The sequence below is a fragment of the Pseudomonas sp. R45(2017) genome (assembly GCF_002112305.1).
GTDB lineage: Bacteria > Pseudomonadota > Gammaproteobacteria > Pseudomonadales > Pseudomonadaceae > Aquipseudomonas > Aquipseudomonas paraglycinae.
Genome location: NZ_NEHH01000005.1, coordinates 400,343 through 456,042 on the forward strand (window position 1 = coordinate 400,343; position 55,700 = coordinate 456,042).

Genomic DNA, 55,700 nt, shown 5'->3' on the forward strand with positions numbered 1-55,700 from the left:
AACATGATCGCTGCCAAATACCGTCTTGAAGGTTCGATCAGCTCGATCGTCAAGCGCAGCAGCGACTACAAGGACGTCTTCTACAAATTCAGCCTGCAACTGATCGACGTTGAAAGCGGTCTGGCCGAGTGGATGGACGAGAAAGAGATCCGCAAAACCACGGAGCGTTAATCGATGCGCACATGGATTGGCATGATGGCCCTGGCTTGCGCGTTCAGCGTGCAAGCGGCCCCGAAAGTCGCGGTAACGGATCTGGCGTACCAGGAACGTGTGGAGCAATACATCCACATCGTTTCGTCGAAGAACAACTACCGCGAGGGCTACTACAGCTCCAGCGGTTCTTCGAGCTACGACGAATTCGAAGCCAACACCAGCTACATCGAACAGACCGAACTGCGTAAGTTCACCGGCGACATCAAGGGTGAAATCCTGCGTACCGGCATGTTCCAGCTGGTGCAGGGCACGCCGTACACAGCGTCATCCAAGGGTGACATCTACGATGTGATCAAGCGGATCAAGGCCGGTAACTTCAAGGGTGCCGACTACGTGCTGTTCGGCACCGTGTCGGACATCGACTTCACTCAGGACATGAACGAGCTGGCGCACACCGACAGCTATTCGGCCGTGCTGGGCCTGACGCTGGTGGCCGACTTCAGCCTGATCAATACCAAGACCTACGAAATCACCTCGGCCTTCACGGCGATGGGTGAAGCGCAGGACACCAAACTGGTGAACCACCGCGACATCAAGATCTCACTCAACCGCCCGCGGGTAGTGCATGAAGTCTCGAAGGCACTGGGCGAAGACGTGGCCGGACAGCTGAGCATGCAGCTCGGTGGTGGCGGTTACGAGCAGCCGCGCGAACCGCAGCAGCGCAACAATCTGCCGCGTGATACGGCGCCAGTGATTCTTCACTGACCGACTGCCGGAAACGAAAAAGGCGACCTGAGAAGGTCGCCTTTTTTGTGCCTGTACGCTTTACACGGCGGCTTTGCGCAACGTCGCCATGAACGCCGCGGCGCCAATGAACAGTCCGGCAAACGTGCGGTTCATGCGTCGCTGCTGTGTCGGTGTGCGCAACAGGCGCAGCACCTTCGACGCCAGACCGGTGTAGCCGGCCATGACGATCAGGTCGACCGCGATCATGGTCACGCCGATCACCACGTACTGGATCAGCAGCGGCGCATGCGGATTGATGAATTGCGGCAGCACCGCGAGCATGAACACCAGCGCCTTGGGGTTGCTGATGTTCACCAGAAAGCCACGGAACACCAGAGCCAGCGGTTTGCCGATCGGGCGTACCGCTGCGTCATCGCTCATGTCCTTAGGTAATGCGCGCCACTGCTTGATCGCGAGATAAACCAGGTAGGCGACACCGAACCATTTGATCGCATGGAACGCGGTGGCCGAAGCCGTGAGGATCGCGCCGACACCGGCGCCGACGATGGCAATCTGCACAGCCAGCCCGATCTGCAGGCCCAGGGCATTCCAGTAGCCGCGCCAGAAACCGTATTGCAGGCCGCTGGACATCGACGCAATGGCGCCGGCACCCGGAGAAAGACTGATCACCCAGCAAGCGGCAAAAAACGCCAGCCATGTTTGAAGCTCCATCGCACACCTCGACTTCGGACTCGTGACAATCCTCAAAGCTAATGCGGATTTGGCTGGATGACTACCGATTTTTTGCAGGATGTTGCGGCCGCCGACCAACGTGGCCGGCGTCCGATCACTTTTCGAAACCGCTGGAAGGGAAGATATCCGTGCCGCGCCAGCGGCGCACCGAGCGCTGGAAGAACAGGCTGTTGGGCACTTGCACCATGGCGCTGCCGGTGCCGAGTTCTTCAGCCTCGATCAACGTGGTGTAGAGCAGATTGATCGCCACCACCCGGCCTTTGACGCCGGGCTTGTCGGTGGTGTCGACCAGTTCGACCACGTCGCCGAGACGGAACGGGCCGACGGTGAAGATCAGAATCGCGCAGAGCAGGTTCGACAGCACGCTCCACATGGCGAAGAACGCCACCGCCGCCACCGCGACGAAGCCCGACAACGCAGTCCACAGCACTGTGGCCGAGACCCCGAGGCGTTCCAGCACGAAGATCAGCGCACTGCCCATGATCAGCCAGCGCAGTCCGCCGCGCAGCGGCATCAGCAGCTGCGGCGGAAACGGATACTTCTCGCCCAGGCGGGTCAGGAATCGGGCGACGACGCGCTGGGCGAAGTAGCCGGCCAGCAGGATCAGCAGAATCTGCACGCCGAGCCAGATCGGCTCGACCCACATCGCCGGCAATGGAAGTTTGAAGGCTTCCATCAGGACAACGCCTCTAGCTCCGCCTGCATGCTTTCCAGCGTTTCCAGGGCTTCCATCCACGCTTCTTCAAGTTCGCCTTCGCGGACTTTCAGCTTGGCCTGTTCGGCCAGCAGGTCTCGCAATTCGTTCTTGCGCGCCGGCTCGTAAATGTCGCTGTCGCCAAGGCTGGCATCGACCTTCGCCAGTTTCTCGTGCAGCTTGCCTAGCTCGGCTTCGAGCTTGTCGGCCTCGCGCTTGTGCGGCGCCAGTTGCTGACGCAACGCAGCGGCAGCCTGACGCTGGGCCTTCTTGTCGGTCTTGTCCGGGTTGACCGGCGTGTTGCTGACCGGGGCGTTGCGCTGACGGTATTCCACCAGCCAGCGGGCGTAGTCCTCGAGGTCGCCGTCGAACTCTTCGACCTTGCCGTCCGCGACCAGGAAGAAGTTGTCGGTGGTGCTCTTGAGCAGGTGCCGATCGTGGGAAACCACCAACACCGCGCCGCTGAATTCCTGCAACGCCATGGTCAGCGCCAGGCGCATTTCCAGGTCGAGGTGGTTGGTCGGTTCGTCGAGCAGCAGCAGGTTCGGCCGTTCCCAGGCGATCAGCGCCAGGGCCAGACGGGCCTTTTCGCCACCGGAGAAATTCAGCACCGGCTCATCGATGCGTGCGCCACGGAAGTCGAAACCGCCGAGGAAATCGCGCAGGGTCTGCTCGCGTTCGGTCGGTGCCAGACGCTGCAAGTGCAGCAACGGACTGGCCTTGGCGTCCAGCGAATCAAGCTGATGCTGGGCGAAGTAACCGACCACGGTGTTCTCACCGCGAGTCAGGCGCCCGGCCAGCGGTTCGAGCTCACCGGCGAGGTTTTTGATCAGGGTCGATTTACCCGCGCCGTTGGGGCCGAGCAAGCCGATCCGCGCGCCGGGGGTCAGTTGCAGCTTGACCCTCTCCAGCACGGTTTTCTCGCCATAGCCCAGACGCGCATCGGACAGGTCGATCAGCGGGCTGGAGATCTTGGTCGACTCGCGGAACACGAAATCGAACGGCGAATCGACGTGGGCCGCCGACAGTTCTTCCATGCGCTCGAGGGCCTTGATCCGGCTCTGGGCCTGACGGGCCTTGGTGGCCTGGGCCTTGAAGCGGGCGATGTAGCTTTCCATGTGCGCACGCTGCGCCTGCTGCTTCTCGTAGGCCTGTTGCTGCTGGGCCAGACGCTCGGCACGGGCGCGTTCGAACGCAGTATAGCCGCCACGGTAGAGCGTCAGCTTGCGCTGATCGACGTGGGCCACGTGATCGACCACCTCATCGAGGAAGTCCCGGTCGTGAGAAATCAGCAGCAAGGTGCCGGGGTAACTTTTCAGCCACTCTTCGAGCCAGATGATGGCGTCGAGATCCAGGTGGTTGGTCGGTTCGTCGAGCAGCAACAGGTCTGATGGGCACATCAAAGCCTGCGCAAGGTTCAGACGCATCCGCCAGCCACCGGAGAAATCTCCTACCTGACGATCCATCTGCTCGTTGGTGAAACCGAGGCCGGCCAGCAATTTGCGCGCACGGGCGTCAGCAGTGTAACCATCGGCGCTGTCGAGTTCGGCGTGCAGGCGGGCCAGCGCGGTGCCGTCGTGGGCCTCTTCGGCTGCCGCGAGCTCACGCTGCACTTCGCGCAGGCGCATATCGCCGTCGAGCACATAGTCGACCGCCAGGCGTTCGAGCGTGTCGACCTCCTGGCGCATGTGGGCGATACGCCAGTCGGCCGGCAACAGGCAGTCGCCCGAGTCCGGGTGCAACTCACCGCGGAGCAAGGCGAACAGGCTGGATTTGCCGGCGCCGTTGGCACCGATGAGGCCGGCTTTGTGGCCGGCGTGCAGGGTCAGCTCGGCGTCTTCTAGCAGACGTTGCGGACCACGCTGTAAAGTCAGGTTCTGAAGTCGGATCATAATGGCGGCGGAGTCTACCAGCTTCCCCCGCAACTGGCGCGAGTAGCACGATGTCCTCTGACCTGTGGAGCTTTGCCCTTGCCGTCTACGCCCGTCCCGGCGTGGAGGATGCCTGCCTGCGCCTGCAATCGGCGGGGGCCAACGTGTGCCTGATGCTGTGCGGTTTATGGCTGGAACAACGCGATGCCACCTGTGACGAGGCGCGTGCGCGACAGCTTCTGGAACTGACAGAGCCCTGGGACCGGGAAGTGGTCCAGCCGTTACGCGCATTGCGCATGCAGTGGAAAACCCTGGCCGACACCGATCCGGTGCTCAAGGGCATGCGCGAGCAGATCAAGGGATTGGAGCTGGAGGCGGAGCGTGCGCTGCTGTCACGACTGGAAGGTGCCGCGCAAGGCTGGAAGCGTCATTCGAAGGAATCGAGTGACTGGCTGGAAGTGCTGGCCGGCCCTGCGGCCAACCTGAACCGCGACGCGCTGCAAGTGCTGCGCGTCGCGGCGACCGACACTTAGGAAGCGCTGGACGGGTTGCTGGTGACGCTCGACACCGGCGCCGACGATGGCGTGGTTGCGGTGGTCGAGGTAGTGGCGGCGGATGCCGGTGCTGCGGTCGGAGCCGGGGTTGCCGGTGCGGCAGGTTTGGCAGCAGGTGCAGTGGCCGGTTTTGCTGCAGCTGGTTTTGCTGCTGGCTTGGCGGCAGCTGGCTTGGCGGCAGCTGGCTTGGCGGTAGCCGGCTTGGCAGCGGCAGGTTTTTTCACTGCTGGTTTTGCAGCAGGTTTCGCGGCTGGCTTGGCGGCCGGTTTTGCAGCGGCCGCTGGCTTGGCGGCGGTCGTTGCAGGCTTCGCTGCAGCAGCCGGTTTGGCCGCTGGTTTTGCAGCGGGTTTTGCCGCAGGCTTGGCCGCTGGTTTCGCCGCCGCTTTGGCTGCAGGTTTGGCAGCAACCGGCTTGGCAGCGGTTTTCGCCGCAGGCTTGGCAGCAGCAGTTTTAGCGGCTGGTTTAGCGGCGGCTTTAACGGCTGGTTTTGCTGCCGGCTTGGCGGCTGCTTTGGTGGCTGGCTTGGCAGCTGGTTTTGCAGCGGCAGTTCTTGCCGGAGCCGCTTTCGCAGCAGCGGTTTTCGCCGCAGGCTTGGCAGCTGGTTTTGCAGCAGCCGGCTTGGCGGCAGCTGGTTTGGCCGCTGTGGTTTTAGCCGCAGGTTTGGCAGCGCTGGCTGCTGCGGGTTTCTTCGCGGCTGGTTTTGCAGCGACTTTCACTGGCGCTTTGGCAGGCGATTTGGCCGGTGCTTTTGCAGCAGGTTTGGCGGCCGCTTTTTTCGCAGGTGCCGCTGCAGGTTTAGCCGAACGCAGGGACAACGCCTTGCCGACAGCCTCTTGAACACGACCGACACCCTGGGCCAGTTTCAGGCTTTCCTGGGCATCGCGTTTGAGTTGCAGAATGTAGCTGCGGGTATCGGACTGACGATCCTTCAGCGCATCGAGCAGGTCTTCGAGTTCCTTCACGGCAGCCTTGGCCTTGGTCTGCGCCTTGGCTTTACCGGCTGCTGCTGCGTCCTGCAATTTGGTGCGGGATTTGTGCAGTTTTTCTTGCGCCTTGCCGCGTTGCTTTTCCAGTTTGGCGAGCAGTTTTTCAGCATCAGCCAAGGCTTGGGAGCAAGCGTTTTCCAGATGCTCGAGCAGGCTGCCCGAGAGTTGTTGGAGTAAATGCAACGGAGTGTTTACAGGCTTCTTGGTGGCCGACATGGTTTACCTCCTGGCTGACGTGAGTGCGGCTCATACTAGACCTCTGCTGCTACCGCCGCTAGGGCATGTTGACAGTATCGAAAGCACTCGGTTGCAGGCTTGCGAAAAACTTCTGCGCATTGGCAAAAGCAGTTCACCGTTGCAGACGTTCGCGCTGGCATAATCCACCGCAATTCAGGACGGAGAGTGCCCATGTCGCGCTACCTTTTTTTATCCCTCTGCATGATTTTTTCCGTGGCTCAGGCCGACGAAAAAACCACCGCGAATGACGCTCACGATCTGGCTTACAGCCTTGGTGCCAGCCTCGGCGAACGGCTGCGTCAGGAAGTGCCGCAGCTCCAGATTCAGGCGTTGATCGAAGGCCTGCAACAGGCCTATCAAGGCAAGCCGCTGGCATTGAGCGAAGCACGCATCGAGCAGATCCTCGCCGATCACGAATCGCAGACAGCCGAGCAGGCGGCGATGCCTTCGACTGAAGCGGCGATGGAAAGCGAGCGACGTTTTCTCACCGCCGAAAAAGCCAAACCGGGTGTGAAGGAGTTGGCCGACGGCATCCTGCTGACCGAGCTGGCGCCGGGGAATGGCACGAAGGCCGGTCCGGATGGAAAAGTGCAGGTGCTGTACATCGGTCGATTGCCCGACGGCACAGTGTTCGATCAGAACAGCCAGCCGCAGTGGTTCAATCTCGACAGCGTGATCGCCGGCTGGCGCACCGCGTTGCAGAACATGCCGGTCGGTGCGAAGTGGCGACTGGTGATTCCATCGGATCAGGCTTATGGCGCCGACGGTGCCGGCGACTTGATCGCGCCGTTCACACCGCTGGTGTTCGAAGTGGAATTGCGCGGCGCGACCAGTTGATCGCCCAATAAAAAACGGTGCGCTGTGGGCGCACCGTTTCTGTGTCTTGCGAAGTCCGATTCAGGCCTGAACCGAATCCTCTTCCTTGTGTGCGGTATGCAGCACTTCGATCAGGCAGTCTTCCAGTTCGAAGCGCTCGTGGAGCAGGCCGCCCAGTTCCTTGAATTTCTCCGCAACGCATTTGCCTTCATCGCAAAGGTCGTTGAACGCGAGCAGTTTTTCGGTGATGACATCGATCCGCGGATAGATCGTCTCGGCCAGTTCCAGGCCGCGCTTGTCGTTGAAGGCCTTGGCCTCGCCCGTCAGCTGTTCGTAGATCTCGAAGTGGCCGGCCGAGACGTAATCGACCAGCACGCCGCAGAATTCCTGCAAGGGCTTTCGATCCTCGGACAGTGCCTGAGGTTTGGCGCCCAGCTTGTCATAGGCAGCGATCAATTCCTCACGCTCCTGCAGCCAGCGGTCGATCAGCAGATGAACTCCACCCCAACGTTCCTGAGCATTCTGACAACTTTCGAGCATGGCGATCTCTCTTCCCTTGTGGGTCATGCTGCTCTACACCCGCGCCCCTTCTTGTGAATATTGCTTTGAGAGGCGGCCAGGCAGAGCGTCATCGAGCAACACAATTCCAATGACACGTGCGGGCCAGATTATGCCCGCACGCCTATGGCTTCAAGGTACGCAGGAGAGAAAGTTCATACAAGTGTTTAATCCCTGACCAGCACCGGGTGCGACGGTTGGCCGCTGAGCGGTTGCTGCAACGCCATCCAGACCTGCCGCAGCAACTGGTAAACGGCCAGGATCGACATCCCCACAAAAAACAGCAGGCTCCACTCCGGAATGCTCAGATCGAACAGCGTCCAGGACAATTCCGCGCAATCGGCCGTATCGTTGAACATCCGCATCAGCGCGCATAACCACGGCAGGCTGCTGAACATTTCTTCCGGACCCGGCGCGCAATGCGCCAACCTTTGCAGGGAATCACCTTGCAGCAGCACTTGCCGCCACGCCGCTGTCGTCCCGCCAAGACTGGTGAGCAACGCCATCATCCAGTAAAGCGACAGACCGACACGTTGCGGCCCATGGATCGCAGCCACACCACAACAAAGGGTGAGGACGCTCATGAACAGACGCTGGACCAGACACAGACTGCAAGGCACCAGACCGACCGCATATTCAAGGTAATAGGAAGCTCCCAGGGCCAGAATCCCCGCAGTAAAAGCCATAAAGAACAGGGAGCGTGAGCAGGCCAACGACATGGCTTATCCGTAACAATAAAGACAGGCAGTTACGGTAGAGGAAAGGGCCTCGGGCTTTCAAGGCAGGTCACTGGCGACACTTCAGCAGAAGTGTAGGGAAATCCCGACAGGCACCGAAGGATTCGGTGTAGCCCTCTGTAGGACGTTGCTCTGGAGGAGATTTAACGGTAACTATTCCGTCATCGGAAAGAAAAGGAGGAGCACGCTCCTCCTTTCTGATCACGCCCGAACGGCTACGGGCAATGGCGAAGCCAAAAGTCGTTCATCCAGCATACCGAGTCCTTCCTGGAACAACAGGTTGCTGCGCTCGGTGTCACCCAGCCGGGCCAGCAGGCGCGCCAATTCGGCACACGCTTCCGGATTGCGCTGTACTCGCAGGCTGCTTTCCAGATAGTCCCGTGCCTTGCCCCACAGGCTGGCTTGCAGGCACAGGCGCCCCAGCGTCAGCAGCAGGCTGGCATCACCCGGATGATCCTTGAGCCAGCCTTCGGCCGTCTGCAACTGACGCGCCGGATCGCTGCCGCGCACCAGACCGTAAAGGCGCGCCAGATGGCTGTCGTACTTGCGCTTGAGCGCCGTGCGCAGCACTTCTTCCGCTTCGACCTGAGCGCCCAACTGACGCAATTGCTCGGCATAGGCCAACACCAGCGCCGGCTCCTGGCGCTGGGCAGAAGTCAGTTGCTGCCAGGCGCGGTTGAGCGACTGCAAACCGACGGCTCCATCCTCTTCACGCTGGGCCGCCAAGGAAAGGTTTCCCCCCCAGGCACGACGCTCGAGCTCGGACAGTTCGGCCGGTGGCAGAACTTTGTCTTTGCGCAGCTCCGGCAACAGCCGGATCACCGACGACCAGTCACCGCGCTGCTGATGCAGACGCTGCAATTGACGCAAGGTCTGGACATTGTGCGGATGGCGCTCGTGCATCGCCTGCAAGGTAACCAGCGCCCCATCGGTATCACCACGATCAGTCTGCAACTGCGCATGGCTGAGAGCGATCGCCAGCTCGGCCTGCGGCTGACGCTCGAGGGCGCGTTCCAGCAGGCGATCGCTTTCCTCGTAGTTGCCTTGTTCGTTGGCGGCGCGGGCGGCACCCAGGTAATAGAGCAACGGCTGACGCTCGGCTTCGGCGGCCCGGTAAAGGTGACGTTGGGCACTGGCCCAGCGACCTTCGGCCAGATCGAGCTGACCGTGCTCGATCGCCACTTGCACGCGACGGCTGCGGTTGCGACGCGACCAGGGATTGACCACGCCGCCCGAGGTCAGCACCAGTTCGACCAGCGCCTTGATACCCCAGACCAGCAGCCACAGCACCGCCACCACCGCCAGGGTCGCCCACAGGCTCGATTCATAACGAAAGCTTTTGTAGGCGACCAGCACGTATCCGGAATGCTCGGCAATCGCCAGGCCCAGCGCCGCCGTTGCCGCGATCACCAGAAACACGATCACATACAGGCGTTTCATGGTGTCGCCTCCTGCGCGGTGCTGGCGGCTGGTTTGGCGAAGGGTTTCACCGAGTCTTCGGCGTTGACGTTACGGCGCTCCAGATACGCCTGAACCGCACTCAAGGTTCCAGCGAGATCCGGCGTGTTGACGGTAACCGGTTGCTTGCTCAATTCCGCGACCTGCTCGAGCATGATCTTGCTCTGCGGGTTGTCCGGATTGAAGTTGCCCGTGAGGACGTCACGCGCTTCTGCAAGGGCCTGGGTGTACACCGGCGCCTGACCGTTGAGCGCGGCCCACTGCGCCTGTTCGAGCGAAAGGCTCAGGGCCAGACGCACCTGGCTCAGACTCTGGCCAGCAAGCAGCGGCCGAACATTTTTGTCAGCGTTGAAATCGATGCGGATGTAGCGCGAGATCTGATCCCACCACTGCGCCCAGCGACTGGCGCCGTCGCCATCGGAGGTCAGGCCCAGCAGCGAATCGCCGCGATCCTTGTATTCCGGCGCCAGCTCGGTGAGGCCGACGACCTGATCACGCAAGGCGCCCAGGCGCAGGAACAGCCCGGTGCGATCCGGTTGCTCGGTGCTGCGCAGCGCCACAAGGGTTTTCGCCACCTGCTCGCGGGCGGCGAACGAGCCGGGATCGTTCTGCTCGCGCAGGATTTCATCGGCACCCTGCACCAGCGCCTGGGCGCTGCTGATGTCCTGGAGGGCGGAAAGACGCAGGCTGGCCAGACGCAGCAAGTGCTCGGCCTCGGCCAGACGCCAGTCCTTGCGGCTGGCGCCGAGGACGGTCTCCAGACGTTGATTGAGGCGCTGCTGATCGCCCTGAAGTTGCGACACCAGACGCTGGCGATCGGCAAGTTCATCGGCGCCGGGCAATTGTCCGAGGCGTTCGGTCAGTCGTTGCTCGTTGAGTTTCAGGGTCTGGGCCTGATCGCTCAACGCCTGAACCTGACTCAACTGATTCTGAGTGCTGGTCTGCAGGTGTCGCACCTGCCAGACACCCCAGCCACCCACCGCAACACCGGCGGCGCCGAGCAGCAGCGCGAGAATGGCCAATCCGTTGCCTCGGCGCGGTTCCGCGGCCGGTGGCGGTGCATCAACCGGTGCATCGATCACAGGTTGAACGTCATCTTTAGGCAAGGCTGTTTCGCTCACGTATCCATCCTTTGCATTAGAGAACGGGCACGGGATGCTCCCGTAACGCCGTCAGCAAGGCCGCGGCACTCGCGCCGCGACAATCCACAACTGTTCGGGCCCCGGCGGCACTGGCCTGCTCGGCAACCCTTGGGCTTGGAACAAACAACGGCAACTGCGCAAGTACAGGCCAGCTGTCGCCAGCCAGTTGGCGCAGGTGCTCGAAACCCTGTCCACTGCTGACCACCAGCCCGTTCAGGCGTTCCGCTGCAATCCTGCGGGGCAGCTCCTGCGGCGGATAGTCCGGCAGGTCGCGACGGTACAACTCCAAGTATTCGACACTAGCACCAAGCGCGCGCAGGCGCTCGGCCAGCAGCTCGCGTCCGCCCTCCCCGCGCAGGATCAACACCTGCGAGCCGGGCTCTGCCACCGCCGCCAGCAGACGCGGCAATTGCAGCAAGGCTTCGCTGTCGTCACCCGCGTCGGGGAAGCTCACATCCAGTCCTCGATCCCGAAGGATAGCGGCGGTCGCCGCGCCCACGCTGAACCACGGCATCGTCAGAGTCGCCAGACCCAGAGCGTCGAGCAGATCCACCGCGATCCGCGCCGCCGGTTTGCTGACCACGATCACCGCGCTGTAACGCGGCAGTTGCGTGATCGTGCGGCGCATTGTGTCAGAGACCGGCAGTGGCGCGATTTCCAAAAGCGGCAGACAGCTGCTGAAAATCCCTTGTTCGGCCAGCACGATGACGAGCGCCGAACAGTCCTCCGCCGGGCGCGTCAGCAGCAGGCGCCAGGCGGTCACTCGTGACCTGCCTCGCCGTAGACTGCCTTGAGAATATCGTCGGCGCCCTGACTGAGCAGGTCTTCGGCCACCTGCACACCCAGCGTCTCGGCTGCGGCACGCGGTGCACGAGCCTGTGCGCTGAGCAGCTTGCCGCCGCTCGGCTCGCCCACCAGGCCGCGAAGCCACAACTGATCGCCTTCGAGCACGGCGTAGCAGGCGATCGGCACCTGGCAGCCGCCATTCAGATGTTTGTTGAGGGCACGCTCGGCGGTGACACGGTCGGCGGTGTCGGCGTGATGCAGGGGCGCGAGCAAGGCATGAATCTCAGTGTCGGCGCTGCGGCATTCGATACCGACGGCGCCCTGGCCACCGGCCGGCAGGCTATCGTCGACGCTGATGGCCGAGGTGATGCGGTCTTCGAAACCGAGGCGGATCAGACCGGCTGCCGCGAGGATGATCGCGTCGTACTCGCCGGCGTCGAGCTTGGCCAGACGGGTGTTGACGTTACCGCGCAGGAAACGGATCTCGAGATCCGGACGGCGCGTCAGCAACTGTGCCTGGCGACGCAGGCTGGAGGTGCCGACGATGCTGCCGGCTGGCAACGCATCGAGGCTGGAATACGTATTGGAGACAAACGCGTCACGCGGGTCTTCACGCTCGCAGATGCAGAACAGACCGAGGCCTTCGGGGAAATCCATCGGCACGTCTTTCATCGAATGCACGGCGATGTCGGCTTCGTTTTCCAGCAGCGCGGTTTCCAGTTCCTTGACGAACAGGCCCTTGCCGCCGATTTTCGACAGGGGCGAATCAAGCAGCTTGTCGCCGCGACTGACCATGGGCACCAGCGTCACCAGCAGGCCCGGGTGGGCTGCTTCCAGACGGGCTTTGACGTATTCGGCCTGCCAGAGGGCCAGAGCACTTTTGCGGGTGGCGATGCGGATTTCGCGAGAGGACATGGATCAATCCGTACTGAATAGATACGGCGGATAATAACAGCTCAGCCAAATCCACTTTGACCTGAATCAGAAACGGCGTGGCCTCCCTGGCCTGCGATGCCTGGTGAATGAAACGAAGAACCGCCCGGAGCCTGCGGACTAAAGCCCCTGCATCATTTTGCGCACGCCCGCCACATGCCGGCGGCTGACGATCAGCGCATCTCCGTTGAGGCCCTTGAGGAACAACTGGAAGTGGCCCAGCGGTGTGCGCTGCAATCGCTCGATGCGGTCGCGGGCGACCAGCGCGTTGCGGTGGATCCGCACGAAGCGCTCGCCGAATTCGTCTTCCAGCGCCTTGAGCGGTTCATCCAGAAGGACTTCGCCACCTTCGTGGCGCAAGGTCACGTATTTGTGGTCGGCAATGAAGTACACCACCTGATCCAGCGGGATCAATTCGATGCCTTTGCGGGTCCGGGCGCTGATGTGGCTGCGCGGGCCGTTACCGCTTTCGGCGGCAGGACGGGTCAGGGCCGAGAGCTGGGCCCGGTTGGGACGTTCAGCCCGTTTCAGGGCGTCATGCAGATGTTCGGTTCGCACGGGTTTCACCACATAGCCCACGGCGCTGGCCTGCAGGGCTTCCACGGCAAATTCATCGGGACCTGCGCAAAACACCACGGCTGGCGGGGTTTCGCGTTCGCACAGACGGGCAGCCACCTGCAGGCCATCGAGGCCCGGCATGCGGATATCGAGCAGCACGATATCCGGCTTGTGGCTGTCGATCAGCGCCAACGCCTCTTCGCCATTGGTGGCGCTGGGCTCCAGGACTGTGTAGCCCTCGAGCTCGCTCACCATTCGGCTGAGTCGCTCGCGGGCCAGTGGTTCGTCATCAACGATCAGGACATTCATATTGCGCTGGATTCCTGCGTGAGTCTCGCACAAGGATAGCGTAGACAAGTGGAGTGACGTCCGTCACCGCGATCCACGCTAAGACTAGCGCGAGCGCCAAAAAGTGCCGTACGTCGGCCGGCAATATTTGCCGACACCTGCAACGTACCGCCTGACGCCCGTCGCCGACTGCGTTTTACGCAGGATATGCCAATGGCCAATACACCCACCCCTCTCTCTTCTTATAGTCGGTGGCCGGACCTTTGCGCGATCCGCCGCCACGTCGACCCCTATGTCCTACTGTAGACGCTCGTCGGGCCGATATTGCTCAATCGAAAAATATCCTTGCGCAAATCCCCCGGCGACACCGGCGACTATGGATCAGGTCATGAGAAAAAAACGTATCGACCAGTGTCAGCGACAGGATTGGCAACCCTGTTATTATCCGCGCCAGCGTTTCACGCCTTCTTTCTTCAAGCCGATACGAGCGAATTCATGAGCACTGACAAGACCAATCAGTCCTGGGGCGGCCGCTTCAGTGAACCCGTCGACGCCTTCGTCGCCCGCTTCACCGCCTCCGTCACTTTCGACCAGCGCCTGTATCGCCACGACATCATGGGCTCGATCGCCCACGCCACCATGCTGGCCAAGGTCGGCGTGCTGACGGATGCCGAGCGCGACAGCATCATCGATGGCCTGAAGACCATCCAGGGCGAAATCGAGGCCGGCCAGTTCGACTGGCGCGTCGACCTCGAAGACGTGCACATGAACATCGAAGCACGCCTGACCGACCGCATCGGCGTCACCGGCAAGAAGCTGCACACCGGCCGCAGCCGCAACGACCAGGTCGCCACCGACATCCGCCTGTGGCTGCGTGACGAGATCGACCTGATCCTGAGCGAAATCACCCGCCTGCAAAAAGGCCTGCTGGAGCAGGCCGAGCGTGAAGCCGCCAGCATCATGCCGGGCTTCACCCACCTGCAGACCGCTCAGCCAGTGACCTTCGGGCACCACATGCTGGCCTGGTTCGAAATGCTCAGCCGCGACTACGAGCGTCTGGTCGACTGCCGCAAGCGCACCAACCGCATGCCGCTGGGCAGCGCCGCGCTGGCCGGCACCACTTACCCGATCGACCGCGAATACACCGCGCAACTGCTGGGCTTCGACGCCGTCGGCGGCAACTCGCTGGACAACGTGTCCGACCGCGACTTCGCCATCGAATTCTGCTCGGCCGCCAGCATCGCGATGATGCACCTGTCGCGCTTCTCCGAAGAGCTGGTACTGTGGACCAGCGCGCAGTTCCAGTTCATCGATCTGCCGGACCGTTTCTGCACCGGCAGCTCGATCATGCCGCAAAAGAAAAACCCCGACGTGCCAGAGCTGGTACGCGGCAAGACCGGCCGAGTGTTCGGTGCGCTGATGGGCCTGCTGACCCTGATGAAAGGCCAGCCGCTGGCCTACAACAAGGACAACCAGGAAGACAAGGAACCGCTGTTCGACGCCGCCGACACCCTGCGCGACTCGTTGCGCGCCTTTGCCGACATGATCCCGGCGATCAAGCCTAAGCACGCGATCATGCGTGAAGCGGCGCTGCGCGGCTTCTCCACTGCCACTGACCTGGCCGACTACCTGGTACGCCGTGGCCTGCCGTTCCGTGATTGCCACGAGATCGTCGGTCATGCCGTGAAGTACGGCGTCGACACCGGCAAGGATCTGGCGGAAATGAGCCTGGAAGAACTGCGCCAGTTCAGCGACCAGATCGAGCAGGACGTGTTTGCCGTGCTGACCCTGGAAGGCTCGGTGAATGCCCGTGACCACATCGGCGGCACTGCGCCGGCGCAGGTCAAGGCTGCCGTGGTTCGTGGTCAGGCGTTGATCGCCAGCCGCTAAAAGCCAAAAACATCGCTGGCAAGCCAGCTCCCACAGGTTCAGTGTCGAACATGCAATTGTGTTTCAACCGAAAACCCTGTGGGAGCGGGCTTGCCCGCGATGACTGATTTCAAAACGCTACAAAATGCTACTTTTTGGCGGCGATCATCGCCAAAAACGCCGGCATCGCCGCATCCTTGTCCGCTGCAATCTTCTGCACATGCGCATTCTGCTCAAGCCGCTCCAGCAGCGCCTTGGCCTTCGGCATCTCCGCCAGCAAATCCAGACCGAACAGCTTGTGCCCCACGGCAACCGCCAGCGGCACGCTGTAGAGGAAATACAAATCCGCAATGCTCAAGCTGTCGCCCGCTACATACGGGGCGAACTTGCCGTGGCGCCCCAGCGCCGCAAAGCCCAGCAGCAATTCAGCCTTGGTTTTCTCCTTGATCGCCTCCGGCAGCGCCGTACCGAAAAACGCTTCGCCGTAACAGGCTCGTGCCGGCAGCTCGATATACAGCTCGATTTCCTTGGCCACTGCCAGCACCTGAGCACGGGCAAACGGCTCGGTCGGCAACAGCGGGACACCCTTTTGACTGCTTTCGAGGTATTCGAGCATCACCATCGTTTCGTTGATGTAACCACCTTCGGCCCCCAGCACCGGCACCTTGCCACGCGGGCTGATGGCCAGAGACTCAGGCGTTGGTGTCGGGTAGAACGTGACCTCCTCGAACGGCAGGCCTTTTTCCAGCAGCGCCAGTTTGACCATGTTGTAGTAGTTGCTGACGGAGAATCCATAGAGCTTGAACATCACATAGCCTCCAGGCCGTGCGGGGTGGGCAGTGCCTGTTTATAGATCGCACCAGGGATTCGCGCCAGCAGCATCACGCTGCTGAATGCGGGTAAACTGGCGCCTTTCCTTGAGGAGCCTGCCATGAGCGAGCCGACTGACATCGACAATGATGAAGAAGAGTTCACCGAATCGACGCTGATCGAAGCGATCGAGAACCAGATCGAAAGCGACAACCCGCCAGCGGCCAAGGCAACCTTCAACAAGCTGACGCTGGTCGGTTACGAGCGTGATGACATCCTGAATCTGATGGCCCACGTGCTGGCCTGTGAAATCGACGCGATGCTCGACGAAGACCGCGCGTTCGATACCGAGTGGTACGAAACCTCGCTGCGCGCACTGCCCGAGTTGCCACCGGAAAAGCAGTAAACGGCCCCTCGCTGTGGGAGCAGACCTGCTCCCACACAATTTGTCACCCATCTTCGCGGCCTTCTGCCGCCCCCTGACTACACTGGAATCCACCCCGGGATAAAAACCCTGACACGCGCACTGGACAGGCCGCGCCGGCAGGTTCACCTTAGGGGCGCTGTCGTCCAATTCCTAGAAAGTCTGGAGTCCTTATGTCGCTTACCCCTGAGTTGGTTGCCGAACTGGAAGTCCTCGCACTCTTCAACCTGGACAGTTCCCAGGAAGGTCTGAAAATTCATCAGACCGCTGCCCCGAAGCACATTGCCGCCGCACAACGCCTGTTCGAAAAAGAACTGACAGACCAGCCTGATGGCGGTTACCTGACCAGCCTCGGTCGCGATGCCGCACAGAACGTGCAAACCGTACTGACGATTCTCAAAGAGCAGCAAACCGCCTGATCCTCCCGACTTTGCCCACGGAAACCCCTGCCACGGGATTTCCGCGGGCCAGCCATGAACGTCGCCCATCGCCGCGCGATAGAAATCTGACGTCAAAAAACAAATTCAGCTTAAAACTCCTGTCGCTCAGGCGCTAAACTCCCGGACACCCGAGACCATTTGCCTCCGAGCCCTGCGCGCCGGTTTGAGCCGACATGACCCGCACCCATGAAATCCGCCCCGACCTGGACGAAGGCATCGACCGCAAGGTACTCAGCCAGCTACGTGCACGTTTTCTCAAACTCAATGAAGGCCGCCTGAACCGGGCGCTGGAAGGTCTTTCGACGCGCCAGCAAAGTGTGCTGACGCTGCTGCCGCTGTTTTTCCACGTCAATCATCCGCTGTTGCCGGGTTATGTCTCGGGCAGTACGCCGGCCGGGCTGTCGAATTACGAACCGGAAGCCGATGCGCTTGCCGAAGCCCAGCGCCTGACCCGCTCGTTCTCCTACAAGCCGCGTCACGGCAGCAACCCGCCACGGCCGATTCATGGGCTGTTCCTGATGGGCAGCCTCGGCACGCTGGCCCAGGCCGACCAGAGCGACATGGACGTGTGGGTCTGCCACGCCCCCGACCTGAGCGACAGCGAGCTGGCCGAACTGCGCAAGAAATGCCAGTTGCTCGAAACCTGGGCCGCCAGCCAGGGAGCCGAGGCGCACTTTTTCCTGATCGACCCGGTGCGTTTCATCAAAGGCGAACGCGACACTCAACTCAGCTCCGAAGATTGCGGCACCACCCAGCACTATCTGCTGCTGGACGAGTTCTACCGCACCGCGATCTGGCTCGCCGGGCGCACGCCGATCTGGTGGCTGGTGCCGGTCTACGAAGAACGTGCCTACGACGCGTACACCCACACGCTGATTTCCAAACGTTTCATCCGCAATGATGAAACCCTCGACCTGGGGCCGATGGCGCACATTCCGCCGGGCGAGTTCGTCGGCGCCGGGCTGTGGCAACTGTTCAAAGGCATCGAGTCACCTTACAAATCGGTGCTCAAGCTGCTGCTGACCGAGGTTTACGCCAGCGAACATCCGCAGGTGCAATGTCTGAGCCTGCGCTTCAAGCAGGCGGTGTTCGCCAACCGGCTGGATCTCGACGAGCTGGACCCGTACATGGTGGTCTACCGGCGGATCGAGGAATACCTCACTGCGCGCAACGAGCCGGAGCGCCTGGAGCTGGTACGCCGCGCGCTGTACCTCAAGGTCAACCGCAAGCTCACCGGCAACACCCGCACCCAGAGCTGGCAGCGTTCACTGCTGGAAAGACTGGCCAGCGAATGGCACTGGGATCAGCGGCAACTGGCGCTGCTCGACAGCCGCAGCCAGTGGAAAGTCCGCCAGGTCAGCGCCGAGCGCCGGGCGCTGGTCAACGAGCTGAATTACAGCTACCGCTTCCTGACCCAGTTCGCCCGCACCGAACAGACGGTCAGCCTGATCAACAAGCGCGACCTCAACGTTCTCGGCCGGCGCCTGTACGCAGCGTTCGAACGCAAGGCCGACAAGGTCGAGTTCATCAATCCCGGCATCGCCCCGGACCTGGCCGAAGACACCCTGACCCTGGTGCAATCGCCGAACAAAAAGGAACCGGGACAAACCCAGTGGGGCCTGTACAACGGCAGCCTGACGGCGCTGGAGTGGGAACACTTCGCGCCGATCAAGCGCAGCCGCGAGTTGCTCGAACTGCTGACCTGGTGCCACCGCAACGGCGTGATCGACAGCAGCACCCGACTGGCCCTGCACCCCGGCACCAGCGATTTGAGCGAGTTCGAGCTGTTCAACCTGCTCGGCAGCCTGCAACAAAGCATCGCCCTGCCCTTGTCGACCGTCGCCGAAGAACCGCTGCTGCGCGCCGCCGTGCCGAGCGAAGTGCTGATGCTGGTGAATGTCGGAGTCGATCCGCTCAAGCATCACCGCGACCTGAACATCCTGATGACCACCGAGCGCACGGACTCCCTGAGCTACGCCGGCGTGCGGGAAAACCTGGTGCTGACCCTGGATCAGGTCACGCTCAACAGCTGGAACGAAGTGCTGGTCAACCGCTTCGATGGCCCGCATGCCCTGATGGACTGCCTGCGCGATTACCTCAACAACCTGCCGCGCGGGCCGCAACAGCCCTCGCTGCGAGTGCGCTGTTTCTGTCACAACCGCGCGCAATTCATCGCCCGCCGGGTGGAAGAAATTGTCGACACCGCGCAGACGCTGTTGCTCAGCGACCTGAATCACCGCTACCTGATTCAGGTGCAACAGCATTACCACGTGCTGGAACTGGTGCCGGGCCAGGTCAGCCATGTGCCCCTCGCCACCCTGCCGGCGCTGCTCGATTACCTGGGCGAGGAACAGCCGCGCTACAGCCCGCTGCACCTGGACCCGATGGCGCTGGAAGACCACGACCTGGCGTTGATCCTGCCGATGGGCCAGCCCGAATGCATTCAGGTGTTCTACCGGATCACCGAACAAACCGCCGAGCTGTACGTACTCGACGAGTTCAATGCGCTGTGGCAACAGCACTTGCCCTATCACGACGAGCAAAGCCTGTTGGTGCCGCTGCAGCGGTTCCTGCAATCGATCCAGTTCCGCCGCGAAGCGCTGCTGCCGATGGATGCGGGCCATGCCGCCAGCCTTGAAATCTTGTATTACCAGTTATTGCCATCAGGGCCGGGACGCGCACGACGGGTCGAAATGCGCCCGGCGCCGCAGACGCCGGTCAACAAACCGTTCTACGACGTGCAGGCGATCGTCGGCAAAGCCGCACCCGGCGAAGTGCAGGTCACGCTGTATTGCAATCAACGGGAATTCAGCGAGCTGGAACATGGCGACCAGCTGTTCAGCGTGGTCGCCCGGGAGATCGTCGGGCAGCGCCGGGAAAGCGAGCGCTACCGCTGCTACATCACCGACCTGGACCTGTCGGGTGTGATCGGTGACGGGCAGAGTTCGAGCAATCTGTATCTGCGTTACAAGGCCGACCTGGAACGCTCTCTGAACGACGCGCTCGAGCAGGTCTGAGGCGGGTTACTCCGGGAAATCACCGCCGTTGGCCGGCTGCGATTCGACTTCGAGCAAAGTCAGTTTCAGGGTCTTGCCACCCGGAGCCGGCCAGTCGATGTGCTGACCGACTTTCAGGCCCAGCAGCGCACTGCCGACCGGGGCCAGGATCGAGACTTTGCCTTCGTCGGCGTTGGCGTGCTTCGGGTAGACCAGGGTCAGGTGGTAGTCCTTGCCACTGCTCTCTTCGCGGCAGTGCACGCGGGAATTCATCGTCACGACATCGGCAGGCACTTCATCGTGACCGACCAGGGTATCGGCGCGGTCCAGTTCGGTTTGCAGCGCGATCACGCCCGGCAGCGTGTCATCCAGGCTGTCGATCAGGCGCTCCAGACGTTGCACGTCCAGACGGGTAAGGGTGATGGAAGGTGCGGTCATGATCCGGGCAGACTCCTTTCTTCTGCACACAAAAAAAGCAAAACCCCGCCAAAAAAGACGGGGTTTTCACCAGGCCTCGATGGGTTGAGGCGTTTCCGGACACTATCACAGCTCAAAAAATATACAAGCTACGCTCCGGCGAGCTGCCGGCGCTGAGCCGCCTGCGCGCAAATCACCCGGCGGCGCTCGTCATCGGCCGAACGCCACTCGCGGATGTCTTCGACATGGCGCATGCAGCCGAGGCAGACCTTCTGTTCATCCAGCCGGCACACGCCGGTGCACGGCGAAGGGACGGCCGGGCTGACGTTGCTGTAGAGCGGCTTCGGCGGACGGACGGGCGCAGTATCAGTCACGAAATCACAGGCCTTCGAAATCGAATTCGGTGCCGGCCTGCTGCTTGACGATGCGCTCGAGCATTTCGCCCAGCTGTTCTTCGCTCTTGTCGCACATCCAGCGTTCGCTTTCTTCGTCGTAGTCGAAGTGGAAACCGCCGGACACCGCGGCCAGCCACAGCTGACGCAACGGTTCCTGACGACTGAAGATCAGCTGGGTGCCGTTCTCGAACTTGACGGTCAGCACACCGGCCGAGTTCTCCATGTCGATGTCCAGGTCGCTGTCGTCGAAGATGTCTTCCAGTTTTTCCTGGGTTTCATCGACCAGATCGTGGAAACGGGCTTCGGACAAACTCATTGCGGCAACCTCAAAAAATGTCTGATCAGGCTCAAGCGCCGCAAGATACGGACGCTGCCAGCCGATTGCAAAGGATAACGACCAAGCGCCCTGCCCGGCGACGAAATATCCACCCGCCACGCGGGAAAAGTTTCCGCGCCGCAGCCCGAGCCCCGCCGGACGGGAGTTCCGTCGCATAGGCAAGCTGCCGGGTGGCCGGTATACTCCGGCGCAATTAACGCATTTTCAAGGATTTCGCCATGAAGCGCCTGATCTCTTCCCTTGCTGCGCTCGTCGCGGTTGCCTGCCTTGTTTCGGCTTGTGGTCAAAAAGGCCCGCTGTACCTGCCCGATGAAGATCAGGACCCGGCCGAGCAAGCCCAGTCTTCGCAAAAGCAGCCTGTCTCCAAGGCACACAAGCACGACGTTTACTAAGGGATCGCCATGGACGCTTTTAACTACCGTGGCGGGGAACTGTTCGCGGAAGGTGTGGCGCTGTCCGCCATCGCCGATCGCTTCGGCACACCGACCTACGTCTACTCCCGCGCGCACATCGAGGCCCAGTACCTGGCCTACGCCGATGCGCTGGCCGGCATGCCGCACCTGGTGTGCTTCGCGGTCAAGGCCAATTCCAACCTCGGCGTCCTGAATGTCCTGGCCCGTATCGGTGCCGGTTTCGACATCGTTTCCCGTGGCGAGCTGGAGCGTGTTCTGGCCGCCGGCGGCAGCCCGGACAAGATCGTGTTCTCCGGCGTCGGCAAGACCCGTGACGACATGCGCCGTGCGCTGGAAGTCGGTGTGCATTGCTTCAACGTCGAATCCACCGACGAGCTCGAGCGCCTGCAAGTGGTCGCCGCCGAGCTGGGCGTTCGCGCGCCGATTTCGCTGCGCGTGAACCCGGACGTCGATGCCGGCACCCACCCGTACATTTCCACCGGTCTCAAAGAAAACAAGTTCGGCATCGCCATCGCCGACGCCGAAGACGTGTATGTGCGTGCCGCGCACCTGCCGAACCTGGAAGTGGTCGGCGTCGACTGCCACATCGGTTCGCAACTGACCACCCTGCCTCCGTTCCTCGATGCCCTCGATCGCCTGCTGGATCTGGTCGATCGCCTCGGCGATTGCGGCATCCACCTGCGTCACATCGATCTCGGTGGCGGCCTGGGTGTGCGTTATCGCGATGAAGAGCCGCCGTTGGCCGCCGATTACATCAAGGCTGTACGCGAGCGTCTGGTCGGTCGTGATCTGGCGCTGGTGTTCGAACCGGGCCGCTTCATTGTCGCCAACGCCGGTGTGCTGCTGACTCAGGTCGAGTACCTCAAGCACACCGAGCACAAAGACTTCGCTATCGTCGACGCGGCCATGAACGACCTGATCCGCCCGGCGCTGTACCAGGCCTGGATGGACGTGACTCCGGTCAAGCCACGCGATACTGCTGCGCGTACCTACGACGTCGTCGGCCCGATCTGCGAAACCGGCGACTTCCTCGCCAAGGAACGCGAATTGGCGATGGAAGAAGGCGATCTGCTGGCCGTGCATTCGGCCGGTGCCTACGGTTTCGTGATGAGCTCCAACTACAACACTCGCGGCCGTGCCGCCGAAGTGCTGGTGGATGGTGATCAGGCATTTGAAGTGCGTCGCCGCGAAACCGTGGCCGAGCTGTTTGCCGGCGAAAGCCTGCTGCCGGAGTAACCCCATGCTGCTGCGTTTTACCAAGATGCACGGCCTGGGCAACGACTTCATGGTTCTCGACCTGGTCAGCCAGCACGCGCATATTCAGCCCAAGCACGCAAAAATGTGGGGCGACCGGCACACCGGCATCGGTTTCGACCAGTTGCTGATCGTCGAAGCGCCGAGCAATCCGGATGTGGATTTCCGTTACCGGATCTTCAACTCCGACGGCTCCGAAGTGGAGCAGTGCGGCAACGGTGCGCGCTGCTTCGCCCGCTTCGTGCTCGACAAGCGTCTGACCGCCAAGCGACAGATCCGCGTCGAAACCAAGGGCGGCATCATCGAGCTGGACGTGCGTAACGACGGCCAGATCGGCGTGAACATGGGCGCCCCGCGCCTGGTGCCGGCGGACATTCCGTTCCAGGCGCCGGAACAGGCCCTGAGTTATCAGGTCGATGTCGACGGTACGCCGGTGGATCTGGCGGCAGTGTCCATGGGCAACCCCCATGCGGTGCTGCGGGTCAGCGATATCAACACTGCACCGGTGCATGAACTGGGGCCGAAAATCGAACACCATCCGCGCTTTCCGGCGCGGGTCAACGTCGGTTTTCTCCAGGTCATCGACCGCCATCGCGCGCAACTGCGCGTCTGGGAACGCGGCGCCGGGGAAACCCAGGCCTGCGGCACCGGTGCCTGCGCTGCTGCTGTAGCTGCGATCAGTCAGGGGTGGATGGATTCGCCACTGCTGATCGACCTGCCGGGCGGGCGTCTGTCCATTGAGTGGGCAGGCCCCGGCCAACCGGTGTTGATGACCGGCCCGGCAGTGCGCGTATACGAAGGACAAGTGCGTCTTTGAGTGAGCAGAAGCCATGACCGATAAGCCTCAGGTACCCGCCCGACAGTCCGGTGAATCAGCGTCCGAGAGCCTGGAGGCGGCAGCGGTTGCCGCGTACCTGGAGGCTCATCCGGACTTCTTCGTCGAGCATGAAGAACTGCTGCCGTCCCTGCGCATCCCCCATCAGCGCGGCGATACCGTCTCGCTGGTCGAGCGTCAGATGGCCATCCTGCGCGACCGCAACATCGAGATGCGTCACCGTCTCTCCCACTTGATGGACGTCGCCCGGGACAACGATCGCCTGTTCGACAAGACCCGTCGCCTGATCCTTGCGCTGATGGACGCCGCCACTCTGGAAGATGTGGTGATCAGCGTCGAAGACAGCCTGCGTCAGGATTTTCAGGTGCCCTTCGTCAGCCTGATCCTGCTGGGCGACAACCCGGCCCCGGTCGGCCGCTGGGTGACCCACGCCGACGCGCAAACCGCCATCGGCGGATTGCTCACCGAAGGCAAGAGCGTCAGCGGCAGCCTGCGTGAGCATGAGCTGGACTTCCTGTTCGGCGAAGAACAGCGCAAGCAGATCGGCTCCACCGCCGTGGTCGCCGTCAGCCATCAAGGCATCCACGGAATCCTGGCCATCGCCAGCCGTGATCCGCAGCACTACAAGAGCTCGGTCGGCACGCTGTTCCTCAGCTACATCGCCGAAGTCATGGGTCGCGTGCTGCCACGGGTCAACAGCTCCCTGCGCTCGGTACGCTGAGCATGGAACGACAACTGGACGCTTACTGCGAACACCTGCGCAGTGAGCGGCAGGTGTCGCCGCACACGCTGTCGGCCTACCGACGCGACCTCGACAAAGTCCTCGGCTGGTGCAACAAACAGAACATCGATAGCTGGCAGGCGCTGGACATCCAGCGCCTGCGCAGCCTGATCGCCCGCCTGCATGCCCAGGGCCAGTCCTCACGCAGTCTGGCGCGCCTGCTCTCAGCGGTGCGCGGGCTCTATCACTATCTGAATCGTGAAGGTCTCTGCGATCACGATCCGGCCACCGGCCTGGCACCGCCCAAAGGCGAACGTCGGCTGCCGAAAACCCTCGACACCGATCGCGCCCTGCAACTGCTTGAAGGTGCCGTGGAGGACGATTTCCTCGCGCGGCGCGATCAGGCGATTCTGGAGTTGTTCTATTCCTCCGGACTGCGTCTGTCGGAGCTGACCGGGCTCAATCTCGATCAGCTCGATCTGGCCGACGGCATGGTTCAGGTGCTCGGCAAGGGCAGCAAGACGCGCCTGTTGCCCGTCGGCAAAAAGGCCCGGGAAGCACTGGAGCAATGGCTGCCGCTGCGGGCGCTGACCAATCCGGCGGACGACGCGGTATTCGTCAGCCAGCAAGGCCGACGCCTCGGCCCGCGCGCGATTCAGGTTCGGGTCAAACTCGCCGGCGAGCGCGAACTGGGGCAGAACCTGCACCCGCACATGCTGCGGCACTCCTTCGCCAGCCATTTGCTTGAGTCCTCCCAGGACCTGCGCGCGGTGCAGGAACTGCTCGGCCACTCGGACATCAAGACCACCCAGATCTATACCCACCTGGACTTCCAGCACCTGGCGGCGGTCTACGACAGCGCCCATCCACGGGCCAAACGCATGAAAGGCGACGATTCATGAGCATCCAGTTGATCACCTTCGACCTCGACGACACCTTGTGGGACACCGCCCCGGTGATCGTCAGCGCCGAAGCGGTTTTGCGCGAATGGCTGAGCGAACATGCGCCGAATCTGGGCGCGGTGCCAGTCGAGCATCTGTGGTCGATCCGCGAGCGGGTGCTGGCCAACGAACCGGGCCTGAAGCACCGCATCAGCGCGTTGCGCCGGCGCGTGCTGTTCCATGCGCTGGAAGAAGCCGGTTACGCCCACGGCGAAGCGTCGGATCTGGCGGACAAGAGTTTTGAAGTGTTTCTGCATGCGCGGCATCAGATCGAGGTGTTCCCGGAGGTCGAGCCGATCCTGGAAACCCTCGCCAAGCATTACGCCCTCGGGGTGGTCACCAACGGCAACGCCGATGTCCGTCGTCTCGGGCTGGCGGATTACTTCAAGTTTGCGTTGTGTGCCGAAGACATCGGCATAGCCAAGCCGGATGCTCGACTGTTCCATGAAGCTTTGCAGCGCGGCGGCGTGAGCGCCGAAGCCGCTGTGCATATCGGCGATCACCCGGGGGATGACATCGCCGGGGCGCAGCAAGCCGGTCTGCGAGCGATCTGGTTCAACCCGGCCGGCAAGGACTGGGAAGCGGAGCGCCTGCCGGATGCCGAGATTCGCAGCCTGAACGATCTGCCTGCCGTACTCGCTCGCTGGAACAGCCGCGGCTAGATTTCTTTCGCCCATGAAAAAGCCCGCAGCGACGGCGGGCTTTTTCAGCAAGCAAGCGACACGCCTCAGATAGGGCGGCTGCCGTACTTGTTGTCCGGCTTCTTGGGCGGATCGGCGACCACGTTGGCCTCCACTTCCTGCACCTTGCCGCCGCGCGCAAGGAACTCTTCCATGGCCTTGGCCAGGGCATCGCGCTCCTTGTTCTTGGCTTCGATGCTCGGCAACTCGTCGACCGACACCGCAGCCTTGGCCTTGCCTTTGGCAGCCGGGGCCGGCGTATCGTCACCGCCATCGTCTTCAGCAACGTCTTCCGCTGCTGCTTCCAGACCGTCTTCGGCCTCGTCTTCGTCGCCTACTTCGAGGTCGTCGTTTTCCAGATCATCGTCGCTCATGTTCTACCTCATGACTTGCGAAAAGCAGATTAGTTATAGACCAGCTTTGGCGACTGTCGAAAGTCGCCGGAAAAAAATCGGTAACCATTGGTGACCAACGGTTTATGCCCCTTCACCGTGCAAGGTGGCGAGGACTTTACGGGCACCGCCATGATCACGGTGCTCGCCCAGGTAAACGCCTTGCCAGGTGCCCAGTGCCAGTCGGCCCGCCGTTACCGGCAAACTGATCTGGCAGCCCAGCACGCTGGCCTTGAAGTGCGCCGGGAGGTCGTCCAGGCCTTCGTCGTTATGCTCATAGCCGTCTGCTCCTTGTGGGATCAGACGATTGAAAAATCGTTCGAAGTCGCGACGTACCGCCGGATCGGCGTTCTCGTTGATGGTCAACGACGCCGAGGTATGCTGCAGCCACAAATGCAACAGACCGACCCGGCATGCCTTGAGTTCAGGCAGGCCGGCGAGCAACTCGTCCGTCACCAGATGAAAGCCCCGGGGCCGTGCCCGCAGGGTTATCAGAGTCTGTTGCCACATACAGTTCTCCGCACGTTCGGGGCGCATTCTAGCGCGCTCTGGAAAAAAACAAAGGCCCTAATATTCCTTCAATGATGTAAGCCTTTGGCCGCAGAAAAACACTCGTCGTAAACACGACCAAAGCAGTACGAAAAATCCTTTCAGCTGTATCAGGGAAGACAAATTCCAGACAAAAAAATGCCCGGCGAGCCGGGCAAGTTTTTTGTGGCGCGTGCTTACAGGTTGTAGCCGCGCTCGTTGTGTTGTGCCAGATCCAGGCCGACCGATTCTTCTTCCTCGGTCACGCGCAGACCCATCACGGCATCCAGCACCTTGAGGATGATGAAGGTGACGATGGCGGTGTAGATCACGGTGAAGCCGACGCCTTTGCACTGAATCCATACTTGTGCGGCGATGTCGGTGACGGTGCCGAAGCCACCCAGCGACGGTGCAGCGAACACACCGGTCAGGATCGCGCCGAGGATACCGCCGATACCGTGCACGCCGAAGGCGTCCAGGGAGTCGTCATAACCGAGTTTGCGTTTCAGGGTGGTGGCGCAGAAGAAGCACACCACGCCTGCCGCCAGACCGATGACCAGGGCGCCCATCGGGCCCACGGTGCCAGCCGCCGGAGTGATCGCGACCAGACCTGCAACGACGCCGGATGCGATACCCAGTGCGCTTGGTTTGCCGTGAGTGATCCACTCGGCGAACATCCAGCCCAGTGCCGCAGCGGCGGTCGCAATCTGGGTCACCAGCATCGCCATGCCGGCGGTGCCGTTGGCGGCCGCAGCGGAACCGGCGTTGAAGCCGAACCAGCCAACCCACAGCATCGCTGCGCCCATCAGGGTGTAACCCAGATTGTGTGGCGCCATCGGGGTGGTCGGGAAGCCTTTGCGTTTACCCAGTACCAGGCAGGCAATCAGACCGGCCACACCGGCGTTGATGTGCACCACGGTGCCGCCGGCGAAGTCGAGTACGCCCCAGTCCCACATCAGGCCGCCGTTGCCGGACCAGACCATGTGCGCGATCGGTGCGTAGACCAGGGTGAACCAGATGCCCATGAAGATCAGCATCGCGGAGAACTTCATCCGCTCGGCGAACGCACCGACGATCAGCGCCGGGGTGATGATCGCGAAGGTCATCTGGAAGGTGATGAAGACCGCCTCGGGGAACAGCGCCGCCGGGCCGGTCAGGCTCGCTGGGGTGACGCCGGCCAGGAACGCCTTGCCGAAACCGCCCACGAACGAGTTGAAGTTGACGACGCCCTGCTCCATGCCGGTGGTGTCGAACGCGATGCTGTAGCCATAAATGACCCACAGGACGCTGATCAGACCGGTAATGGCGAAGCACTGCATCATCACGGAAAGAATGTTTTTCGACCGAACCATGCCGCCGTAGAACAGCGCGAGGCCAGGAATGGTCATGAACAGCACGAGGGCTGTGGAGGTGAGCATCCAGGCGGTGTCGCCGGAGTTCAGGACTGGAGCTGCCACTTCGTCTGCCGCCATGGCCAGGCCGGGCATTACGATAGACAACAGGGCTCCTAGCCCTGCGAATTTACGCAGAGTCATATTGTTTTCTCCTGGGGCGTTGGGTTTGTGGCGGCGTTTAGATCGCGTCGGTATCGGTTTCGCCGGTACGGATGCGGATCGCCTGTTCCAGATTGACCACGAAGATCTTGCCGTCACCGATCTTGCCGGTGTTGGCAGCCTTGGTTATCGCCTCGATAACCCGATCCAGATCCTTGTCGTCGATGGCCACGTCGATTTTCACCTTGGGCAGAAAATCGACCACATACTCCGCGCCGCGATACAGCTCGGTGTGACCCTTCTGCCGACCGAAGCCTTTGACTTCAGTAACGGTAATGCCCTGCACGCCGATTTCGGACAGCGACTCGCGCACGTCGTCCAACTTGAACGGCTTGATGATGGCAGTGACTAGCTTCATGAAACTCTCTCCCGAATTGGTGGACTTGCCCCAGGAAAACAAACCCGACTCAAGTCTAAGCGCAGTGCCTGGCTTTGTAACGCTTCGTTGTCGACGCCAGCTAACCGCTCCAGACGAAACTCCCCGCTCCGTCTGCCGCACTGCATTCGTCACAGCGACTGCATCAGTGCATGGGTCGAAGGTGACTAAGCAGAAAGCTTGCCATCTCGCCAAAAACCACTGATTTCAATCCCTTGGCCGCTGCGGCAGATGCCATCACCCAAATGGCACTCGGGATACGCACAACAACGGTGCGCGGCCGTGCATCCAGTTGCGCGAAAAGCGTGCATCCGTGCCTGCGCCAATGACTATAGACACTGCGTGATACACTGCCGGCCATTGTTTCCAGGACATATCCCATGCTCGCGCCCAAAGACTTCCTCGACGCCCTGAGCGGCACCGCCTCCCGCCTGTTCAGCGGCGACACGCCCTTGCCAAAAGCCGAAATCGAAAGCCAGTTCAAAATGCTGCTGCAAAGTGCCTTCAGCAAACTGGACCTGGTGAGCCGCGAAGAGTTTGACAGTCAGATGGTCGTGCTGGCGCGCACTCGCGCCCGGCTCGAGAGCCTTGAGGCGAAGGTGGCGGAGATGGAGGCGAAGCTGACGCCGCCGGCTGAGTAACACCTCGTGTCTTTGTGAATGCGGTCCCTTGTGGGAGCGGGCTTGCCCGCGAATGAAGGTCGGAACGACCTTCCCGCGATTCAGGATTCGCTATCGACTCCCGGCAGAATCCTACAGATTGCAACCCCGCCGTCCGATTGCGCCGTGAAGCCCTGATTCCTAAGCTCACCCAATGCTGAATGTTCAGCACTGGGTTTGGCGACCCGAAAAGCTTAAGGCGCACGAAAACCATGATGGCGGCTATGTTTACCGCCACATCGAGTCATGGCGGTTGTGCGTGGGAGACCTTCGGGTCTGCCGGGTTCCTTTTGCTCCGGTTCGCCAACCCGCGTACGACTGCCACCCAATTGTTTGGCGACAATTGAGGGCAGCCCTAAAGCAAAAGGAGCTGTTCAATGAATAACGAAGATACGTATCTCACTCCTCAGGTTTTCATCCGCCACAAACTCCCCCTCCACGCCCTGCTCATCCAGAACCAACCCTGGTTCTCTGCCCGCGACCTGGGCCGCCTGCTGCACATTTACCTCAACGAACGCATGCTGCGAAAACTCGACCCCGACCAATACCAAACCCGCAAAACCCTGATCCACAACCAGATCGAAAACACCCTCCTGATCAGCGAATCCGGCATCTACGCCCTCCTCGTCTACCACTACTGCCCCGAATACCGAGCGCTACGCGAATGGCTCACCCATCAAGTCATCCCCACCCTGCGCGACGCCCAGCACCCCACCACAAACGAACGCCCACAGCTAAGCCTGCTGAATTGGCCCGAGATGTCGTTGAGTTTGCTGCACTGGAATAACCAGCCGTGGATTCGGTTGCAGGATGTGCCATTGATGGTGGTAGAACGGGAAAAGCTAAAGCGCCCAGAACCGGGCACTTGGTGGAAGAGGGCTTCGCGGATGCTGCAATCGCTATAGGCCCGCATGCCGGAGCTGAGCCCTGCGTAAATCGTAAGTCGACTGAAGATTCATCCAGAACTCAGGTGTGGTGTTGAGGTGGAGGCCAGCCTGATTGCCAAATCGGCGCAGATCCTGAGCTGGCATTTTACAAGTTTTTCGATCTCGGTTTCAGGCCAGTTCGTGGGCATGGCCAAGTCCATGACAGTCATGCCCAACGGCTCCATGAATTCCTTGTTCAGAACTTCGCCGGGATGAATCGGGCGCATACCATTGCGGTTCATTTTTCGCCTCCAGAGGCTGTATTGAGCGGCCAAACTGGGGCATCCAGCGCGAGGACACAATACCGCCGAACCCTGTTCGCCGACGTCCTATAACTATCAGGGCATAGTCTTACAAAAAAGTATCTTTTCACGCCTGATTACGCAGCTCCTTCTCCGGTATCGCGCTGATCACCAAAACGGCGGAATGCATGTGTCTTCGATTTAAGAATCCACCGAGCACCAGCAACCACACCAAATTGGCCTGTAACGCTCCCAATTTCAGATGCACCTTGAGTGTTGCAGGTATACGTGCAACACTGCGCAACACTCGCAACACACAGAGAACACAACGTGCCTACAGTTCCCGCCTCCCACGCAGAATGGATTGCCTTGATCCGTGAAGGCTGCACAGGAAACGCACCATCTTTTCAGCTTCGATTGAGCCGGCTCATTGCACGGCTGCGGCGAGAAAAATCCCCACTTACAGAAATCCTATCGAAAGCACTAGCTGAAGCGAATTCGTCACAACTATCACTTGCCCGCGACTCTGCAGCACAGCAAGCCAACCTAAGCCCAGTCGACGCTGACAGCAACCTTCCACTCACAACGGTTCAGTTCCCAGTCCAAATGGAACACAAACCTATTTGGGCCCCCGACGTCGGGGTGGGTTTACAGGCTCTGGTTGATGAATGGATGAATGCAGGTCGCTTAATTGAGGCAGGGCTCAATCCCTCCCGTACGATCCTACTATCTGGCCCTCCCGGAGTTGGAAAAACTCTTGCAGCGGCATACTTAGCTGAACAACTAAACCTTCCTCTCGTAACTCTTAACTTGGCTGCTGCGGTCAACAGCCTTTTGGGGAAAACCGGAAACAATTTGGTAAAAGTCTTGGCCCATGCAAAATCTCAGCCCTGTGTCCTTCTACTAGATGAGTTTGATGCCTTCGCCAAAAGGCGTGATGATGGACAAGATGTGGGAGAGCTAAAACGTGTTGTTAACGTTCTTTTACAAGCTATTGACGAATGGCCATCTACCTCACTTCTCGTGGCAGCGACGAATCATGAGGAATTGCTAGATCGTGCGATTTTCAGACGGTTTGATTTTTGGCTTCGGTTTCCGGAAAGTAGCAAAAACCAAATAGAAGCATTACTAATTCAACTAGGTTGCGACCACGGCCTAGCCGTAAAGCTGGCTCCGACATTAGTTGGAAAACCACTTTCAGACACTTGCCGATTAGTATTAAGAGCGAGAAGACAAGTAGTTCTTCAAGACACATCATTCGAACATGCACTCCTGAAATTAATCCTACCAGAAGCGCTCGACAATGAAGATACGATCCGCTACTTAGAAATCAAAAGACTCAAGGCGGAAGGTAAATCACTACGCGCGATAGGAGCCGAACTTAATATTCACGCATCTACAGTTTCACGAATGCTACGTCGAATTAATAAGGATGATTAGTTATGGCAGAAAAACCGCGCAACTTACTTATCGCGAATGGGCACGAACTCATCGGCCAGTTGTCGTGGCCTAAGGGAGGAGGCAAGAAATGGCTACCGTACTCTATTAATGATGCGAGAGAAGCTCTGCACAACCAAATCCTTGAGGTAGCTGAATTTGCAGGCAATACCCAAGAACGGTTCGCACCTAGACGCGAAATTACAGCAAAAGTTATTTTGCACCCATCTTTTTTAGCAAAATCATACTTTCCTTCAACAATTTTGCGCGACTCTGGCCTTTCGATTCTCGGCTCTCGCCCTGTTAATATCACGCCAAGAGTTGGACGAAGCGAAACGCCAAAAAACCAAGAAACCGCATCAATCTTCGTGTCTGGAACAGCCGAAAGCTTTAGAGCTATGGATAATAGCTTGCTGAGCACATATACATCGGCCGGCCGACAGGAACAATTTGCTCGGATTGAACTAATATGCCCATATCAAGCAGATGAAAAGCTACGCATTAGCGTGGACACACGTTGGCCAGACTACATCCATGTCACCATGCACGCCACGGAAGCAGATGCCGACATACTGACCGCGTTCAAAAATCTTGTAGAGGAGTTGGGAGGACGGATATCCGGTCGCGGGTTTCGATTCGTTCCGGGCCTCACTTTTGTAGCGGTGCAAATACCACCGGATAAAATACATCAGGTAGCTCAATTCACGCGCATTCGGCTAGTGCGCTCTCTTCCGGAAATCCAGGAAGAATGGAAGCTCACCCCTGCTATTACTAAAGCTTTTGGTGCTGTTGAAACGCCTACAGAAGCTCCAAAATCTTCAATCAAAACTGCAATCTTTGATGGTGGGATTGCTAACGCATTTCCGGGATATGCGACTGAGATTTCAAGCGCCCAACAACCCTCATCCTCAATCAAAGATCTATCGCATGGCGTAAATGTAACTTCAGCATTTCTTTATGGCCACGTAAAGCCTGATGACAAATACCTTCCCGTACCATTCTGTCATGTTGATCACCATCGAGTACTGCCTACCTCTGACAATCCTGAACAAGCCCTCGACATTCTTGATCGGGTAATCACGGCATTACGAAGTGCAAAGGTTTCGGGTAATCCATATCGTTTTGCGAACATCAGTCTCGGTCCGGTGGCGACTTTCTTTGATGACGATGTACATGAATGGACATCTCGACTTGACACAGAGTTGGCAGATGGCCAAACACTTTGCACTACAGCCGTGGGCAACAATGGATTTCTTGAAGGGGAGCTAGGACGCATTCAGCCCCCTGGAGATGCAGTTAACGTATTTGCAGTCGGAGCTGCCGACTCAAGCCAGAAAAAATGGAATAAAGCGCCTTACAGTGCAGTGGGCCCTGGCCGCAGCCCCGGATATGTAAAGCCGGACATCGTTGCATTTGGCGGGTCAAACGAAGAGCCACTTCCTATTTTCAACCCACTCGCAGGCTCTGTAGTTTCAGTAGCGGGAACGAGTTTTGCCAGCCCACTTGCGCTGAGAGTTGCCGTGGGAGCTGACGTGCTCAGTGGCTCTGTTTTCGAACCCATTACTCTTCAAGCATTAATGATCAACGGAACAGAGTTCACTTCTCGTAACCACTCCCGCTCGGAGGTTGGCTGGGGGCGAATTCCACTCGATCCGGAAGAAATTCTATTTACTCCACAAGACGTGGTAAGAGTGGTCTACCAAGGTGTTACTCGCCCTGGACACCCTCAAAAAGCACTGATCCCAGTTCCCAAGGGACTACCAGCAGGAGCAAAAATCACGATAGGTGCCACTTTCTGTTATCGAGCACCTGTAGATGCAGCTCATGCCATCAACTACACGCGCGCAGGACTCTGGGTCCGTGCTTACAAGGCACCCAAAAAATCAATGCCACTCTTCGGGGGCGGCATGTACAAGACGGAAGAAGAATTGCGAAAGGACTCTATGCGTTGGGACACTGTCCTTCATGCCAAAAGAAAGGTCGACGTTGATGACTTGGACAATCCCTATTTCCACATCAATTATCAGGTAAGAGATGAAGGAGAAGCCGTCAGATTAGAAGACTCAGTCCCAATGCCGTACGCCTTGGTTGTTACGATTGAAGCCCCCGGTGTACTGAATCTGCTTTCACTAGTTCAGGCCGAGTATCCCGTACTTCAAACTCTGTCGACTGCAGGCGACACTCAAACAGGAATTCAGACCTAATCTAAAATTTCGGCCAATGAAACAAGGCGCCTCTGGATGAGGCACCCATCCGTTGATGTAATTTCGCGCACTTCCTTCCAAGATCCATTGCTACTGTCAACGTATGTTGCTTGAGTCATACTGGTTCCAAGGGAAAGGAACAGGTTGTTCAACTTCCTAACACCTCTCGCCATCAGGGGCCTCCCGTACTCCTTGGCAGCTTCGCTGCTCATACTCACATGCCCCCTCCCCGCAATATCCAGAAAAAAGTTGCCCAGGCAAACATCCCTCCAACGCCGCCCTCCCCAACTACCCTTCAAAAACCCGCAGGAAGCGGCCCCCGATTCAACTCAAGGAACGACCATGTCCCTCGCCATCGTCCACAGCCGCGCCCAGATAGGCGTGGATGCTCCCGCCGTCACCGTCGAAGTCCACCTGGCCAACGGCCTGCCCTCGCTGACCATGGTCGGCCTGCCCGAAGCCGCGGTGAAAGAGAGCAAGGACCGGGTGCGCAGTGCGATCATCAATTCGGGGCTGCAGTTTCCGGCGCGGCGGATCACGCTGAATCTGGCGCCGGCGGATCTGCCCAAGGATGGCGGGCGGTTCGATCTGGCGATTGCGCTGGGTATTCTGTCGGCGAGTGTGCAGGTGCCGACGTTGACGCTGGATGACGTGGAGTGCCTTGGCGAACTGGCGTTGTCCGGCGCCGTGCGGGCGGTGCGCGGGGTGTTGCCGGCGGCACTGGCAGCGCGCAAGGCCGGGCGGACGCTGGTGGTGCCACGGGCGAATGCCGAGGAGGCTTGTCTGGCATCTGGGCTGAGGGTGATCGCGGTGGATCATCTGCTGGAGGCCGTGGCGCATTTCAACGGGCATACGCCGGTCGAGCCTTATGTCTCGGATGGGCTGATCCATGCCGCGAAACCCTATCCCGACCTGAATGAAGTACAGGGCCAACTGGCCGCCAAACGGGCGCTGCTGATTGCCGCCGCCGGTGCCCACAACCTGCTGTTCAGCGGGCCACCGGGGACGGGCAAGACGTTGCTGGCAAGTCGATTACCCGGTTTGCTGCCACCGCTGGCCGAGAGCGAAGCGCTGGAGGTGGCGGCGATTCAATCCGTCGCCAGCGGCGCACCGTTGACCCACTGGCCGCAGCGCCCGTTTCGCCAGCCGCATCACTCGGCCTCCGGGCCGGCACTGGTCGGTGGCAGCTCAAAACCGCAACCCGGCGAAATCACGCTCGCCCATCACGGCGTACTGTTTCTCGATGAACTGCCCGAGTTTGATCGCAAGGTGCTGGAGGTTCTGCGCGAACCGCTGGAATCCGGCTGCATCGTCATCGCACGGGCCAAGGAAAGGGTGCGGTTTCCCGCGAGATTCCAGCTGGTGGCGGCGATGAATCCCTGTCCCTGTGGATATCTTGGCGAACCGAGCGGCAAGTGTTCGTGCACGCCGGACATGGTGCAGCGCTATCGCAACAAACTGTCGGGGCCGTTGCTGGACCGGATCGATTTGCACCTGACGGTGGCGCGGGAGGCGACAGCGTTGAACCCTGCGGTGAAACCGGGAGAGGACAGCGCCAGCGCGGCCACATTGGTCGCAGAGGCCCGCGATCGTCAGCAAAAACGCCAGGGCTGTGCCAATGCATTTCTCGATTTGCCGGGGCTGAAGAAGCACTGCAAGTTATCCACAGCCGATGAAACCTGGCTGGAGACGGCGTGCGAAAGACTGACCTTGTCGCTGCGCTCGGCGCATCGGCTGCTCAAGGTCGCGCGGACGCTGGCGGATCTGGAGAAGTGCGCGGATATCAGTCGCGAACATCTGGCCGAAGCGTTGCAGTATCGGCCGGCGACTCAGTAAGTGTCGAGGTCGTGGCGGGCCCAAACGCAAGCAGGCTCGCTCTCACAGGTCCAACAAAAAACCTGTGGGAGCGAGCCTGCTCGCGATAGCTATTTCAGAGACGCCTCACCGGAAGCGGTCGACTTCCTGGCGCAGGTCGGCTGCGAGGCCTTCCAGTTCCTTGGCGGTGATGGCCAGGTTCGATACCACTTCGCGCTGCTCGCTGTTGGCCATCGCGATGCTCTGCAAGTTGCTGCTGAGCAAAGTCGCGGTGCTGCTCTGCTCCTGAGTCGCGGTGGTGATCGCGGCAAACTGCTCACCCGCCGAGCGGCTTTGCTCGTCAATGCGCGCCAGCGCCGACGCCACATTGGCATTGCGCGACAGGCCTTCCTGCATCAGCAGGTTGCCCTGCTCCATGTTGCTGATGGCGTTGCCGGTTTCCTGCTGAATGCTGTGAATCATGCTGGAAATTTCATCCGTCGCCTGACGGGTACGCGAGGCGAGGCTGCGCACTTCGTCGGCCACCACGGCAAACCCGCGACCTTGTTCACCGGCACGGGCCGCTTCGATGGCAGCGTTGAGTGCCAGCAGGTTGGTCTGTTCGGCAATCGAGGTGATCACGCTGACGATGCCGCCGATTTCCTGGGAGCGCTGACCGAGCGTGTTGATCACGGTCGCGGTGGTGTTCAGTGCGCCGGCAATCTGCTCCAGCGAGGAAGACGCTTCTTCCATCGACGTGCGACCGATCTGGGTCTGCTGGGCGTTTTCCTGGGCCAGACGCTGGGTGTTGCCCATGTTGTCGGCAATGTTCAGCGACGTGGCGGAGAACTCTTCAACGGCGCCGGCCATGCTGGTGATTTCGCCAGACTGTTGCTCCATGCCTTCATAGGCGCCGCCAGACAGACCGGACAGCGCTTGAGCCCGACGGTTGACCTCTTCCGAGGCGCGGCGGATGTGCTCGACCATGGTCGACAGGGCCTGGCTCATCTGGTTGAACGCGCGGGCCAACTGGCCAATCTCGTCGTTGCTCGACACACTCAGGCGCACGCTCAGATCGCCGGCGCCCAGGGCTTCAGCCTGGCGGACCAGATCGCCCAGCGGTGCCAGTTTGCTGCGCAGCAACCAGACCACGGAGCCGACCGCCAGCAGCATCGCCAGCAGACTGCCGATGGCCAGCTGAGTGCCGACGCTCCAGGTCACCGCGCGGATCTCGGCTTTCGGCATGCTCGCCACCACCGACCACGGGCCACCCTCGAACGGCACGGCGATGCTGTAGAAGTCTTCGGACTTGTCGCTCCAGAACTGTCCTTTACCCGGCGTTTTCGCCAGACCGTTGATTACAGGAACCGCTTGATCCAGCGCCTGCACACCGGCCGGCGCCACCAGCCACTGGTTCTTCTCGTCCAGCAGCGCCAGCGAGCCGGTCTGGCCGATACGGAAGCGCTTGAGATTGGCGAACTGGGCGTTCTGCGCGTCGGTGTAATCGAAGCCGACGAACAACGCCGCGATTACCTTGCCGCTGCTGTCACGCACCGGGGTGTACTGAGTCATGTAGGAGCGATCGAACAGCAAGGCGCGACCGACGTAACCCTGCCCCGCCATCAATTTCGCATAGGCCGGGTGAGCGTGGTCGAGCACGGTGCCGATGGCGCGGGTGCCGTCCTGTTTGCTCAGAGAGGTGCTGACGCGAATGAAGTCTTCGCCGCTGCGCACGAACAGCGTGGCAACGCCCGCCGTCATCTGCTTGAACTCGTCGACTTCCTTGAAGTTGTTGTTCAACACTTCGCTGCCCAAGTGCAGGCCCGGGGTCTGGGTGCCCGCAACATTGACCGGCTCGCTCGGGTGAATGCTCAGGCCCGCGATGAAGCGCTTCTCGAACAACCCGCTCAGGCGCTGGGTGCTTTCGCGCAGCGTGCCGTGAAAAGTGCTCAGCTGGTCGGCGAGCAGGCGTGCCTCGCTGGCCAGGTGTTCTTCACGGGTGGCGAGATTGGCGGTGTCCAGCGAACGCAGGGCGAACACCGTACTGCCGCTGATGACTATCGCCAGTATCACGGCGAGCGCGAGGCCCAGCTGCGAGGCGATCCGAGCGCGAGGTTGAGACATGGACAGCTCCTGGCCGAACTTCCGATCCTCCTTGATCGCAGCTCGGGTAATTTTCTAATGGGGGTAAATCGTGGCCACCGGCACGACGGTTCCACATGCACGTATTCGGCGGTAAAACCGAATACTTGAGCGAACAGCAGGGTTATGGCGAAAGGCCGGCATTGTGCAGGCTCGAACGTTTCAGCTCAAGCGCGTGACCGCCGGCAGCGCCATGGCGCGGACTTCGCCTTGCAGGAAGTCGCTCAGACGGCGCAAACGTTCACCTCCCGGACGAGTCTTTGGCCACACCAGGTAATAATTCAGGCCGCTGGCGACCGCCGTCGGCCACGGCAGACTCAAGCGTCCTTGCGCGACATCCTCGGCCACCATCAGCAGATCGCCCATGGAAACCCCATAGCCCCGAGCCGCCGCAATCATCCCGAGTTCCAGAGTATCGAACACCTGTCCGCCCTTGAGCGACACCTGATCCGACAGCCCCATGTGCTCCAGCCAACTGCGCCAGTCGCGGCGGTCCGGCGTCGGGTGCAGCAATTCGGCGCTGGCCAGCCGCGCCACGTCCCACGGCTGATCGTTGAGCAGATTCGGCGCGCCGACCGGAATCAGCTCCTCCGGAAACAGCAGGCTGGCTTCCCAGTCCGGCGGAAAATGCCCGTCACTGAGCAACACCGCGCAATCGAAGGGCTCGTTATTGAAGTCCACCGAATCCACGTCCATCCACGCGCTGGTCAGTTGCACCTCGTTTCCTGGCTGCAAATGGCGGAAGCGACTGAGCCGGGCCAGCAACCAGCGCATGGTCAGGGTCGACGGGGCTTTCATGCGCAGGATGTCATCTTCGGCGCGCAAGGTATTGCAGGCCCGTTCCAGCGCGGCAAAGCCATCACGGATGCCCGGCAGCAGCAGGCGCGCCGACTCGGTCAGTTGCAGGTTGCGCCCGCTGCGGTGGAACAAGCGGCAGGCGAAGTGCTCTTCGAGCGTGCGGATGTGCCGGCTCACCGCACTTTGAGTGATCGACAACTCTTCGGCTGCCCGGGTGAACGAACTGTGGCGGGCCGCCGCTTCGAATGCGCGCAGGGCATACAAGGGTGGAAGACGACGGGACATGCACAACGCTCCAATGGCGGGATTGCGCCAACTTAGCAGAATCGCGACAGGATGAGTTTTAATCATGCTACCCATCCTTTTTATCCCTTTGTGCAACCCGCGCCAAACCCTGAGAATCGACGGTCTCTTGCTCCCTCTTTTATAAGGATGTGAAAACATGCAGCGTCCTGTGCGTACCGAACTCTGGGCCATCCTGCGGCTGGCGGGGCCGTTGATCGCCTCGCAGTTGGCGCACATGCTGATGGTGCTGACCGACACCCTGATGATGGCGCGCCTCAGTCCCGAAGCGCTGGCCGGCGGCGGTCTGGGCGCGGCGAGTTATTCGTTCGTGTCGATCTTCTGCATTGGCGTGATTGCGGCGGTCGGCACTCTGGTGGCGATTCGTCAGGGCGCCGGCGACATCATCGGCGCCGCCCGCCTGACCCAGGCCGGGCTATGGCTGGCGTGGCTGATGGCACTCGGTGCCGGGCTGCTGTTGTGGAATCTGAAACCGGTGCTGTTGCTGTTCGGCCAGACCGAGACCAACGTCAACGCCGCCGGGCAATTTCTGGTCGCCCTGCCGTTCGCCCTGCCCGGCTACCTGAGTTTCATGGCCTTACGCGGTTTCACCAGCGCCATCGGCCGGGCAACGCCGGTGATGGTCATCAGCCTCGCCGGCACGGTGGCCAACTTCCTGCTCAATTACGCGCTGATCACCGGCATGTTCGGCCTGCCGCAGCTCGGGCTGACCGGTATCGGCCTGGTCACGGCGATTGTCGCCAACTGCATGGCTCTCGCACTGGCCTGGCACATTCGCCGGCATCCGGCCTACGACGCTTACCCGCTGCGTGAAGGCCTGTCGCGGCCGAACCGGCAGTACCTCAAAGAGCTCTGGCGCTTGGGTCTGCCGATCGGCGGGACCTACGCGGTGGAAGTCGGGCTGTTCGCCTTCGCGGCGCTGTGCATGGGCACCATGGGCAGCACGCAACTGGCGGCGCACCAGATCGCTCTGCAAATCGTCTCGGTGGCGTTCATGGTTCCGGCGGGGATGTCGTATGCGATCACCATGCGCGTCGGCCAGCATTACGGCGCCGGGCAATTGAGCGATGCGCGGATGTCCGGGCGGGTCGGCATCGTCTTCGGAGCAGTGGTAATGCTGGGGTTTGCGATGGTGTTCTGGCTGCTGCCGAATCAGTTGGTCGGCTTGTTCCTCGACCATAACGATCCGGCGTTTGCCGAGGTGATTCGTCTGGCGGTGAGCCTGCTCGCCGTGGCAGCGTGGTTCGAGCTGTTCGACGGCACGCAGACGATTGCCATGGGCTGCATTCGCGGGCTCAAGGATGCCAAGACCACGTTTCTGGTCGGGCTCGGTTGCTACTGGCTGATCGGCGCGCCGGCGGCGTGGCTGATGGCGTTCCATTTGCACTGGGGGCCGACCGGCGTCTGGTGGGGTCTGGCGCTGGGGCTGGCGTGTGCGGCGGTGAGCCTGACGCTGGCGTTCGAATGGAAGATGAAGCGGATGATTCGGCTCGAACCGCAAGCTCAAGGCTTCAAGATCGCTCAGCCGGAATGACAGGTCGGCGGGAGCAACCTTGCTCCCGCTTACTGGTTCGTCAGACCACAATGCCCAGCGGCGGCTGACTGGCATCAGCCACCAGGTAATCAACCAGTTCCGTCAACGGCAACGGCTTGCTGATCAGGTAACCCTGCACCTGATCGCAACCGAACCCGCGCAACAGATCCAGTTGCTCGCGGGTTTCCACCCCTTCGGCAACCACTTCCAGGTGCAGGTTGTGCGCAAGGTTGATCATCGCGTGCACCAGTTTGCGGTTCTCTTCGCGCTGCTCCATGCCGCCGACGAAACTCTTGTCGATCTTCAGCAAGGTGATCGGCAGGCTGTTGAGGTGCACGAACGACGAGAACCCGGTGCCGAAATCATCCAGCGAGAAACGCACGCCGAGGCGACCGAGAGCGTCCATGGTCTGCTTGACCAGATCGCTGCGGCGCATCACAGCGGTTTCGGTGAGTTCGAATTCCAGCCACTGCGCTTCGACTCCGCGCTCGGCGATCAGACGGCTGAGCGTCGGCAGCAACTGGCTGTCCTGAAACTGGCGGAACGACAGGTTGATCGCCATATGCAGCGCCGGCAATCCGCGTTCGCGCAACGCCTGCATATCGCGCAGGGCCCGGGAAATCACCCAGTAACCCAGCGGCACGATCAGACCGCTCTGCTCCGCCAGCGGCACGAATTCGCTCGGTGGTAGCAGGCCGCGTTCGCTGTGGCGCCAGCGCACCAGCGCTTCGAGGCCGACGATCTGGCCGTCCTGCAGGTTCAGGCGCGGCTGGTAGTGCAGCTCCAGCTCGTCGCGACGCAAGGCCCGGCGCAGCTCGCTTTCGAGGTCGGCCATGCTTCGCGCGTTGCGGTTGATTCGTTCGTTGAAGATGTGAAAGGTGCAGCCTTGCGTGCTCTTGGCCTGCTGCATGGCGATGTGCGCGTGCCACATCAGCGGATCGGCGCCGCCCTGGGCGCGGGCATGGGCGATACCGAGGCTGGAGCCTATCAGCAGGCTTTCGCCATCGACCCAGTAGGGTTCGGCCAAAGCCTCGGTGATGCGTTCGGCCATCCATTCGGCCCGTTGCGGGGCGCGACGGGTATCGATCAGCAAGGCGAATTCATCGCTGCCGAGGCGCGCCAGTTGATCGCCGACTTCCAGCTGACTTTTCAGCCGTGCGACGACTTGCAGGATCAGGCGGTCGCCGGCCTGGTGGCCGAGGGCGTCGTTGGCGTGGCGGAAGTTGTCGAGATCAAGATGCCCGAGGGCCAGGCCGCGGCCGTCATTTTCGGCGAGGCGCGCCGTCAGAAGAGTCTGGAAACCCTGACGGTTGGCGATGCCAGTCAGCGGATCCTGCTCGGCCAGGCGTTGCAGGGTGTTTTCCAGCACGCCGCGTTCGCGCACATGCCGCAGGCAACGCCGTAGCATGCCGGCATCGAGGGCATCGAATACCAGCCAGTCGCTGACGCCGTCGGGCGCGGTCGCCGGCTCGTGTTCCAGAAGCAATACCGTCGGCAGGCTGCAACGGCCGGGCGCCGGCTGCAACGCGGGAACGGTCAACAACACCGCGTGGCGGTTGTCTTCGAACAGACTGCTGACCGACTCCCAGCTCGGCGCGCTGATCAGCACCGCCGCACTCCCCAACGGAGCCAGACACTCGCGCAATAACGCTGTCCACGCTGGCTCTTCGGCCAGTAGCAGCAAACGCAAGGGTTCGACAGGCGTAGTCAAGCTGACTCCCTAGACTCTGCAATGATGTGGGCGGCGGGCATTATGCCGTTGCGGCTACCAATGACCAAACGACAACGGTTATCAAAACGTTATTTTGTGTCACGAATGAGAACATTAGCCGCAAAATCACCGCGCATCCTGCGTGAAAGTAACAAAACCGGCAAATTTGAATCGCGTGTTGCGTCACAAGTCGGAGAGAGCAGCACAAATCGCTGAGCCTGTTAAAATGCCGGCCCATTTCGTCAACGACTCCCGAATTTTCGTATGTCCCGACTCAATCCCCGGCAGCAAGAAGCCGTGAACTACGTCGGCGGCCCTCTATTGGTGCTCGCCGGTGCTGGCTCCGGCAAGACCAGTGTGATCACGCGCAAGATCGCGCACCTGATCCAGAACTGCGGCATCCGTGCCCAATACATCGTCGCCATGACCTTCACCAACAAGGCCGCGCGCGAGATGAAGGAACGGGTCGGCACCCTGCTGCGTGCAGGCGAAGGTCGCGGCCTGACGGTCTGCACCTTCCATAACCTGGGCCTGAACATCATCCGCAAGGAACATGAACGGCTGGGCTACAAACCCGGTTTCTCGATCTTCGATGAAACCGACGTCAAGTCGCTGATGACTGACATCATGCAGAAGGAATATGCAGGCGACGACGGCGTCGACGAGATCAAGAACATGATCGGCGCCTGGAAAAACGATCTGATCCTGCCGGCCGAGGCCCTGGAAAACGCCCGTAACCCCAAGGAACAGACCGCCGCCATCGTCTACACCCACTATCAGCGCACGCTCAAGGCGTTCAACGCGGTGGACTTCGACGACCTGATCCTGCTGCCGGTTAAACTCTTCGAAGAGCACGCCGACATCCTCGAAAAGTGGCAGAACAAGGTGCGTTACCTGCTGGTCGACGAATACCAGGACACCAACGCCAGCCAGTATTTGCTGGTGAAAATGCTCATCGGCAAGCGTAACCAGTTCACCGTGGTGGGCGACGACGACCAGTCGATCTACGCCTGGCGTGGCGCGCGGCCGGAAAACCTGATGCTGCTCAAGGACGACTACCCGTCCCTGAAAGTGGTGATGCTGGAGCAGAACTACCGCTCCACCAGCCGCATCCTGCGCTGCGCCAACGTGCTGATCTCGAACAACCCGCACGAATTCGAAAAGCAGCTGTGGAGTGAAATGGGCCACGGCGACGAGATCCGCGTGATCCGCTGCCGCAACGAGGACGCCGAAGCCGAGCGCGTGGCCATGGAAATCCTCAGCCTGCACTTGCGCACCGACCGCCCGTACAGCGATTTCGCGATCCTCTATCGCGGCAACTACCAGGCCAAGCTGATCGAGCTGAAACTGCAGCACCATCAAGTGCCATACCGTTTGAGCGGCGGCAACAGCTTCTTCGGGCGTCAGGAAGTGAAAGACCTGATGGCCTACTTCCGCCTGATCGTGAACCCGGACGACGACAACGCCTTCCTGCGGGTGATCAACGTGCCGCGCCGTGAAATCGGCTCGACGACCCTGGAAAAACTCGGCAACTACGCCACCGAACGCAAGATCTCGATGTACGCCGCCACCGACGAACTCGGCCTGGGCGAGCATCTGGACAGCCGCTTCACTGATCGCCTGTCGCGCTTCAAGCGCTTCATGGACAAGGTGCGCGAGCAATGCGCCGGCGAAGACCCGATCTCCGCCCTGCGCAGCATGGTCATGGACATCGACTACGAGAACTGGCTGCGCACCAACAGTTCCAGCGACAAGGCTGCGGACTACCGGATGAGCAACGTCTGGTTCCTGATCGAAGCCTTGAAGAACACCCTGGAAAAAGACGAAGACGGCGAAATGACCGTCGAGGACGCCATCGGCAAACTCGTCCTGCGTGACATGCTGGAACGTCAGCAGGAAGAGGAAGACGGCGCCGAAGGCGTGCAGATGATGACCCTGCATGCGTCCAAGGGCCTGGAATTCCCTTACGTGTTCATCATGGGCATGGAAGAGGAAATCCTCCCGCACCGCTCCAGCATCGAAGCCGACACCATCGAAGAAGAACGCCGCCTGGCTTACGTGGGCATCACCCGCGCGCGCCAGACCCTCGCGTTTACTTTCGCCGCCAAGCGCAAACAGTACGGCGAGATCATCGACTGCGCGCCAAGCCGCTTCCTCGATGAGCTGCCGCCGGACGACCTGGCCTGGGAAGGCAACGACGACACACCGACCGAAGTCAAAGCCGTGCGGGGCAACAGCGCATTGGCTGATATACGCGCGATGTTAAAGCGCTAGAATTGACCACTTTTTACTAGACCTTCGACGCACAAAGCGTCAAATGAGGACAGCTTCATGGAAGCATTGCACCAGAAAATCCGCGAACAAGGCATTGTGCTTTCCGACCAGGTCCTGAAGGTCGACGCCTTCCTGAACCACCAGATCGACCCGGCCCTGATGAAGCTGATCGGCGACGAATTCGCCACGCTGTTCAAGGATTCGGGCATCACCAAGATCGTCACCATCGAAGCCTCTGGCATCGCCCCGGCGATCATGACCGGCCTGAACCTCGGCGTGCCGGTGATCTTCGCCCGCAAGCAACAGTCCCTGACCCTGACTGAAAACCTGCTGTCGGCCACCGTTTACTCGTTCACCAAGAAGACCGAAAGCACCGTGGCCATCTCCCCGCGTCACCTGACCAGCAGCGACCGCGTGCTGATCATCGACGACTTCCTGGCCAACGGTAAGGCGTCCCAGGCGCTGATCTCGATCATCAAGCAGGCCGGCGCCACCGTCGCGGGCCTGGGCATCGTGATCGAGAAGTCGTTCCAGGGCGGCCGTGCGGAACTGGATTCGCAGGGTTACCGCGTCGAGTCGCTGGCTCGCGTGAAGTCGCTGAAGGATGGCGTGGTGACTTTCATCGAGTAATCGCTGATAGGCGCAAACACACTGCAATACCTGTGGGAGCTGGCTTGCCAGCGATGGGGCCATATCCTTCAACATCCTAGTTGAGTGATAAACCGCCATCGCGGGCAAGCCCGCTCCCACAGGTTTTTTGTTGTTTGTTATTGCGCGGTGGCCTTCAGGCCCGTTAGCAACAACCGCTGAAACAGGTCTTCCTTCAGACCTTCCGGATCAGTGAGCTGCATGCGCGCCAGATGCTCCGGATACAGCGAAGCCTCAGGCGCATCCAGCGCCGCCTTGCCCAGCTCCAGAATCTCGGTCAGCTTGAATTTGCTCTTGAGCCAGTTCAGCGCCCGCAACAGATCCTTCTCGACCTCAGTGAAGTCGCAGCCCAGCGGATACTCCGGAAACAGGTTCGGATGCCGCGCGGCAATCGCCTGCAAGCGTTGCGGGGTGTTGTCGGCAAAACGAGGATCGAGACGGAAATCCTTCGGCAGCTTGCCGACCTTCTGCGCCTGCTCGATCAGGCCCTGCTGGAAGCGTGAATCGCTGATATTGAGCAACGCCTCGATCACCACCGCATCCGACTTGCCGCGCAGATCGGCGATGCCGTACTCGGTGACCACGATATCGCGCAGGTGCCGTGGAATCGTGCAATGGCCGTATTCCCAGACAATGTTCGAGCTGACATCGCCACCGGATTCGCGCCAGCTGCGCAGCAGCAGGATGGAGCGCGCATCGTGCAACGCATGCCCCTGGGCAACGAAGTTGTATTGCCCGCCGACGCCGCTGAGTACCCGCCCGTCTTCCAGTTGATCCGCCACCCCGGCACCCAGCAGGGTCATGGTGAACACGGTGTTGATGAACCGCGCATCCAGACGCTGCAGACGTTTGAGTTCTTCCTGACCGTACAGCTCGTTGATGTAGCTGATGCGGGTCATGTTGAATTCAAGCCGTTTGCTCAGCGGCAACTCACGCAAGCGTTCATAGAAACTGCGCGGCCCGAGGAAGAAACCGCCGTGGATCGACAGGCCGTCGGTTTGCGCCGCTTCGTCGAGGGTCCCGGCGTTGGCTTGCTGCTGAGTCTGTACATCCGGGTAGACCTTGCGCCGGATGATCCCGGCTTCGGCCAGCACCAGCAGGCCGTTGACGAACATTTCGCTGCAACCGTACAGGCCTTTGGCGAAGGGTTCGATGCCGCCCTCGCGTTCGATCAACTGCGCCCACTGGCTGAGGTTCACATCGGCCAGCAAGTCCTGGTATCCGGCGTTGTCGGCCTGGCGGGCCAGCAATGCAGCGGTCAGCGCATCGCCCATAGAGCCGATGCCGATCTGCAAGGTACCGCCATCGCGTATCAACGTACTGGCGTGCAACCCGATGAAGTGATCCTGAAACCCGACGGGCATGTTCGGCGTGGAAAACAGCGTGCTGCTGTCTTTCTCGTCGATCAGCAGGTCGAAGGTATCGATGTCGACTTCGGCGTCACCCGGCATGTACGGCAACTCGGTGTGCACCTGGCCGACCAGCAGGATCGTTTCCCCCGCTGCCCGGCGTTTGGCGATCATCGGGAACAGGTCGAGGGTGATGTCCGGATTGCAACTGAGGCTCAGACGATCCGGGTGTTCGCTGCTGCTGGCGAGCAACTGCGCCACCAGGTTCAGGCCGGCGGCGTTGATGTCGCGGGCGGCGTGGCTGTAGTTGCTGCTGACGTAATCCTGCTGGGCCGGCGCGCTGTTAAGCAGGCTGCCGGGCTGCATGAAGAATTGCTCGATGCGGATGTTGGACGGCAGGCTGTCGCGGTGCAGGTCGGCGAGGAATTCCAGTTCCGGGTAATCGCCGAACACCCGCTCGACGAAGGGTTCGATGAAGCGCTTCTGCAAACCATCGCCCAAGGCCGGACGGCCGAGGCACAAGGCGGTGTAGATCGTCAGCTGACGTTCGGGCAATCCGGCAACCCGCCGGTACAGCGCGTTGACGAAGGGATTGGGTTTGCCCAGCCCCAGCGGCAGGCCCATGTGGATGTGCGCCGGCAACCGCGCCAGCACGTCGTCCACTGCCTGTTCGATCGAACACAACTGCACCATCTGAAGCCTCCTGCCCGTTCCGTGAATAGAGGTACGACCGAGATTGCCGGTTGTTTGCTGCAAAGAACAGCCTCAGGCCTGAATCGCGGGCACAAAAAAACCGTCCGGAGACGGTTTTTTTCGTCAGAAGCGCGGCTTATTTCAGGCCGGACATCTTCTGGATGGCGCCCTTCAGCTCGTCGTCCGAGCAATCGGCGCAGGTGCCTTTCGGCGGCATGGCGTTGATGCCGGTGATGGCCTTGGCCAGGATGCCGTCGAGGCCGCCCTGGTGATCGGCGCGCTCTTTCCAGGCTGCGGTGTCACCGATTTTCGGCGCGCCCAACAGGCCGGAGCCGTGGCAAGCGTTGCAATGTTTGGCAATCACTTCGTCCGGCGTCTTGGCGCCGCCACCGCCGCCTGCCGAAGCAGCGACTTCCATCCCCTTGCACTCTTGCCCTTGAACACACACCTGGCCGACCGGCTCGAGGCGTTTGGCAATGTCGTCATTCGTCGCAGCTTGAGCGCTGACAGCCCAGAGGGCCAGTACGGTTGCTGGTGCAGCCAGCATTTTCATAATTAGGTTCACGCGTTCACCCTCAATGGTGGCTATTCACGCCTGCGGCCACGGTTCGCAGGCGGGCGCAAGTATAGCGGTTAGCCCGCTTCACTGAAACAACCCCAAAGTCGAAGGGGTTATATCGCGCTGTGGAAAAACGTTTCGGGTGCCTTCGCCGGTATGGCCTGGCGCCTCTTTGTTTAAAAATTCGCCGGCGTGGCTGCGCTGATTAGTCGCGCCGGTGCATCGAACGGATTACGGAAACGATGCGGCTTGGTACTTTCAAAGTAGTAGCTGTCGCCGGCTTCGAGGATAAAAGTTTCAAGACCCACCACCAGCTCCAGGCGCCCTTCCACCAGAATTCCGGTTTCCTCGCCTTCGTGGGTGAGCATTTCCTCGCCGGTATCCGCGCCCGGCGGGTAGATTTCATTGAGGAACGCGATGGCCCGGCTCGGGTGCGCGCGGCCGACCAGTTTCATGGTCACGGCGCCGTCGGAAATGTCGATCAGCTCGTTGGCCTTGTAGACGATCTGGGTCGGTTTTTCCTGCAGGATCTCTTCGGAAAAGAACTCGACCATGGACATGGGAATCCCGCCAAGAACTTTCCTCAGCGAACTGATCGAAGGGCTGACGCTGTTCTTTTCGATCATCGAAATGGTGCTGTTGGTGACGCCCGCGCGCTTGGCGAGTTCACGCTGGGAAAGCCCTTTGAGCTTGCGGATCGATTGCAGTCGTTCACCGACGTCCAAGGCTGGAGCCTCCTGATGTTGTAGAAATATTGAGCGTTATCATGGCGACAGCGTTCAGTATTTACAACACTTGGGCCCCGCTAGCGCTTCAACCCTCGGAATAGAGCCTTGGCACCCGGCGCAGGTTGCAGAAGATCTGGTACGGAATGGTGTCCGCCCACTTCGCCACGTCGCTGGCGAGGATGTTCTTGCCCCACAACTCGACAGTCGATCCGAGGCCGGCTTGCGGCACGTCGGTCAGGTCGATGCACAGCATGTCCATCGACACCCGGCCAAGAATGCGGCTGCGCTGACCGGCCACCAGTACCGGAGTGCCGGTCGGCGCCTGACGCGGATAACCGTCGGCGTAACCCATGGCGACCACGCCGATGCGCATCGGTTTGTCGGTGATGAATTTCGCACCGTAACCCACCGGTTCGCCGGCCGGCAGCTCGCGCACGCTGATGACTTTCGATTCCAGGGTCATCACCGGTTGCAGGCGCTCGGCCACGGCGTTGGCTTCTTCGAACGGAGTGGCGCCGTAGAGCATGATGCCCGGACGCACCCAGTCGCTGTGAATCTGAGGCCAGCCCAGCACCGCCGGCGAATTGCGCAGGCTGACTTCAGCGGCCAGGCCCTGACGCGCGGCCTCGAACACGGCAACCTGCTCGGCGCTGCTCTGCTCGTGCAGCTCATCGGCCCGGGCGAAGTGGCTCATCAGCACGACTTTCGCTACGTTGCCGCTGGCCAGCAGACGCTGATAAGCCGCCGGGTAATCCTTCGGATGCAGGCCCACACGGTGCATGCCCGAATCGAGCTTCAGCCATACGGTGATCGGTTTGCCCAACGCCGCCTGCTCGATCGCTTCGAGCTGCCACAGCGAATGCACCACGCACCAGAAATCGTGCTCGACGATCAGCGCCAGCTCATCGGCCTCGAAAAAGCCTTCGAGCAACAGCACCGGCGCGCGAATCCCGGCGGCACGCAGTTCCAGGGCTTCTTCGATGCACGCCACCGCGAAGCCGTCCGCTTCAGCCTCCAGCGCCTGGGCGCAACGCACTGCGCCATGGCCGTAGGCATCGGCCTTGATCACCGCCAGTGCCTTGGCACCGGTGACTTCACGGGCGATACGGTAGTTGTGACGCAGGGCTTGAAGGTCGATCAGGGCACGGGCAGGACGCATGGCAGCAGACTTCTTGGCGGTCATGGGAATAAAAACCGGCGCTGGCTGACGGCGTGAACCGCCAACAGCACCGGGAGAGGGATCTTTACAACGGGTTACGGCAGCGCGGCGACGATGGAGATCTCGACCAGGATGCTCGGCTTGGCCATCTTCGCTTCAACCGTGGCACGGGCCGGGGCGGCGCCTTTGGGCAGCCACTGATCCCACACCGAATTCATGCCGGCAAAGTGCGCCTCGATGTCGTTCAGGTAGATCGTCGCCGACAGCAGGTGCTGTTTGTCGGTGCCGGCCAGATCGAGCAGTCGCTCGATGTTGGCGAGGACGTCGCGGGTCTGCTGTTCGACACCGGCGTTGAAGTCATCGCCGACCTGCCCGGACAGATACACCGTACCGTTGTGGCTGACGATCTGACTCATGCGCTCATTGGTGAGCTGGCGCTGGATTGCCATGCTTTGCGGACTCCTGGGTGGTGTTGCCATAACGGGAAATATCGAGGCCTTCGGCGCTGATCTGTGGCTTTTTCTTCGCCATCAAATCAGCCAGCAAGCGACCGGAGCCGCACGCCATGGTCCAGCCGAGGGTGCCGTGACCGGTGTTCAGGAACAGGTTCTTGAACGGGGTTGCGCCGACGATCGGCGTGCCATCCGGGGTGGTTGGACGCAGGCCGGTCCAGAAACTCGCTTCGGCCAGATTGCCGCCCTGAGGATAAAGGTCGTTGACGATCATCTCCAGGGTTTCGCGCCGACGCGGGTTCAGCGACAGGTCAAAACCGGCGATCTCCGCCATGCCGCCGACGCGGATGCGGTTATCGAAACGGGTGATCGCGACTTTGTAAGTCTCGTCGAGAATGGTCGAAGTCGGGGCCATCGCCGGGTTGGTGATCGGCACGGTCAGCGAGTAGCCCTTCAACGGATACACCGGGGCCTTGATGCCCAGCGGCTTGAGCAGTTGCGGCGAGTAGCTGCCGAGGGCCAGCACGTAGCGGTCAGCGGTTTCCAGCTTGCCGTCGATCCACACGCCGTTGATGCGGTCACCGGCGAAGTCGAGCCGCTGGATATCCTGGCCGAAGCGGAACTCCACACCGAGCTTGGTGGCCATTTCGGCGAGGCGGGTGGTGAAGATCTGGCAGTCGCCGGTCTGGTCGTTCGGCAGGCGCAGGGCACCGGCGAGGATGTCGGTGACACCGGCCAGAGCCGGTTCGACGCGGGCAATGCCGGCACGATCGAGCACTTCGAACGGTACGCCGGACTCTTTCAATACAGCGATGTCCTTGGCGGCGTTATCCAGTTGCGCCTGGGTGCGGAACAACTGGGTCGTACCGAGGCTGCGGCCTTCGTAGGCGATGCCGGTTTCGGCGCGCAATTCGTCGAGGCAGTCGCGGCTGTACTCGGACAGACGCACCATGCGCTCCTTGTTCACCGCGTAACGGTTGGCAGTGCAGTTGCGCAGCATCTGCGCCATCCACAGGTACTGGTCGATGTCGGCGGTGGCCTTGATCGCCAGCGGTGCGTGGCGTTGCAGCAGCCACTTGATGGCTTTGAGGGGTACGCCCGGCGCGGCCCACGGCGAGGCGTAGCCCGGCGAGACCTGGCCGGCGTTGGCGAAACTGGTCTCCATGGCCGCGGCGGGCTGCCGGTCGACCACCACCACTTCAAACCCGGCACGGGCCAGATAGTAAGCACTGGCGGTACCGATGACGCCGCTACCCAAGACCATAACGCGCATTTTGTATCCCTCATCGCGGCGTGCCGCGTACGTCTGTTGTTAGAGCAATGATGCGCGCAGTGTAAAAAAGATTTGCCAGTGCTTTTCACTGTATAAGCGCCTATATTTGGCGACAATTCTCGGCAAAAACCCTTTTCACGGAGGCGCATCCCCTATGCGTACCAACACTCAGACCAAACGTGAGCTGGACAAGATCGACCGCAACATCTTGCGGATCCTGCAGGCGGACGGGCGGATTTCATTCACCGAGCTGGGCGAGAAGGTCGGGCTCTCCACCACGCCTTGCACGGAGCGGGTGCGGCGCCTGGAGCGCGAGGGGATCATCATGGGCTACAACGCCCGCCTGAATCCGCAGCACTTGAAGGGTAGTCTCCTGGTGTTCGTCGAGATCAGCCTCGACTACAAATCCGGCGATACTTTCGAAGAGTTCCGACGTGCGGTGCTGAAATTGCCCCACGTGCTGGAATGCCATCTGGTGTCAGGGGATTTCGACTATCTGGTGAAGGCGCGGATTTCCGAGATGGCCTCGTACCGCAAGCTGCTGGGCGACATCCTGCTCAAGCTGCCGCACGTGCGTGAATCCAAGAGCTACATCGTGATGGAAGAAGTGAAAGAGAGCCTGAGCCTGCCGATTCCGGACTGAACGCTCAGACCAGCACCTGCCGGTTTTCGGCCATGTACTCGAACACCTGCTTCTCGACCCGTGGGTGAATCAGCTCCACCGGCCGCCGGCCGTTGGGGCACGGCAAGGTCTGGGTGGTGCCGAACAACCGGCAGATCAGCGGCCGTTCGTCATACACCGTGCAGCCATTCGGTCCCAAGTGCACACAGTTGAGCTCTTCCATCGCTGCGTCCTGCTCGGCGCGGGTCTTGCGCGGCAGGCGGGACATTTCCTCGGGCGAGGTGGTCACCGGCCCGCAGCAGTCATGGCAGCCCGGCACGCACTCGAACGTGGGAATCTGCTGACGCAGGGTGCGGATTTTCTGACTGTTGCAGCTCATTGCAGCGGTAACCGGAGCGGAATAGGCGGCAATTGTGCCGCAAAAGCCGTGATCCAGACACCACGGGCCGACCAATGTTGCCCGGCCTCGGGCCTGCGGCTTATGCTCCGTCAAATTTTCTCGACACCCGCTCAGGATGACGCCCATGAATGCCCGCGCCCAAGCCACCGCGAGCCAACCCCACGTTGCCTCTTATTACGCCGCCAGCAGCCTGCCGCAGCCCGACCATCCGGTGCTGCAAGGTGAACTGATCGCGGACGTGTGCGTGGTCGGTGGCGGTTTCTCCGGGCTGAACACCGCGCTGGAACTGGCTGAACGGGGTTTGAGCGTGGTGCTTCTGGAGGCGCACCGGATCGGCTGGGGCGCCAGCGGTCGCAACGGCGGGCAGCTGATTCGCGGGGTCGGTCACGGCCTCGATCAGTTCGCCAACGTGATCGGCGCCGACGGCGTGCGTCAGATGAAACTCATGGGCCTGGAAGCGGTGGAAATCGTCCGCCAGCGCGTCGAAAAATTTCAGATCCCCTGCGACCTGACCTGGGGTTACTGCGACCTCGCCAACAAACCTTCCGATCTGGAAGGCTTTGCCGAAGACGCCGAAGAGCTGCGCAGCCTCGGTTACCGCTACGAAACCCGCCTTCTGCAAGCGAACGAGATGCACACCGTAGTCGGCTCCAACCGCTACGTCGGCGGTTTGATCGACATGGGTTCCGGGCATCTGCACCCGCTGAACCTGGCACTCGGAGAAGCCGCAGCGGCGCAACAACTGGGCGTCAAACTGTTCGAACAATCGGCGGTCACCCGCATCGACTATGGCCCCGAAGTAAGGGTGCACACGGCGCAAGGCTCGGTACGGGCGAAGACGCTCGTGCTGGGCTGTAACGCGTACCTCAACAATCTGAATCCGCAACTCAGCGGCAAGGTGCTGCCAGCCGGCAGCTACATCATCGCCACTGAACCCCTGAGCGAAGAACAGGCCCACGCCCTGCTGCCGCAGAACATGGCGGTCTGCGACCAGCGTGTAGCGCTTGATTACTACCGGCTCTCGGCGGATCGTCGTCTGTTGTTCGGCGGCGCCTGCCATTACTCGGGGCGTGATCCAAAGGACATCGGCGCCTACATGCGGCCCAAGATGCTGGAGGTGTTCCCGCAGCTCGCCTCGGCGAAGATCGATTATCAGTGGGGCGGGATGATCGGCATCGGTGCCAACCGTCTGCCGCAGATTGGCCGGCTCGCGAATCAGCCGAATGTGTATTACGCCCAGGCTTATTCTGGTCACGGCGTGAATGCCACGCACCTGGCGGGCAAGCTGCTGGCCGAGGCTATCAGCGGCCAGCACAGCGGTGGCTTCGACCTGTTCGCCAAAGTGCCACACATCACCTTCCCCGGCGGCAAGCATCTGCGCTCGCCGCTGCTGGCGTTGGGGATGCTGTGGCACCGGCTTAAAGAGTTGGTCTGAGATCGTTCCCACGCAGAGCGTGGGAACGATCCCTCTAAATCCGCCAGAACGGCTTCAACCCTTCCTCCAGCGCCTGCTCGCGGGTCAGCCCGATGTCCTTGAGCTGTTCCGGCGTCAGGCGCAGCAACGCCTTGCGCGTGTGCAGACGATGCCAGAACAGGTCCCAGCGACTCAGGCCGGACGGTGCGTTGCACATGCTCTCGTTGCGCGCATTGTCCTGTTGCCCTGCCTCCAGTTCCTGACTGTGTAACGTCAGCCGCACATCGCTCAAACCGTTCATTTTCATTGCTCCTGTTTACTTGGGTAGCCAGAGATTCCATGATGCGCGGGCGAGCAAAAGCATTACAGATTCAACACATCTGTATTATTTCCATACAGATTTGCTGTCTCTGAGACTGAATTGTCGATTTACGCCGCATCTGTACTGGTTTAACGAATCATCTGCATCGAGGCAGTGCCATGACGCTCTATGTGAATCTCGCCGAATTGCTCGGTACCCGCATCGAACAAGGCTTCTACCGTCCTGGTGATCGCCTGCCCTCGGTGCGCGCCTTGAGCGTAGAACACGGAGTCAGCCTGAGCACGGTGCAGCAGGCCTATCGGATGCTGGAAGACAGCGGCCTGGCCACGCCGAAACCCAAATCCGGGTACTTCGTGCCGGTCGGGCGTGAGTTGCCCGAACTGCCGGCAGTCGGGCGCCCCGCGCAACGGCCGGTGGAGATTTCCCAGTGGGATCAGGTGCTGGAACTGATTCGCGCGGTGCCGCGCAAGGACGTGGTGCAGCTGGGTCGCGGCATGCCGGACATCTCGTCGCCGACGATGAAGCCGCTGCTGCGCGGACTGGCCCGTATCAGCCGCCGTCAGGACATGCCCGGTCTGTATTACGACAACATCCACGGCACCCTAGAACTGCGCGAACAGATCGCCCGGCTGATGCTCGATTCCGGCTGCCAGTTGAGCGCCAGCGATCTGGTGGTCACCACCGGTTGCCATGAAGCGCTGTCTACCAGCATCCACGCAATCTGCGAGCCCGGTGACATCGTCGCGGTGGATTCGCCGAGCTTCCACGGCGCCATGCAGACCCTCAAAGGGCTGGGCATGAAAGCCCTGGAAATCCCCACCGACCCGCTCACCGGCATCAGCCTCGAAGCGCTGGAACTGGCGCTGGAGCAATGGCCGATCAAGGTCATCCAGCTCACGCCCAACTGCAACAACCCGCTCGGCTACATCATGCCGGAGTCGCGCAAACGTGCCCTGCTCAACCTGGCCCAGCGCTTCGACGTGGCGATCATCGAGGACGATGTGTATGGCGAACTGGCCTACACCTATCCGCGTCCGCGCACGATCAGATCCTTCGACGAAGATGGCCGAGTCTTACTTTGCAGTTCATTTTCCAAGACGCTCGCGCCGGGATTGCGCATCGGCTGGGTCGCGCCCGGTCGCTACCTCGAACGCGTGCTGCACATGAAATACATCAGCACCGGCTCCACCGCGCCCCAGCCGCAGATCGCCATCGCCGAATTTCTCAAGGCCGGGCACTTCGAACCGCATTTGCGGCGGATGCGCACGCAATACCAGCGCAATCGCGACGTGATGATCGACTGGGTGACGCGTTACTTCCCGGCCGGTACCCGCGCGAGCCGTCCGCAAGGCAGCTTCATGCTCTGGGTCGAACTGCCGGAAGGTTTCGATACGCTGAAACTGAATCGTGCGCTGCACGATCAGGG

55 protein-coding genes and 2 pseudogenes (2 of these 57 running past the window's edge) are annotated in these 55,700 nt (G+C 60.9%); 25 read left to right on the forward strand and 32 right to left on the reverse strand.

The features are described 5' to 3' along the window. Positions 1-171, forward strand: partial view of a penicillin-binding protein activator LpoB gene (gene lpoB, locus CAF74_RS14380; RefSeq protein ID WP_007951848.1) — the 3' portion only. The gene continues 417 nt to the left of window position 1, outside the view; only the last 171 of its 588 coding nucleotides appear in the window; its start codon lies off the left edge, out of view; its stop codon occupies positions 169-171. 3 nt (positions 172-174) lie between these two features. After that, positions 175-918, forward strand: coding sequence for a penicillin-binding protein activator LpoB (locus CAF74_RS14385; RefSeq protein WP_085746767.1), 744 nt, complete (start codon positions 175-177; stop codon positions 916-918). A gap of 60 nt (positions 919-978) precedes the next feature. Here CAF74_RS14385 and CAF74_RS14390 read toward each other — a convergent pair whose 3' ends face one another. From CAF74_RS14390 to CAF74_RS14400, 3 genes are all read right to left on the reverse strand, one after another. Then, on the reverse strand, positions 979-1,611 hold the full coding sequence (locus tag CAF74_RS14390) for a LysE family transporter (protein WP_085746768.1): 633 nt from the start codon (positions 1,609-1,611) through the stop codon (positions 979-981). A gap of 115 nt (positions 1,612-1,726) precedes the next feature. Then, on the reverse strand, positions 1,727-2,308 hold the full coding sequence (locus tag CAF74_RS14395; RefSeq protein WP_085606057.1) for a mechanosensitive ion channel family protein: 582 nt from the start codon (positions 2,306-2,308) through the stop codon (positions 1,727-1,729). Beyond that, positions 2,308-4,218 carry an ATP-binding cassette domain-containing protein gene (locus tag CAF74_RS14400; RefSeq protein ID WP_085746769.1) on the reverse strand — a complete coding sequence of 637 codons (1,911 nt, stop codon included), beginning with the start codon at positions 4,216-4,218 and terminating at the stop codon, positions 2,308-2,310. Before CAF74_RS14400 ends, CAF74_RS14395 begins: the two co-directional genes overlap by 1 nt. A 50-nt stretch (positions 4,219-4,268) precedes the next feature. On the opposite strand from CAF74_RS14400, the gene CAF74_RS14405 reads away from it, so the two are divergent. Then, positions 4,269-4,730, forward strand: coding sequence for a TIGR02444 family protein (locus tag CAF74_RS14405; protein WP_085746770.1), 462 nt, complete (start codon positions 4,269-4,271; stop codon positions 4,728-4,730). On the opposite strand, the gene CAF74_RS14410 is transcribed toward CAF74_RS14405, so the two are convergent. After that, the gene (locus CAF74_RS14410) at positions 4,727-5,953 is read right to left on the reverse strand and encodes an AlgP family protein (protein WP_085746771.1); all 1,227 of its coding nucleotides are present in this window, start codon (positions 5,951-5,953) and stop codon (positions 4,727-4,729) included. The two genes, CAF74_RS14405 and CAF74_RS14410, sit on opposite strands and share 4 nt — an antisense overlap. Before the next feature lie 192 nt (positions 5,954-6,145). Here CAF74_RS14410 and CAF74_RS14420 point away from each other — a divergent pair, with 192 nt between their 5' ends. Continuing rightward, positions 6,146-6,811 carry an FKBP-type peptidyl-prolyl cis-trans isomerase gene (locus CAF74_RS14420; protein WP_085746772.1) on the forward strand — a complete coding sequence of 222 codons (666 nt, stop codon included), beginning with the start codon at positions 6,146-6,148 and terminating at the stop codon, positions 6,809-6,811. A gap of 60 nt (positions 6,812-6,871) precedes the next feature. Here CAF74_RS14420 and CAF74_RS14425 read toward each other — a convergent pair whose 3' ends face one another. The 7 genes from CAF74_RS14425 to CAF74_RS14455 form a co-directional block, all read right to left on the reverse strand. Further along, positions 6,872-7,330: an Rsd/AlgQ family anti-sigma factor gene (locus CAF74_RS14425; protein ID WP_007951863.1), complete on the reverse strand. Its 459-nt coding sequence runs from the start codon at positions 7,328-7,330 to the stop codon at positions 6,872-6,874. 185 nt (positions 7,331-7,515) lie between these two features. Next, on the reverse strand, positions 7,516-8,067 hold the full coding sequence (locus tag CAF74_RS14430) for a disulfide bond formation protein B (protein WP_085746773.1): 552 nt from the start codon (positions 8,065-8,067) through the stop codon (positions 7,516-7,518). Positions 8,068-8,286: 219 nt separating this feature from the next. Next, the gene (locus CAF74_RS14435; RefSeq protein ID WP_085746774.1) at positions 8,287-9,525 is read right to left on the reverse strand and encodes a heme biosynthesis protein HemY; all 1,239 of its coding nucleotides are present in this window, start codon (positions 9,523-9,525) and stop codon (positions 8,287-8,289) included. Continuing rightward, positions 9,522-10,664 (reverse strand): uroporphyrinogen-III C-methyltransferase, encoded by a 1,143-nt coding sequence (locus CAF74_RS14440; protein WP_085746775.1) that lies wholly within the window; start codon positions 10,662-10,664, stop codon positions 9,522-9,524. Before CAF74_RS14440 ends, CAF74_RS14435 begins: the two co-directional genes overlap by 4 nt. A 16-nt stretch (positions 10,665-10,680) precedes the next feature. Next, entirely contained in the window at positions 10,681-11,448 is a 768-nt protein-coding gene (locus CAF74_RS14445; protein WP_085746776.1) for a uroporphyrinogen-III synthase, read from the reverse strand. Then, positions 11,445-12,386, reverse strand: a complete 942-nt coding sequence (gene hemC, locus CAF74_RS14450; RefSeq protein WP_007951874.1) for a hydroxymethylbilane synthase — start codon at positions 12,384-12,386, stop codon at positions 11,445-11,447. Before hemC ends, CAF74_RS14445 begins: the two co-directional genes overlap by 4 nt. A gap of 138 nt (positions 12,387-12,524) precedes the next feature. Next, positions 12,525-13,271, reverse strand: a complete 747-nt coding sequence (locus CAF74_RS14455; RefSeq protein WP_007951875.1) for a LytTR family DNA-binding domain-containing protein — start codon at positions 13,269-13,271, stop codon at positions 12,525-12,527. A 474-nt stretch (positions 13,272-13,745) separates the two neighbouring features. Between CAF74_RS14455 and argH the strand changes: the two genes are divergently transcribed. Then, entirely contained in the window at positions 13,746-15,140 is a 1,395-nt protein-coding gene (gene argH / locus CAF74_RS14465) for an argininosuccinate lyase (protein WP_011336517.1), read from the forward strand. A gap of 127 nt (positions 15,141-15,267) precedes the next feature. Here argH and CAF74_RS14470 read toward each other — a convergent pair whose 3' ends face one another. Continuing rightward, positions 15,268-15,927 (reverse strand): glutathione S-transferase, encoded by a 660-nt coding sequence (locus CAF74_RS14470; protein WP_085746778.1) that lies wholly within the window; start codon positions 15,925-15,927, stop codon positions 15,268-15,270. Between the two features lie 123 nt (positions 15,928-16,050). Here CAF74_RS14470 and CAF74_RS14475 point away from each other — a divergent pair, with 123 nt between their 5' ends. The 3 genes from CAF74_RS14475 (at position 16,051) to CAF74_RS14485 (ending at position 19,810) form a co-directional block, all read left to right on the forward strand. Next, positions 16,051-16,335: a hypothetical protein gene (locus tag CAF74_RS14475; RefSeq protein ID WP_085746779.1), complete on the forward strand. Its 285-nt coding sequence runs from the start codon at positions 16,051-16,053 to the stop codon at positions 16,333-16,335. A 191-nt stretch (positions 16,336-16,526) separates the two neighbouring features. Next, entirely contained in the window at positions 16,527-16,772 is a 246-nt protein-coding gene (locus tag CAF74_RS14480) for a TIGR02647 family protein (RefSeq protein ID WP_007951883.1), read from the forward strand. A 194-nt stretch (positions 16,773-16,966) separates the two neighbouring features. Beyond that, the gene (locus CAF74_RS14485) at positions 16,967-19,810 is read left to right on the forward strand and encodes a class I adenylate cyclase (protein WP_085746780.1); all 2,844 of its coding nucleotides are present in this window, start codon (positions 16,967-16,969) and stop codon (positions 19,808-19,810) included. Positions 19,811-19,816: 6 nt separating this feature from the next. On the opposite strand, the gene rnk is transcribed toward CAF74_RS14485, so the two are convergent. From rnk to cyaY, 3 genes are all read right to left on the reverse strand, one after another. Beyond that, positions 19,817-20,227 (reverse strand): nucleoside diphosphate kinase regulator, encoded by a 411-nt coding sequence (gene rnk / locus CAF74_RS14490; RefSeq protein ID WP_007951886.1) that lies wholly within the window; start codon positions 20,225-20,227, stop codon positions 19,817-19,819. 128 nt (positions 20,228-20,355) lie between these two features. Then, positions 20,356-20,580: a DUF1289 domain-containing protein gene (locus CAF74_RS14495; RefSeq protein WP_045121669.1), complete on the reverse strand. Its 225-nt coding sequence runs from the start codon at positions 20,578-20,580 to the stop codon at positions 20,356-20,358. A gap of 4 nt (positions 20,581-20,584) precedes the next feature. After that, positions 20,585-20,917: an iron donor protein CyaY gene (gene cyaY, locus CAF74_RS14500; protein WP_007951887.1), complete on the reverse strand. Its 333-nt coding sequence runs from the start codon at positions 20,915-20,917 to the stop codon at positions 20,585-20,587. A gap of 239 nt (positions 20,918-21,156) precedes the next feature. Here cyaY and CAF74_RS14510 point away from each other — a divergent pair, with 239 nt between their 5' ends. The 6 genes from CAF74_RS14510 to CAF74_RS14535 are packed head-to-tail and all read left to right on the forward strand — an operon-like array spanning position 21,157 to position 25,764. Beyond that, positions 21,157-21,330: a lipoprotein gene (locus CAF74_RS14510; RefSeq protein WP_007951888.1), complete on the forward strand. Its 174-nt coding sequence runs from the start codon at positions 21,157-21,159 to the stop codon at positions 21,328-21,330. Positions 21,331-21,339: 9 nt separating this feature from the next. Further along, positions 21,340-22,587: a diaminopimelate decarboxylase gene (gene lysA / locus CAF74_RS14515; RefSeq protein WP_085746781.1), complete on the forward strand. Its 1,248-nt coding sequence runs from the start codon at positions 21,340-21,342 to the stop codon at positions 22,585-22,587. Positions 22,588-22,591: 4 nt separating this feature from the next. Then, positions 22,592-23,422 carry a diaminopimelate epimerase gene (dapF, locus tag CAF74_RS14520; RefSeq protein ID WP_011336523.1) on the forward strand — a complete coding sequence of 277 codons (831 nt, stop codon included), beginning with the start codon at positions 22,592-22,594 and terminating at the stop codon, positions 23,420-23,422. A gap of 13 nt (positions 23,423-23,435) precedes the next feature. Further along, on the forward strand, positions 23,436-24,161 hold the full coding sequence (locus CAF74_RS14525; RefSeq protein WP_007951894.1) for a DUF484 family protein: 726 nt from the start codon (positions 23,436-23,438) through the stop codon (positions 24,159-24,161). A 2-nt stretch (positions 24,162-24,163) separates the two neighbouring features. Further along, positions 24,164-25,063, forward strand: coding sequence for a tyrosine recombinase XerC (xerC, locus tag CAF74_RS14530; protein WP_085746782.1), 900 nt, complete (start codon positions 24,164-24,166; stop codon positions 25,061-25,063). Beyond that, a complete protein-coding gene (locus CAF74_RS14535; RefSeq protein WP_085746783.1) occupies positions 25,060-25,764 on the forward strand; it encodes an HAD family hydrolase in 705 nt (234 codons plus the stop codon). Before xerC ends, CAF74_RS14535 begins: the two co-directional genes overlap by 4 nt. Before the next feature lie 65 nt (positions 25,765-25,829). Here the strand turns inward: CAF74_RS14535 and sutA are convergent, their stop codons facing one another. The 4 genes from sutA to glnK form a co-directional block, all read right to left on the reverse strand. Next, positions 25,830-26,156 carry a transcriptional regulator SutA gene (sutA, locus tag CAF74_RS14540; protein WP_007951900.1) on the reverse strand — a complete coding sequence of 109 codons (327 nt, stop codon included), beginning with the start codon at positions 26,154-26,156 and terminating at the stop codon, positions 25,830-25,832. Between the two features lie 102 nt (positions 26,157-26,258). Beyond that, on the reverse strand, positions 26,259-26,684 hold the full coding sequence (locus CAF74_RS14545; RefSeq protein ID WP_011336526.1) for a secondary thiamine-phosphate synthase enzyme YjbQ: 426 nt from the start codon (positions 26,682-26,684) through the stop codon (positions 26,259-26,261). A gap of 215 nt (positions 26,685-26,899) precedes the next feature. Continuing rightward, on the reverse strand, positions 26,900-28,237 hold the full coding sequence (locus CAF74_RS14550) for an ammonium transporter (RefSeq protein WP_007951904.1): 1,338 nt from the start codon (positions 28,235-28,237) through the stop codon (positions 26,900-26,902). Positions 28,238-28,274: 37 nt separating this feature from the next. Then, entirely contained in the window at positions 28,275-28,613 is a 339-nt protein-coding gene (gene glnK / locus CAF74_RS14555; protein WP_002555808.1) for a P-II family nitrogen regulator, read from the reverse strand. A gap of 398 nt (positions 28,614-29,011) precedes the next feature. On the opposite strand from glnK, the gene CAF74_RS14560 reads away from it, so the two are divergent. Then, on the forward strand, positions 29,012-29,272 hold the full coding sequence (locus CAF74_RS14560) for an accessory factor UbiK family protein (protein WP_007920416.1): 261 nt from the start codon (positions 29,012-29,014) through the stop codon (positions 29,270-29,272). A gap of 395 nt (positions 29,273-29,667) precedes the next feature. Next, positions 29,668-30,195: a Bro-N domain-containing protein gene (locus CAF74_RS14565; RefSeq protein WP_085746784.1), complete on the forward strand. Its 528-nt coding sequence runs from the start codon at positions 29,668-29,670 to the stop codon at positions 30,193-30,195. On the opposite strand, the pseudogene CAF74_RS14570 reads toward CAF74_RS14565, so the two are convergent. Beyond that, positions 30,190-30,458, reverse strand: a pseudogene (locus CAF74_RS14570) (HigA family addiction module antitoxin). The gene CAF74_RS14565 and the pseudogene CAF74_RS14570 overlap by 6 nt on opposite strands. Before the next feature lie 369 nt (positions 30,459-30,827). On the opposite strand from CAF74_RS14570, the gene CAF74_RS14575 reads away from it, so the two are divergent. From CAF74_RS14575 to CAF74_RS14590, 3 genes are all read left to right on the forward strand, one after another. After that, on the forward strand, positions 30,828-31,898 hold the full coding sequence (locus CAF74_RS14575) for an AAA family ATPase (RefSeq protein ID WP_256578376.1): 1,071 nt from the start codon (positions 30,828-30,830) through the stop codon (positions 31,896-31,898). Between the two features lie 2 nt (positions 31,899-31,900). Further along, complete coding sequence (locus tag CAF74_RS14580; RefSeq protein WP_085746786.1) at positions 31,901-34,099, forward strand: S8 family peptidase; 2,199 nt, start codon at positions 31,901-31,903, stop codon at positions 34,097-34,099. A 342-nt stretch (positions 34,100-34,441) separates the two neighbouring features. Further along, on the forward strand, positions 34,442-35,935 hold the full coding sequence (locus tag CAF74_RS14590) for a YifB family Mg chelatase-like AAA ATPase (RefSeq protein ID WP_085746788.1): 1,494 nt from the start codon (positions 34,442-34,444) through the stop codon (positions 35,933-35,935). Between the two features lie 105 nt (positions 35,936-36,040). Here CAF74_RS14590 and CAF74_RS29660 read toward each other — a convergent pair whose 3' ends face one another. From CAF74_RS29660 to CAF74_RS14600, 3 genes and pseudogenes are all read right to left on the reverse strand, one after another. Further along, complete coding sequence (locus tag CAF74_RS29660) at positions 36,041-36,901, reverse strand: methyl-accepting chemotaxis protein (RefSeq protein WP_371855392.1); 861 nt, start codon at positions 36,899-36,901, stop codon at positions 36,041-36,043. After that, positions 36,896-38,017: pseudogene (locus CAF74_RS29665) on the reverse strand (Cache 3/Cache 2 fusion domain-containing protein); the annotation flags it as partial. The gene CAF74_RS29660 and the pseudogene CAF74_RS29665, both read right to left, overlap by 6 nt. A 180-nt stretch (positions 38,018-38,197) precedes the next feature. Beyond that, entirely contained in the window at positions 38,198-39,118 is a 921-nt protein-coding gene (locus CAF74_RS14600) for a LysR substrate-binding domain-containing protein (protein ID WP_085746790.1), read from the reverse strand. Between the two features lie 157 nt (positions 39,119-39,275). On the opposite strand from CAF74_RS14600, the gene CAF74_RS14605 reads away from it, so the two are divergent. After that, positions 39,276-40,670, forward strand: a complete 1,395-nt coding sequence (locus CAF74_RS14605) for a NorM family multidrug efflux MATE transporter (RefSeq protein ID WP_085746791.1) — start codon at positions 39,276-39,278, stop codon at positions 40,668-40,670. 40 nt (positions 40,671-40,710) lie between these two features. Here CAF74_RS14605 and CAF74_RS14610 read toward each other — a convergent pair whose 3' ends face one another. Next, positions 40,711-42,381 carry a bifunctional diguanylate cyclase/phosphodiesterase gene (locus CAF74_RS14610; protein ID WP_085746792.1) on the reverse strand — a complete coding sequence of 557 codons (1,671 nt, stop codon included), beginning with the start codon at positions 42,379-42,381 and terminating at the stop codon, positions 40,711-40,713. A 264-nt stretch (positions 42,382-42,645) separates the two neighbouring features. Between CAF74_RS14610 and rep the strand changes: the two genes are divergently transcribed. Both rep and CAF74_RS14620 read left to right on the forward strand, forming a co-directional pair. Next, positions 42,646-44,655: a DNA helicase Rep gene (gene rep, locus CAF74_RS14615; protein WP_085731399.1), complete on the forward strand. Its 2,010-nt coding sequence runs from the start codon at positions 42,646-42,648 to the stop codon at positions 44,653-44,655. Positions 44,656-44,712: 57 nt separating this feature from the next. Then, on the forward strand, positions 44,713-45,285 hold the full coding sequence (locus CAF74_RS14620) for a xanthine phosphoribosyltransferase (protein WP_003229440.1): 573 nt from the start codon (positions 44,713-44,715) through the stop codon (positions 45,283-45,285). A gap of 137 nt (positions 45,286-45,422) precedes the next feature. Here CAF74_RS14620 and CAF74_RS14625 read toward each other — a convergent pair whose 3' ends face one another. The 6 genes from CAF74_RS14625 to dadA form a co-directional block, all read right to left on the reverse strand. Then, on the reverse strand, positions 45,423-47,345 hold the full coding sequence (locus tag CAF74_RS14625) for an acetyl-CoA hydrolase/transferase C-terminal domain-containing protein (protein ID WP_085746793.1): 1,923 nt from the start codon (positions 47,343-47,345) through the stop codon (positions 45,423-45,425). A gap of 136 nt (positions 47,346-47,481) precedes the next feature. Continuing rightward, complete coding sequence (locus CAF74_RS14630; RefSeq protein ID WP_085746794.1) at positions 47,482-47,898, reverse strand: cytochrome c5 family protein; 417 nt, start codon at positions 47,896-47,898, stop codon at positions 47,482-47,484. Between the two features lie 182 nt (positions 47,899-48,080). After that, positions 48,081-48,629, reverse strand: coding sequence for a cupin domain-containing protein (locus CAF74_RS14635; RefSeq protein ID WP_003229444.1), 549 nt, complete (start codon positions 48,627-48,629; stop codon positions 48,081-48,083). An 88-nt stretch (positions 48,630-48,717) separates the two neighbouring features. Next, the gene (gene alr / locus CAF74_RS14640; protein WP_085746795.1) at positions 48,718-49,791 is read right to left on the reverse strand and encodes an alanine racemase; all 1,074 of its coding nucleotides are present in this window, start codon (positions 49,789-49,791) and stop codon (positions 48,718-48,720) included. Between the two features lie 95 nt (positions 49,792-49,886). Further along, entirely contained in the window at positions 49,887-50,240 is a 354-nt protein-coding gene (locus CAF74_RS14645) for a RidA family protein (RefSeq protein ID WP_039765240.1), read from the reverse strand. After that, on the reverse strand, positions 50,212-51,516 hold the full coding sequence (dadA, locus tag CAF74_RS14650; RefSeq protein WP_007954487.1) for a D-amino acid dehydrogenase: 1,305 nt from the start codon (positions 51,514-51,516) through the stop codon (positions 50,212-50,214). Before dadA ends, CAF74_RS14645 begins: the two co-directional genes overlap by 29 nt. A gap of 154 nt (positions 51,517-51,670) precedes the next feature. On the opposite strand from dadA, the gene CAF74_RS14655 reads away from it, so the two are divergent. Continuing rightward, on the forward strand, positions 51,671-52,159 hold the full coding sequence (locus CAF74_RS14655) for an Lrp/AsnC ligand binding domain-containing protein (RefSeq protein WP_003177284.1): 489 nt from the start codon (positions 51,671-51,673) through the stop codon (positions 52,157-52,159). Between the two features lie 4 nt (positions 52,160-52,163). Here CAF74_RS14655 and CAF74_RS14660 read toward each other — a convergent pair whose 3' ends face one another. Then, positions 52,164-52,517, reverse strand: coding sequence for a YkgJ family cysteine cluster protein (locus tag CAF74_RS14660; protein WP_007954485.1), 354 nt, complete (start codon positions 52,515-52,517; stop codon positions 52,164-52,166). Positions 52,518-52,662: 145 nt separating this feature from the next. Between CAF74_RS14660 and CAF74_RS14665 the strand changes: the two genes are divergently transcribed. Continuing rightward, on the forward strand, positions 52,663-53,973 hold the full coding sequence (locus CAF74_RS14665; protein ID WP_085746796.1) for an FAD-binding oxidoreductase: 1,311 nt from the start codon (positions 52,663-52,665) through the stop codon (positions 53,971-53,973). Positions 53,974-54,007: 34 nt separating this feature from the next. Here CAF74_RS14665 and CAF74_RS14670 read toward each other — a convergent pair whose 3' ends face one another. Next, positions 54,008-54,253 (reverse strand): DUF1127 domain-containing protein, encoded by a 246-nt coding sequence (locus tag CAF74_RS14670; RefSeq protein ID WP_039765237.1) that lies wholly within the window; start codon positions 54,251-54,253, stop codon positions 54,008-54,010. Between the two features lie 179 nt (positions 54,254-54,432). On the opposite strand from CAF74_RS14670, the gene CAF74_RS14675 reads away from it, so the two are divergent. Beyond that, positions 54,433-55,700, forward strand: partial view of a PLP-dependent aminotransferase family protein gene (locus CAF74_RS14675; RefSeq protein ID WP_085746797.1) — the 5' portion only. Its footprint extends 154 nt past the window's final position; only the first 1,268 of its 1,422 coding nucleotides appear in the window; it begins with the start codon at positions 54,433-54,435; its stop codon lies beyond the right edge, outside the window.

Excerpts from the sequence above, each read along its gene's own strand:
- CAF74_RS14545 (WP_011336526.1), bottom strand. The coding sequence starts at position 26,684 with ATGTGGCAACAGACTCTGATAACCCTGCGGGCACGGCCCCGGGGCTTT.
- CAF74_RS14565 (WP_085746784.1), top strand. The coding sequence starts at position 29,668 with ATGAATAACGAAGATACGTATCTCACTCCTCAGGTTTTCATCCGCCAC.
- CAF74_RS14670 (WP_039765237.1), bottom strand. The coding sequence starts at position 54,253 with ATGAACGGTTTGAGCGATGTGCGGCTGACGTTACACAGTCAGGAACTG.
- glnK (WP_002555808.1), bottom strand. The coding sequence starts at position 28,613 with ATGAAGCTAGTCACTGCCATCATCAAGCCGTTCAAGTTGGACGACGTG.
- CAF74_RS14580 (WP_085746786.1), top strand. The coding sequence starts at position 31,901 with ATGGCAGAAAAACCGCGCAACTTACTTATCGCGAATGGGCACGAACTC.
- CAF74_RS14645 (WP_039765240.1), bottom strand. The coding sequence starts at position 50,240 with ATGGCAATCCAGCGCCAGCTCACCAATGAGCGCATGAGTCAGATCGTC.
- CAF74_RS14480 (WP_007951883.1), top strand. The coding sequence starts at position 16,527 with ATGTCGCTTACCCCTGAGTTGGTTGCCGAACTGGAAGTCCTCGCACTC.
- argH (WP_011336517.1), top strand. The coding sequence starts at position 13,746 with ATGAGCACTGACAAGACCAATCAGTCCTGGGGCGGCCGCTTCAGTGAA.
- CAF74_RS14510 (WP_007951888.1), top strand. The coding sequence starts at position 21,157 with ATGAAGCGCCTGATCTCTTCCCTTGCTGCGCTCGTCGCGGTTGCCTGC.
- CAF74_RS14525 (WP_007951894.1), top strand. The coding sequence starts at position 23,436 with ATGACCGATAAGCCTCAGGTACCCGCCCGACAGTCCGGTGAATCAGCG.
- lysA (WP_085746781.1), top strand. The coding sequence starts at position 21,340 with ATGGACGCTTTTAACTACCGTGGCGGGGAACTGTTCGCGGAAGGTGTG.
- CAF74_RS14550 (WP_007951904.1), bottom strand. The coding sequence starts at position 28,237 with ATGACTCTGCGTAAATTCGCAGGGCTAGGAGCCCTGTTGTCTATCGTA.
- CAF74_RS29660 (WP_371855392.1), bottom strand. The coding sequence starts at position 36,901 with ATGAGCCAGGCCCTGTCGACCATGGTCGAGCACATCCGCCGCGCCTCG.
- CAF74_RS14625 (WP_085746793.1), bottom strand. The coding sequence starts at position 47,345 with ATGGTGCAGTTGTGTTCGATCGAACAGGCAGTGGACGACGTGCTGGCG.
- CAF74_RS14395 (WP_085606057.1), bottom strand. The coding sequence starts at position 2,308 with ATGGAAGCCTTCAAACTTCCATTGCCGGCGATGTGGGTCGAGCCGATC.
- CAF74_RS14600 (WP_085746790.1), bottom strand. The coding sequence starts at position 39,118 with ATGTCCCGTCGTCTTCCACCCTTGTATGCCCTGCGCGCATTCGAAGCG.
- CAF74_RS14560 (WP_007920416.1), top strand. The coding sequence starts at position 29,012 with ATGCTCGCGCCCAAAGACTTCCTCGACGCCCTGAGCGGCACCGCCTCC.
- CAF74_RS14385 (WP_085746767.1), top strand. The coding sequence starts at position 175 with ATGCGCACATGGATTGGCATGATGGCCCTGGCTTGCGCGTTCAGCGTG.
- sutA (WP_007951900.1), bottom strand. The coding sequence starts at position 26,156 with ATGAGCGACGATGATCTGGAAAACGACGACCTCGAAGTAGGCGACGAA.
- cyaY (WP_007951887.1), bottom strand. The coding sequence starts at position 20,917 with ATGAGTTTGTCCGAAGCCCGTTTCCACGATCTGGTCGATGAAACCCAG.
- CAF74_RS14455 (WP_007951875.1), bottom strand. The coding sequence starts at position 13,271 with ATGAATGTCCTGATCGTTGATGACGAACCACTGGCCCGCGAGCGACTC.
- CAF74_RS14400 (WP_085746769.1), bottom strand. The coding sequence starts at position 4,218 with ATGATCCGACTTCAGAACCTGACTTTACAGCGTGGTCCGCAACGTCTG.
- CAF74_RS14390 (WP_085746768.1), bottom strand. The coding sequence starts at position 1,611 with ATGGAGCTTCAAACATGGCTGGCGTTTTTTGCCGCTTGCTGGGTGATC.
- CAF74_RS14485 (WP_085746780.1), top strand. The coding sequence starts at position 16,967 with ATGACCCGCACCCATGAAATCCGCCCCGACCTGGACGAAGGCATCGAC.
- CAF74_RS14590 (WP_085746788.1), top strand. The coding sequence starts at position 34,442 with ATGTCCCTCGCCATCGTCCACAGCCGCGCCCAGATAGGCGTGGATGCT.
- CAF74_RS14430 (WP_085746773.1), bottom strand. The coding sequence starts at position 8,067 with ATGTCGTTGGCCTGCTCACGCTCCCTGTTCTTTATGGCTTTTACTGCG.
- CAF74_RS14470 (WP_085746778.1), bottom strand. The coding sequence starts at position 15,927 with ATGTTCAAGCTCTATGGATTCTCCGTCAGCAACTACTACAACATGGTC.
- CAF74_RS14620 (WP_003229440.1), top strand. The coding sequence starts at position 44,713 with ATGGAAGCATTGCACCAGAAAATCCGCGAACAAGGCATTGTGCTTTCC.
- hemC (WP_007951874.1), bottom strand. The coding sequence starts at position 12,386 with ATGTCCTCTCGCGAAATCCGCATCGCCACCCGCAAAAGTGCTCTGGCC.
- CAF74_RS14420 (WP_085746772.1), top strand. The coding sequence starts at position 6,146 with ATGTCGCGCTACCTTTTTTTATCCCTCTGCATGATTTTTTCCGTGGCT.
- dapF (WP_011336523.1), top strand. The coding sequence starts at position 22,592 with ATGCTGCTGCGTTTTACCAAGATGCACGGCCTGGGCAACGACTTCATG.
- CAF74_RS14535 (WP_085746783.1), top strand. The coding sequence starts at position 25,060 with ATGAGCATCCAGTTGATCACCTTCGACCTCGACGACACCTTGTGGGAC.
- CAF74_RS14410 (WP_085746771.1), bottom strand. The coding sequence starts at position 5,953 with ATGTCGGCCACCAAGAAGCCTGTAAACACTCCGTTGCATTTACTCCAA.
- CAF74_RS14630 (WP_085746794.1), bottom strand. The coding sequence starts at position 47,898 with ATGAAAATGCTGGCTGCACCAGCAACCGTACTGGCCCTCTGGGCTGTC.
- CAF74_RS14655 (WP_003177284.1), top strand. The coding sequence starts at position 51,671 with ATGCGTACCAACACTCAGACCAAACGTGAGCTGGACAAGATCGACCGC.
- CAF74_RS14605 (WP_085746791.1), top strand. The coding sequence starts at position 39,276 with ATGCAGCGTCCTGTGCGTACCGAACTCTGGGCCATCCTGCGGCTGGCG.
- CAF74_RS14405 (WP_085746770.1), top strand. The coding sequence starts at position 4,269 with ATGTCCTCTGACCTGTGGAGCTTTGCCCTTGCCGTCTACGCCCGTCCC.
- CAF74_RS14665 (WP_085746796.1), top strand. The coding sequence starts at position 52,663 with ATGAATGCCCGCGCCCAAGCCACCGCGAGCCAACCCCACGTTGCCTCT.
- dadA (WP_007954487.1), bottom strand. The coding sequence starts at position 51,516 with ATGCGCGTTATGGTCTTGGGTAGCGGCGTCATCGGTACCGCCAGTGCT.
- CAF74_RS14435 (WP_085746774.1), bottom strand. The coding sequence starts at position 9,525 with ATGAAACGCCTGTATGTGATCGTGTTTCTGGTGATCGCGGCAACGGCG.
- rnk (WP_007951886.1), bottom strand. The coding sequence starts at position 20,227 with ATGACCGCACCTTCCATCACCCTTACCCGTCTGGACGTGCAACGTCTG.
- CAF74_RS14660 (WP_007954485.1), bottom strand. The coding sequence starts at position 52,517 with ATGAGCTGCAACAGTCAGAAAATCCGCACCCTGCGTCAGCAGATTCCC.
- rep (WP_085731399.1), top strand. The coding sequence starts at position 42,646 with ATGTCCCGACTCAATCCCCGGCAGCAAGAAGCCGTGAACTACGTCGGC.
- alr (WP_085746795.1), bottom strand. The coding sequence starts at position 49,791 with ATGCGTCCTGCCCGTGCCCTGATCGACCTTCAAGCCCTGCGTCACAAC.
- CAF74_RS14425 (WP_007951863.1), bottom strand. The coding sequence starts at position 7,330 with ATGCTCGAAAGTTGTCAGAATGCTCAGGAACGTTGGGGTGGAGTTCAT.
- xerC (WP_085746782.1), top strand. The coding sequence starts at position 24,164 with ATGGAACGACAACTGGACGCTTACTGCGAACACCTGCGCAGTGAGCGG.
- CAF74_RS14475 (WP_085746779.1), top strand. The coding sequence starts at position 16,051 with ATGAGCGAGCCGACTGACATCGACAATGATGAAGAAGAGTTCACCGAA.